We start from the raw sequence: 57,226 nt of genomic DNA, 5'->3' as shown, positions 1-57,226 counted from the left end.
TACCGATCCACATGGTGATGAAGGTGATCGGCATGTACTTGCGCAGGCCGCCCATCTTGCGCATGTCCTGCTCGTGGTGCATCGCGATAATGACCGAGCCGGCGCCCAGGAACAGCAGGGCCTTGAAGAAGGCGTGGGTCATCAGGTGGAACACGGCGGCCGAGTAGGCCGACACGCCCAGGGCGACGGTCATGTAGCCCAGCTGCGACAGCGTGGAGTACGCGACGACGCGCTTGATGTCGTTCTGCACGATGCCGATCAGGCCGGTGAAGAACGCGGTGGTGGCACCGATGAACAGCACGAAGTTCAGCGCCGTCTGCGACAGCTCGAACAGCGGCGACATGCGGGTGACCATGAAGATACCGGCGGTCACCATCGTCGCGGCGTGGATCAGTGCCGAGATCGGGGTCGGGCCTTCCATCGAGTCCGGCAGCCACACGTGCAGCGGGACCTGGGCCGACTTGCCCATGGCGCCGATGAACAGGCAGATGCAGATGACGGTGGCGATCGACCAGATCACCGGCTCGTTCAGCAGCTGCATGCCCAGGATCGTGCCGTCCCAGATCTGCAGCTGGGCGCGCGGGTCAGCCAGCATGCCGGCCTGCGAGAACACCTGCGAGTAGTCCAGGGTGCCGAACACCCACAGCACGCCAGCGATGCCCAGCAGGAAGCCGAAGTCACCGACGCGGTTGACCAGGAACGCCTTCATGTTGGCGAAGATCGCGGTCGGGCGCTTGAACCAGAAGCCGATCAGCAGGTACGACACCAGGCCCACCGCTTCCCAGCCGAAGAACAGCTGCAGGAAGTTGTTGCTCATCACCAGGGTGAGCATCGAGAAGGTGAACAGCGAGATGTAGCTGAAGAACCGCTGGTAGCCCGGGTCGTCCTGCATGTAGCCGATCGTGTAGATGTGGACCAGCAGCGACACGAAGGTCACCACCACCATCATCATCGCGGTCAGCTTGTCGACCATGAAGCCGACGTGCGCCGAATACTGGCCGACTTCGAAGAACGTGTAGATGTTCTGGTTGAACGGCTGCGCGCCGCCCCACATCAGCTGGTAGAACGTGTACATCGACAGGCCGCAGGCTACCGCGACGCCGAGGATGGTGATGGTCTGCGCGCCGAAGCGCTTGACCTGGCGACCGAACAGGCCGGCGATGATGCTGCCGAACAGCGGTGCAAGCACCACTGCGATCAACAGACTCTTGGAGAGAGTGATTTCCATCTGTGGATCAGCCCTTCAACGAATCGACTTCGCCGACATTGATCGTGCGGCGGGTACGGAACAGGGTCACCAGGATCGCCAGGCCGATGGCGGCTTCCGCGGCGGCGACGGTCAGGATGAAGAACACGAACAGCTGGCCGGACGGATCGCCCAGCTGACGCGAGAAGCCGACGAAATTGATGTTCACCGACAGCAGCATCAGCTCGATCGACATCAGCAGGACGATGACGTTCTTCCGGTTGAGGAAGATGCCGGCCAGGCTGATGGCGAACAGCACCGCGCCAAGCGCAAGCATGTGGCCAAGGGTAATCACGGCTGGGTCTCCTCGCCGGTGGCCGGCTTGCTGTTGCTGTGCACGACCGGTGCTTCGGCGCCCATCTTGACCATGCGCAGGCGCTGGCCGGCCTTGACCATGGTCTGCTCACCCGGGTTCTGGCTCTTCACGCCGGTACGGCGACGCAGGGTCAGCATCACGGCGGCGACCACGGCCACGGTCAGGATGACGGCGGCGAACTCGAACGGCAGCAGGTATTCGGTGAACAGCGTGCGCGCCAGCCAGGTGACGTTGGAGCTGTCGGCAGCGACCGCAGCGGCGTTGTCGGCCGGGAACGGAGCGACCGCCCTGCCCTTCACGCCGATCAGGATCAGCATCTGCACCAGCATCGCCACTGCCACGATCAGGCCGACCGGCAGGTAACGCACCCAGCCTTCACGCATCTTGCTGGGGTCGATGTCCAGCATCATCACCACGAACAGGAACAGCACCATCACCGCGCCGACGTAGACCAGCACCAGCGCCACGCCGAGGAACTCGGCGCCCACCAGCAGCCACACGCAGGCAATGGAGAAGAAGGTCAGCACCAGGCACAGCACTGCATGCACCGGGTTGCGCACGCTGATCACCGCACCGGCCGAAACCGTTGCCGCGATGGCGAACACCCAGAAAGCGATATTTACCCAATCCATCTCTCGACCTCAGCGGTAAGCGGCATCGGCGGCACGACGCTCGGCGATCTCGTTTTCGAGACGATCGCCAAGGGCCAGCAGCTGCGGCTTGGTAACGATGTTTTCGCCACGGTTCTCGAAGTGGTACTCGAGGATGTGGGTTTCGACGATCGAGTCCACCGGGCAGCTTTCTTCGCAGAAGCCGCAGAAGATGCACTTGAACAGGTCGATGTCGTAGCGGGTGGTGCGGCGGGTGCCGTCCTCGCGCTTGGCCGAATCGATGGTGATGGCCAGGGCCGGGCACACCGCTTCGCACAGCTTGCAGGCAATGCAGCGCTCTTCGCCGTTAGGGTAGCGGCGCAGCGCGTGCAGGCCACGGAAGCGCGGCGACTGCGGGAACTTCTCCATCGGGTACATCATCGTGTACTTCGGCTTGAAGCTGTACTTCAGCGTCAGCCAGAGGCCCGCCAGCAGTTCGAGCAGCAGCAGGCTCTTGAAGTAATGGGTAATCCTGTTCATCACTTTAGACGCCCTTTTGAATCACGCCGAAGAACACCATGACGGCGGTAACCGCGATCCACAGAATGGCCAGCGGGATGAAGACCTTCCAGCCCAGGCGCATGATCTGGTCGTAGCGGAAGCGCGGGAAGCTGGCACGGAACCAGATGTAGGCACTGGCGAAGAAGAACACCTTGACGAACAGCCACGGTGCGCCGCCCTTCCAGATCCAGTCGACCAGCGGCGAGACATCGCCGAAGTTGACCCAGCCCTGGACCGGGCTCAGCCAGCCGCCGAGGAAGAAGATCGAGATCAGGAAGCTGATCAGGATCATGTTCGCGTATTCGGCCAGGAAGAACAGCGCGAAGGCACCGCCGGAGTATTCGACCATGTGGCCGGCGACGATTTCCGATTCGCCTTCCACCACGTCGAACGGCGCGCGGTTGGTTTCAGCCACGCCCGACACCCAGTAGATGACGAACAGCGGGAACAGCGGCAGCAGGAACCAGTCGAAGAAGCCGGAGCTGCCGGCCTGCGCCATCACGATATTGCTCAGGTTCAGGCTGCCAGCGGCGATCATCACGCCGACCAAGGCGAAGCCCATGGCGATTTCGTAGCTGATCATCTGCGCCGAGGCGCGCATGGCACCCAGGAACGCGTACTTCGAGTTGGACGCCCAACCGGCCAGGATGATGCCGTAGATGCCCAGCGAGGTCATCGCCAGCAGGTACAGCAGGCCGGCGTTGGCATTGGACAGCACGATCTGCGAATCGAAGGGGACCACCGACCAGGCCGCGAAGGCCGGGGCCAGGGTGATCAGCGGGGCCAGCAGGTAGATCGCCTTGTTGGCGCTGCTCGGCTGGACCACTTCCTTGAACAGCAGCTTGAAGACGTCGGCAAAGGCCTGGAAGATGCCCATGCCCACGTACATCGGGCCGTGGCGGACGTGCATCCAGCCGATCAGCTTGCGTTCCCAGACCACGTAGAAGGCCACTGAGATGATTACCGGAACGGTGATCACCAGGATCTTCAGGATGATCCAGATCAGCGCGCCGATGTCACCGAGGCCAAGCAGCCACTGGTGCAGCGGGTCGACCGCGTTCAACAGCAATTCGTTCATGCAGCCACCACCGTTACGCGAGCGGCACCCAGCGGCGCGGTCGCGCCGTGGCCCGATTCAATCCAGACCGAACCCGCAGCGACGCGGGCGTCGACCACCACCGGCAGGGTGGCCTTGCCGGCATCGGTGCCGACCTTGGCCATCTGCCCTTCCTGCAGCTGCAGGCGAGCGGCATCTTCAGCGTTCAGCACGATGCGCGGGGCGTTGTTGAGCGGATGCGACTGCAGCGCCGGGGCGCGACGGACCACCGCATCGGTGCGGTAGATCGCGGCGGTCGAAGCCACTTCCAGGCCTTCGCCGGCAACCACCGGCTGCGCCGAAGCGGCAACGGTGACCGACACCGGGGCCAGGCTGGCACGCAGGCCGGCAAGGTCGGTGAAGTCGAAACCGGTCAGCGCCATGTCGCCGCCCAGGGCGCGCAGCACGCGCCAGCCTTCACGGGCCTCGCCCGGCAGCTTGCCGCCGGCACGGGCCGACTGCTCGCGACCATCGAGGTTGGTCAGGGTGGCGTCGATTTCCGGCAGCGCACCGATCGGCAGGATCACGTCGGCGACGTCGCGGGTCGAGGCACAGGCGAACTGGCTGAAGGCCACCACCTGGGCACCGGCCAGCGCCTTGCGCGCGGCAGGTGCATCGGCGAAATCCAGGCCCGGCTCCAGGCCGTACACCACGTAGGCCTGGCGCGGCTGCGCCAGCATCGCGGCGACGTCCTTGCCGGCCGGCAGCACGCCGGCGCGGGTCAGGCCCACGGCGTTGGCGCCCTGCGGGATGCGGCACAGCTTGGCACCGGTGGCGGCGGCGAAGTCACGCGCGGCGGCGCGGATGGCGGCAGCCTGCGGGTGGTTTTCGGCGATGCCACCGACGATCAGCACGGTGTTGTTGCCGCCCTGCACCGCCGAACGCAGCTCGGCGTTGGCCAGCGCGTCGACGAACTTCGACGGTGCAACGATCTGCTTGCCGGCAATACTGAAGGCGAAGTCGAAGTCGACCGGATTGACGACGTGGATCTTCGCGCCCTTGGTGGTCTGCGCCTTGCGCAGGCGGGCGTGCAGCAGCGGCAGTTCGTGGCGGATGTTGCTGCCCAGAACGACGATGCGATCGGCACCTTCGATTTCGGCCAGCGGCAGGCCGAACACTTCGGCGGTTGCAGCGTCGGAGAAATCACGGTTGTTGATGCGGTGGTCGATATTGCTCGAGCCCAGGCCCTTGGCCAGGCGGGCCAGCAGCGCGCCTTCCTCGTTCGAGGTGGACGGATGCACCAGCACGCCCAGGTTGTCGCCCTGGTTGGCCTTGAGGATCTCGGCGGCCGCGGCCAGGCCTTCGGCCCAGCTCACTTCCTTCCACTCGCCATTGACCTTGCGCAGCGGCTTGACCGCACGGTCTTCGCTGTACAGGCCCTGGTGCGAGTAGCGGTCACGGTCGGACAGCCAGCACTCGTTCACCGCTTCGTTGTCGCGCGGCACGGTGCGCAGCACTTCGCCGCGACGCACGTGCAGGAACAGGTTCGAACCCATCGCGTCGTGGTAGCCCAGCGATTCGCGCGCGGTCAGTTCCCAAGGGCGGGCGCGGAACTGGAACACCTTGTTGGTCAGTGCGCCGACCGGGCAGACGTCGACGACATTGCCGGACAGTTCGGTGGTCAGCGGCTTGCCGTCGAAGGTACCGATCTGCAGGTTCTCACCGCGATACATGCCACCCAGTTCGTAGGTACCGGCGACGTCGGCGGTGAAGCGGACGCAGCGGGTGCACTGGATGCAGCGGGTCATCTCGGTGGCGACCAGCGGGCCCATGTCCTCGTCCGGGACCACGCGCTTGCGCTCGTTGAAGCGGCTGACCGAACGGCCATAGCCCAGCGAGACGTCCTGCAGTTCGCACTCGCCGCCTTGGTCGCAGATCGGGCAGTCCAGCGGGTGGTTGATGAGCAGGAACTCCATCACCGAGCGCTGGAACTTCAGTGCCTTCTCGCTGCGGGTGGCGACCTTCATGCCATCCATCACCGGAGTGGCGCAGGCCGGCGCCGGCTTCGGCGACTTTTCCACGTCCACCAGGCACATGCGGCAGTTGGCGGCGATCGGCAGCTTCTCGTGGTAGCAGAAGCGCGGAATCGAAATGCCGGCCTTGTCGGCCGCCTGGATGATCATCGAACCCTTGGGCACGACCAGGGACTTGCCATCGATTTCGATGGTCACGTGATCCGGTGGCACGTTCGGGTTTACGGGTTGCGCGCTCATGCGGCGGCTGCCTCCACCTTCTTGCCGTCAACCATCGAATGACCGTTGACGATGTAGTACTCGAATTCGTCCCAGAACTGGCGCAGGAAGCCCTGGATGGGCCATGCAGCCGCTTCACCGAACGCACAGATGGTGTGGCCTTCGATCTGGCCGGCCACCGCCTTCAGCTGGTGCAGGTCTTCCATCGTGGCCTTGCCGGCGACGATGCGCTCCAGCACGCGGTGCATCCAGCCGGTGCCCTCGCGGCACGGGGTGCACTGGCCACAGGATTCCTTGTGGAAGAACTGGCTGATACGGCAGGCGAACTTGACGCAGCAGACGCTGTCGTCCAGCACCACGATCGCACCCGAACCCAGGCCGGAGCCCAGCGCGCGGATGGTGTCGTAGTCCATCGGCAGGTCCTTCAGCTCGGCCGCGGTCAGCACCGGCATCGACACGCCGCCCGGGATCGCGCCCTTCAGCGTGCGGCCCGGACGCAGGCCACCGGCCATTTCCAGCAGGTCGTGGAATTTGGTGCCGAGCGGCACTTCGAAGTTGCCGCCATTCTGCACGCAGCCGGACACCGAGAAGCACTTAGGACCGCCGTTGGCGGTAAGGCTCAGGCCCTTGAACCACTCCGGACCGTTGCGGATGATCGCCGGCACCGAACCATAGGTTTCGGTGTTGTTGATCGTCGACGGCTTGCCATACAGGCCGAAATTGGCCGGGAACGGCGGCTTGTAGCGCGGCTGGCCCTTCTTGCCCTCCAGCGATTCCATCAGCGCGGTTTCTTCGCCGCAGATGTACGCGCCGGCGCCCAGCGCGCCGTAGATGTCGATGTCCACGCCACTGCCGAGGATGTTCTTGCCCAGCCAGCCGTTCGCATAGGCGTCGGCCAGGGCCTGCTCGAAGTGCTCGAACGGCTCGTGGTGGAACTCACCGCGCAGGTAGTTGTAACCCACGGTCGAACCGGTGGCGTAGCAGGCGATCGCCATGCCTTCCACCACCGAATGCGGGTTGTAGCGCAGGATGTCGCGGTCCTTGCAGGTGCCCGGCTCGGATTCGTCCGAGTTGCAGAGGATGTACTTCTGCATGTTGCCCTTGGGCATGAAGGACCACTTCAGGCCGGTCGGGAAGCCTGCGCCACCGCGGCCGCGCAGGCCCGAGGCCTTGACCATCTCGATGACCTGCTCCGGCGGGATCTTCTCTTCGAGGATCTTGCGCAGGGCGGCGTAGCCACCGGTCTTCAGGTAGCTTTCGTACGACCACGGGGTGTCGTAATGCAGGGTGGTGTAGACCACCTGGTGCGGCAGCGGCGCGGGACCGACCGGACCCTTGGATTCGTGGTGATGTGCCATGCCCTTACTCCAGCCCGTCCAGCAGCTCGTCGACCTTTTCCAGGGTCAGACGCTCATGGTAGTGACCGTTGATGACCATCATCGGCGCGCCACCGCAGCCGGCCAGGCACTCTTCCTCGCGCTTGAGGTAGACGCGGCCGTCCGGGGTCGATTCACCGTGCTTGATGCCCAGCTTCTTCTCGCAATGGCGGACGATGTCCTCGGCGCCATTGAGCCAGCAGCTGATGTTGGTGCAGATGGCCACGTTGTTGCGGCCCACCTTCTCGGTCTCGAACATCGAGTAGAAGCTGGCGACCTCGTAGGCCCACACCGGCGGCAGGTCGAGGTACTTGGCCACGCCGGCGATCAGCTCGTCGGTCAGCCAGCCCTGGTTCTGCTCTTGGGCCGCATGCAGGCCCTGCAGCACGGCAGAGCGCTTGCGGTCCGGCGGGAACTTGGACAGCCAGTGATCGATGTGAGCGCGGGTCTTGTCGCTCAGCACCACCATCGGGTCGACGTCGCGCGCCGCCTCGAAATTACCTGTCGCCTTCATCGGCCGACCTCAGCGAAATGCATAACGTGAAATTCCAGAAACTGCGGCGCCGGCTTGCGCCGGCTGCCTGCAGCGGGCGTTGGCGTGGCGGACGGCATTACCGGTCAACCTCGCCGAACACCAGGTCGTAGGTACCGATCATCGCCACCACGTCGGCCAGCATGTGGCCGCGCACGACCGAATCGATCGAGGACAGGTGGGCGAAGCCCGGCGCACGCAGGTGCACGCGGAACGGCTTGTTGGCGCCATCGGAGACCAGGTAGCAGCCGAACTCGCCCTTCGGGGCTTCCACCGCCGAGTAGGTCTCGCCGGCCGGCACGCAGTAGCCTTCGCTGAACAGCTTGAAGTGGTGGATCAGCGCTTCCATGTCGTCCTTCATGTCCTCGCGCCTGGGCGGAGCGACCTTGAAGTTCTTGACCATGACCGGGCCGGGGTTGGCCTTCAGCCATGCCACGCATTGCTTGATGATGCGGTTGGACTCGCGCATTTCGGCAACGCGGACCAGGTAGCGGTCGTAGCAGTCGCCTTCCTTGCCCAGCGGGATGTCGAAATCGACGGCATCGTACTTGGCGTACGGGCGCTTCTTGCGCAGGTCCCAGGCGACGCCCGAGCCACGCAGCATCACGCCGGTCATGCCCCACTGGTGCGCCAGTTCCGGCGTCACCACGCCGATGCCGACGGTACGCTGCTTCCAGATACGGTTGTCGGTCAGCAGGGTTTCGTATTCGTCGATGCGCTTGGGGAACTCGACGGTGAAGTTCTCCAGGAAGTCCAGCAGCGAGCCCTCGCGCGAAGCATTGAGCTGCTTCAGCGCCTTGCCCTTGTGCCAGCGCGACTCCTTGTACTTTGGCATGTGGTCCGGCAGGTCGCGGTAGACACCGCCCGGACGGTAGTACGCCGCGTGCATGCGTGCGCCGGAGACTGCTTCATAGCAGTCCATCAGCTCTTCGCGCTCGCGGAAGGCGTACAGCATCACCGCCATCGCACCCAGGTCGAGCGCGTTGGAGCCCAGCCACATCAGGTGGTTGAGGATGCGGGTGATCTCGTCGTACATGGTGCGGATGTACTGCGCACGCTCCGGCGCCTCGATGCCCATCAGGGTCTCGATCGCGCGCACGTAGGCGTGCTCGTTGCACATCATCGACACGTAATCCAGGCGATCCATGTAACCGATCGACTGGTTGAACGGCTTGGACTCGGCCAGCTTTTCGGTACCACGGTGCAGCAGACCCACGTGCGGGTCGGCGCGCATGATGGTTTCGCCGTCCATTTCCAGGATCAGGCGCAACACACCGTGAGCGGCCGGATGCTGCGGGCCGAAGTTCATGGTGTAGTTGCGGATTTCCTGCCGGCTTTCAGCGGCGTTGCTGGCGAATGCTTCGCCGGCCTGGTGTACGTGGCTCACTTCACTGCCTCCTGCGCGCGCTCACCTTCTGCGGTCTGCAGACGGGCGTCGTCGCGGATCACGCGCGGCACGCCGACACGCGGCTCCACCGAGGTGACCGGTTCGTAGATCACGCGCTTCTTTTCTTCGTCGTAGCGGACTTCGACATTGCCGATCAGCGGGAAGTCCTTGCGGAACGGATGGCCGACGAAACCGTAGTCGGTCAGGATCCGGCGCAGGTCCGGGTGGCCTTCGAAGATCACGCCGTACAGGTCGAACGCTTCGCGCTCGAACCAGTTCAGGCCCGGCCAGATGCCGGTCAGCGAGGACACCACCGGCAGTGCTTCGTCAGGGGCGAAGCAGCGCAGGTGCATCATCAGGTTGTGCTGGTATGAGCGCAGCTGGGCGACCACGGCGAAACGCTGGGTCGGCATGTGCTGCGGGCGGGCACCGTCGGCACCGTTCTCCTCGGTGGGGAACTCACCCCACGCGAAACGGCCCTGGGCCTTGCCTTCGACGCCACGGCTGAAGCCCTGCGAGGACACGTCGGCGGTGTCCCATTCGTCGGAGCCATAACCCAGGTAATCGACGCCGCAGAGATCCACGGCCTGCTCGAAACCAAACTCGTCACGCAGCGCCAGGGCGGTGGCGTGCCACTCGGCGGCAGGCACTTCCAGCGTCACTTCGCCGCGGGGTTCGACCACGATGACCTTGGCACCAGCGAAACGTGCGGAGAGTCGGTCGATGAAGGATGCTTGCTCTGCCATGGGGGCTTGGCGCGCTCTTGTCAGGTGAAGGGGTCAGCGGGCGATGGTCTGTGTACGCCAGATCTTCTTCTGCAGCTGCAGGATCCCGTACACCAGCGCCTCGGCGGTCGGCGGGCAACCCGGGACGTAGACGTCCACCGGCACCACGCGATCACAGCCGCGCACGACAGAATAGGAGTAGTGGTAATAGCCGCCACCATTGGCGCAGCTACCCATCGAGATGACCCACTTCGGGTCCGGCATCTGGTCGTAGACCTTGCGCAGCGCCGGGGCCATCTTGTTGACCAGGGTACCGGCCACGATCATCACGTCGGACTGGCGCGGCGACGGGCGGAACACCACGCCGTAGCGGTCAAGGTCCAGGCGCGCGGCGCCGGCGTGCATCATCTCGACCGCGCAGCAGGCCAGACCGAAGGTCATCGGCCACATCGAGCCGGTGCGCGCCCAGTTCAGCAGTGCATCGACGCTGGTGGTGACGAAGCCCTTTTCCAGCAGCGGGTTGTCGCCTTCCGGCCGCAGGATGTCATCAACCCGGCCTTCCGGCGTGGGGTTGTTCATGAGGCCATCGAGAGTCTGAATCACTCCCATTCCAGCGCTCCCTTCTTCCAGACGTAAATGAAACCGAGGAACAGCATGCCGACGAACAGACCCATGGTGACGAGCGAACGCGCGCCCAGCTCCATGAAGACCTGGGTCCACGGCACGATGAAGATGATTTCCAGGTCGAAGACGATGAACTGGATCGCGATCAGGTAGTAGCGCACGTCGAACTTCATGCGCGCGTCTTCGAAGGCCTCGAAGCCGCACTCGTACGGCGACAGCTTTTCCAGATCGGGGCGGCGGGGACCGAGGAATCGACCAACCAGCATCAGCGTAATGCCGATACCGGTGGCAACGATCAGAAACAGCAGAGACGGCAAATATTCGGCCAGCACAGCGATTCTCTCTTGCCTCTGCCGCTGCGCCTGCAGGCGCTTTGGCATGGGGGAGTGGACGGGAATCTACCTGGCGCCTTGCGCGCCAGGTGAACCCGCTTTACTTACAAATGGTGCCCAAGAGGGGACTCGAACCCCTACGACCTAAGTCGCTACCACCTCAAGGTAGTGCGTCTACCAATTCCGCCACCTGGGCAAACGATCACATCAGACTATCTTCCCGATGCGCCGCGTATTGTAACCGGCTTCAGTGTTTCTGGGAGCCTTCCGAAGGCTTTTCTTCACCAGAAACCGAAGATTCCGCCTGAGCCGGCACATTCGCGGCCGGAACCGGGGCGGCCGGGACCGCATCAGCCTTCGGAACGGCCGGCAATTCGCCTGCCGGAGCCGCCGGAGCGACCGCCGCCGGAGCGGACATCAAGCCCAGATCCTGGTCGGCCGCCGGACGACTGCCATGACCGGCATACCAGGCCATGAAGAGGCTGATGCCGAAGAACACGACGGCCAGCCACTTGGTCGACTTGGACAGGAAGTTCGAGGCGCCACGCGCACCGAACACCGTACCCGAGGCGCCGGCACCAAAGCCCGAACCCGCCGCCGCACCCGAGCCACGCTGCATCAGGATCAGCGCGATCATGGCCACAGCGACCAGCACGTAGACGACATTGAGGATCAACATCAGCATTGGAAACCGCCCTCGGACAATACTTCTAGGATTAGTTCGCGGCCGCCGCCCTTGCGATGGCCAGGAAGTCCGCGGCCACCAGGGAGGCGCCGCCGACCAGCCCACCATCGACATCCGGCTGCGCGAACAGTTCCCCGGCATTGTCGGGCTTCACGCTACCGCCGTAAACAATGGGCAGTGAATCAGCGATTCTAGCATCGATACGCGCGACTTGGCCACGGATGAACGCGTGCACCTGCTGTGCCTGCTCCTTGGTGGCGGTACGGCCGGTACCGATGGCCCAGACCGGCTCATAGGCGACCACGGCCCGGGCGAAACCGGCCGCGCCGACCAGCTCCAGCACCGGTGCCAGCTGGCTGGCGATGACCGCTTCGGTCTGCCCGGCCTCGCGCTGTTCCAGGGTCTCGCCCACGCACAGCACCGGCACCAGGCCGGCGTGCTGGGCGGCGGCGAACTTGCGCGCGACCAGCTCGCTGCTCTCGTGGTGGTACTGGCGGCGCTCGGAATGGCCGACCAGGCCATAGCGGGCCCCGACCTCGACCAGCATGGCCGCGCAGACCTCGCCGGTGTAGGCGCCCTTCTCGTTGCTGCTCACGTCCTGCGCGCCAAAGGCCAGGCCGGTCTCGCCGAAGTCCTCGACCAGCTCCCCCAGGTACGGCAGCGGCGGCAGGATCACCACGTCCACCCCCTCCAGCGGCAGCCCGGCAGCCACCTGCCCCAGCAGTTCATTGGCGAATTGACGGCTGCCATGCAGCTTCCAGTTTCCGGCGACGATCTTGCGGCGCATGAGCGGGTGGCTCCTGTATGAAGTCAGCCGGTCATGATACCTGCTGCGGCAAAAATCCGTTTCCTTGTAAGCGGTTACATGGATTTTCAGCCAACGGCGCAGCCCCCCCGTGGCGGGGGGCGGGTTCGGTCGCGTATCACGGGTTGGATTGGTGAGCTTGGCCGGGCGGGTGGGGATGCCGGGGGTCGCCGTAAACCCGTCCCTGAGGGCTTGGCCGCGGCATCCATGCCGCGGACACCCCCGCCATCCCCACCCGCCCGGCCTCTGACACAGTCCGGCGGTTCCGCCCGCCACGGAAAGAAAAAAGAAGAGCAAGAGCAAAGGCAAAAGCTGCATTCCGGGTTGCTGCTGGCTGGACCAACCCCTACCCCACTTCGAACAGAGATATCTCATCCACGCATGGCGTGGATCTACCGCGTCGACCAAGGTCGACACCCACCGGGAATCGCGATTTACCCACCGTCACCGGGAAACTGTCGAAGGCGGGGAGGTGTGGGTTGGCAGGACCGTTGGCGCCATGGATGGCGCCATCGAGCCCCCAGGGGTGAGGGCGCTTTGCTTGCGAAGCACTGCTTCGCAAGCGCCCGAACGCACAGCCGCCAGCGGCTGGGCCGGTCTGGGGGTTCACGGCGTGTCCTGCCAACCCACACCGCCCCGCCCAACACGCAGAAACCCAGAGCCGCTTTGGCTTTGGACTTGCCGGCCAGCGGCCGGCACTACCGCGGGTGCAGGGTGCAACCCTGCAAAGACAAAGGCCGCCTTTCGGCGGCCTCACTTTTCTTTACTTCAGCTTGATCTCGCGCAGGCGCTCCTCGAGGAAGCCGTGGGCGGTGATCGGCTCCGGGTACCGGCTCGGATTCTCCGGGGTGATGCACGAGGGCAGCACGTCGATCAGGAAATCCGGGTTCGGGTGCAGGAAGAACGGCACCGAGTAACGCGGCTGGCGGGCCAGCTCGCCCGGGGGGTTGACCACGCGATGGATCGTCGACGGGTACACATGGTTGGTCAGGCGCTGCAGCATGTCGCCGATGTTGACCACGATGGTGTCCGCGTCCGAGGTGAACGGCACCCACTCGCCCTCATGCGACTGCACCTCCAGGCCCGCGGCGCTGGCGCCGACCAGCAGGGTGATGAAGTTGATGTCGCCATGCGCGCCGGCACGCACGTTCGGGATGTCGTCGGTGGTGATCGGCGGGTAGTGGATCGGGCGCAGGATCGAGTTGCCGAAGTTGGTCTTGTCGGCGAAGAAGTCTTCCGGCAGGCCGATGTGCAGGGCCAGCGCGGACAGCACGCGCGAACCCAGGTTGTCCAGCGCCTGGTACAGGCCGTAGCCGCGCTCACGGAAGCCCTCGACCTCGGTCGGCCACAGGTTCGGTGCCATCACGTCGCGGTACTTGGAATCGTCGGCGATTTCACGACCGATGTGCCAGAACTCCTTCAGGTCGAAGTGCTTGGAGCCCTTGGCGGTTTCCACGCCGAACGGGGTATAGCCGCGGGCGCCGCCGCTGCCGGCCACGTGGTACTTGCGCTTGACCTCTTCCGGCAGGGCGAAGAAGGCCTTGAAGGCATCGTAGGCCGCGTCGATGTCGGCCTGCGGAATGCCGTGGTTGCGGATGCCCGCGAATCCCCATTGGCGGTAGGCCGCGCCCAGCTCGGCCACGAAGGCCTCGCGGTCGCTGTCGAAACGGGTGATGTCGAGGGTGGGGATCTGGCTCACAGCAATTCCTGGCTTGTCAGTGGGTCTGGGGGGCCTGCGCATTCATGGCCCGCCTGAACATTGTGACAGATCACCCGGCGGACGCTACTCGATCCTCGGAAACAAATCGATACAATGCGCGACCTGCGCATAATTTAACGAATCCATCACGTTGGCAGCGCAAGCCCCGACCGCGCCTCCCCGACCCGACGCACCATGCCCGACGCCCCAGCCGCCATCGCCCTTCCCTCTGCGGGCCCTGCCCTTCGCTGGCGCCGGCTTGCGTGGTGGTCCCTGTTCGTCCTGGGCAATGCGCTGCTGGCGACGATGATCACCCTCGGCAACGTGCCGCTGTACGACAACCCGGGCGGCCACCAGGGCCTGGCCTATCTCGCGATTGCCCTGCCCGGGCACCTGCTCGCCTTCGGCGCGCTGGCCGGCGCGCTGCCACTGCTGCTGGGCCTGTGGCCGCGCAGCGCGCGCACGCTGAGCATCAGTGCGGTACTGCTGCAGGGCTTGTGGTTGTGCCTGCTGCTGGTCGACGCCAAGGTGTTCACTCTGTACCGCTTCCACCTCAATGCCATGGTCCTGAACATGGTGTTCGGCGGCGCCCTGCAGGACCAGGTTGCGTTGTCGTGGAAGACCTGGGTGCAGGTCGGCCTGCTGGTGGCGGCCATTTTCACCGCCGAGGGCATCCTGACCTGGGCGTGCTGGAAGCTGCTGCCGGCCGCGCCCCGCCGGCGCAGGGTGCTGCAGGCCTGGGCGGTGGTCGCCCTGCTGATGGCGAGCGGCCAGGTGGCCACCGCCTACTACGACGCACGCGGCGACCGTGACGTGATTGCCCAGTGGAACTACCTGCCCTGGGCCCAGCCGATCACCGCCAAGAGCTTCATGCGCAGGCTGGGCGTGGTCAGTGAACAGCAGGTCGGCCTGCCCGATCCTCGCCATGCGCAGCTGCTGTATCCGCTGCAGCCACTGCGCTGCCAGAGCCCACAGCGGCCCAATGTACTGATGGTCGTGCTGGAATCGCTGCGCCACGATGCGCTTACTCCGCAGATCATGCCGAACACCTCGGCACTGGCGGCCTCCGCTCGTGTCTACGACCGCCATTTCAGCACGGGCAACGCCACCCGCTATGGCCTGTTCGGCCTGCTCTACGGCCTGCCGGGCGGCTACTGGCAAAGCATGCTTGACGAACAGCGCGGCTCACAGCTGTTCAAGGTGCTGGGCCAGCAGGGGTACGACCTGCATCTGTACGGCAGCGCGCCGATGTACAGCCCGGAATTCGACCGCACTGCATTTGCGGACGTCCGCGACCAGCTGCACCAGGGCCCGCCCGGTCTGGGTTCGGAAGGCCGTGACAGCAGCATCGTGGCCTCGCTTCAGAAGGACATCCGTGCAAGCCAGGCAGCGCACACGCCGTGGTTCGGCTTCGTCTTCCTCGATTCCACCCATGCGCCCTACCACATGCCCGCAGGCTACCCGCCGCTGGCGACCCCGATGGTGCAGGAAATCGACTTCCTCAGGTTCGGTCCGGACCACGACCCGGCCCCGGAACTGAACCGTTACCGGACCGCCGTGCATTACGCCGACAGCCTCGTCGGCACCCTGCTGGACGATCTGCGCGCGCAGGGCCTGGATCAGAACACCATCGTCCTGGTCACCGGCGACCACGCCGAGGAGTTCAACGACCTGAAGCTGAACTACTGGGGCCACAACGGCAACTTCTCCGACTACCAGCTGCAGGTACCGTTCGTGCTGCACTGGCCCGGCCAGCCCAGCGGCCATGAGACACGCACCAGTTCACATGAGGACTGGGTGCCGACGTTGATGCGCCACGCCCTGGGCTGCGAGAACGCACTGAGCGACTTCAGCACCGGCCAGGATCTGCTGGCCGAACCCGCAGGCGAGCGCGCACTGGTGGTGGAAAGCTGGTCACAACGCGCCGTCCGCCATGGCGATGCCATCTACGTGTTCGACAAGTTCGGCAACGCCACCGCGCTCGACCGGCACTACCGCCCGCTGCCGCGCCAGGCACCGGATGCCGGCGCCGTCCGTACCGCATGGGAAGCGCTGACCCGCTTCCGCAACCGCTGACCACAGAGGATGGATTCCATGAAACGCTCGCTGCGGATCCTGCATACCGAAGCTGCCCGGGGAATGGGCGGCCAGGAGATCTACATCTTCCGCCACATGCAGGTGATGCGTGCGCGTGGGCACCAGGTGTCGCTGCTGTGCCAGCCCGATGCCCGCCTGGCCCAGCTCGCGCGCGACGATGGCTTCACCGTGCATACCCTGCGCATGGGCGGCCTGGCACGGCTGCTGCGCGGCATCTGGTCGGTGTCACGCCTGGTACGCCGCGAACGCTACGACGTGGTCAACACCACCAGCCGCCGCGACGCACTGATCGCCGCGGCCGGCGCACGCCTGGGCGGCACGCCACTGGTGGTGCGCTCGCGCCACCTGATGAGTCCGGTCAATTCGTTGCTGACCTATACCGGTCTTCCGCACCGGATCATCACCGTCAGCGATTTCGTCAAGCGGCTGCTGGTCGACCGCGGCATTGCCGCCGAGCACATCGGCATCGTGCCCCCCATGGCGACGCCACCGCGCTGGGGCATGACCGAGCAGGGCGATCCCTGGGAGAACCTGCAGGCCACCCGCGCACAGGTCCGCGCCGAACTCGGTTTCGCCGAGCGCGACATCGTGGTCGGCTGCGTGGCCGTGCTGCGCGAGCCCAAGGGCCATGCCGAGCTGCTGCGCGCCATGGCGCCACTATGCAAGACCAATCCCGACCTGCACCTGGCCGTGGTCGGCGACGGCGAGCCGGTCATGGGCCGCCTGCAGGCCCTGCGCAGCGAACTCGGGCTGGAGCGCCAGGTGCACCTGCTCGGCTTCCGCAGCGACGCACACCGGCTGATGGCCGGTTTCGACATCTTCGCCCTGGCCACCCACAAGGAAGCCTCGGGGACCGTGTTCCTCGAGGCGGCGCAGGCGGCACTGCCGATCGTCTCGCATCGCGTTGGCGGCGTGCCTGAAATGCTGGTGGAAGGCAGCAATGCCATCCTCACCCGGCTGGGTGATGACGCCGCCCTCACTGGTGCGTTGCGGCTGCTGGTGGATGATCAGGAACGTCGCCGGCAGATGGGCCGCGCCGGTTGGGACTGGATCCGCAGCGCCAAGCAGTTCAGCGCGGCAGGCCACGGAGAGGCCACTGAAAACTACTACCTCCAATGGTTGAAGGAGCTGGGTCATGGCTAACGCCAGAACCGTACCGGTGCTGATGCACCACCATGTCAGCAACTCGCCGGGAATGATCACCGTATCCCCGGAGAACTTCGAGAGCCAGATCGCCTGGCTCGCACGGACCGGCTGGACCTCGCTGACGCTGGACCAGTACGCCGGCTTTCTCGCCGGGAAGCCGGTGCCGCGCAAATCGATCGTGATCACGTTCGACGACGGCTACCTGGACAACTGGGTCTACGCCCATCCGATCCTGCAGAAATACGGCATGCATGCGGTGGTGTTCGTGGTCACCGGCTGGATGCACGAAGGTCCGATCCGCCCGCATGCAGGCATCGAAGGCGCCGAGCTGCCGGCCACGCCGGAACATCGCGCCTGCGAGGACCTGATCTACAAGCAGGGCCGCAGCGACGAAGTGATGATGCGCTGGAGCGAAGCGCGTGCGGCAATCGAAGCCGGCACGTTCGAGGTCCACTGCCATACCCACAGCCACACCCGTTGGCTCAAGCGCGATGACCTGGACCGTGCGCAGCGCCGCGAAGGCATCAGCGGCGACCTGGCCATGGCGAAGCAGACGCTGCTGGAGAAGCTCGGCGAAGTCTCCGATACGCTGTGCTGGCCCTATGGTGACTTCGACGATGACTACATCGAAGTGGCACGCGAACAGGGCTTCCGCTACCTGCACACCACCCATCCCTTCGGCCGCAACGTGATTGGCGGCGATCCGGAGCGGATCTATCGCTTCGCGATCCGCAACCGGCCGGCCAGCTGGCTGCGCAAGCGCATCGCATGGAGCTACAACCCGTTGATCGCGCCGATCTTCAACGGCTTCAAGGCGCGGCAGAAGAAGATGGTGCCTGGCCCGTAGGAGGCCACGTTCATCTTGATCGCGGCAACACCCGGTTTTCGAATGGACTCCAAGGAACAGTGAAGGCAATGAACGTACTGGTGACCGGCGGTGCTGGCTACATCGGCTCGCATGCATGCGTGGAGCTGCAGCAGCAGGGGCACGGCGTGGTCATCGTGGACTCGCTGTGCAACAGCGACGCCAGCGTGGTCGAGCGCATCGGACGGATCACCGGCACGGCACCGGTGTTCGTGCAGGCTGACATCCGGGACCGGCCGCGCATGGCCGCCTTGATGCAGGAGCACGCGATCGATGCCGTATTGCACTTCGCAGCGCTCAAGTCCGTGGGCGAGTCCCAGAAGATTCCACTGCAGTACTTCGACAGCAACATCAGCGGTTCGATTGCCCTGCTCGGTGCCATGCAGGATGCAGGCGTGCAGTTGCTGGTCTTCAGCTCTTCGGCAACGGTGTACGGCAACCAGGACCACTGCCCGGTGGCCGAGACCGCTTCAACCTGTGCGATGACGCCCTATGGGCGCACCAAGCTGGTGGTCGAGCAGCTGCTTGCCGACCTGGCAGCAACGGGCCAGGACCTGCATATCGCGACGCTGCGCTACTTCAACCCGGTCGGCGCCCACGCCAGCGCGCTGATCGGCGAGCTTCCGCATGGCACGCCGAGCAACCTGATGCCCTACATCGCGCAGGTCGCCGCCGGGCTGCTGCCGGAGGTCCAGGTCTTCGGGGACGACTATCCGACCCATGATGGTACCGGCGTGCGCGACTACATCCATGTGCAGGACGTCGCCAGCGCCCACGTGCTGGCCCTGCAGTTCCTTCGCGACCAGCGGCGCAGCATCACCCTCAACCTTGGCACCGGCCAGGGCCACAGCGTGCTGGAACTGATCCAGGCCTTCGAACTCACCACCGGCGTGCGGGTTCCGTTCCGCATCGTACCGCGGCGCGATGGCGACATCGCGGTCAGCTTCGCCGATGCCTCGCTGGCGCTGCGCGAGCTGGGCTGGAAGGCGCGTCACGATCTCACCGACATGTGCCGGGACACCTGGAAGTGGCAGCGGGCGATGTCACGCGCCGCACAAGGTGCAATGCCAGAGCACCTGCCCGCGCGCTGATGCGGGCAGGGCCCAGCGGTCGGAAACGCCCGTACACGACGCGTCACAAGGTGCGCAGCCGCAGCTGAACGCGATCGCGGGTCGCGCACGGTTGAGTCCCCCTCCCAGAAAAAAACATGGCCGCATACGCGGCCATGTCGGGTGCAACACGCGGGATTGCCACGCTGCTCAGGCAGCGGCTTCGCGCACCGCAGCGGACAAGCGATCGAGTGTCTCCTGCATCAGCGTGGCGTCATCGGCTTCGACGGTAACCCGCACCACCGGCTCGGTACCCGACGGGCGCAGGAACGCGCGACCGCGGCCGGCCACCGACTGCTGCGCGGCCGCCAGCGCGGCCTGCACACTGGCGGCCTGCACCGTGGCCTTGGCCGAGACATTGCCCAACCGCACGTTGACCGTTTTCTGCGGCACCCGCTCCAAACCCTTCAGCGCCTGGCGCAGGGTCTGGCCGCCGTTGCGCAGTGCCACCAGTACCTGCAGGGCACTGACAATACCGTCGCCGGTGGTCGCCCGGTCCAGGCACAGCAGGTGGCCTGAGGCCTCACCGCCAAGCACGCCCCCGCCTTCGACCAGCGCCTGGTGCACGTATCGATCACCAACGTTGCTGCGCACGAACGGGATCTGCAGATCGGCGAAAGCTTTCTCCACGCCGTAGTTGCTCATCAGCGTGCCGACCACCGGGCCGTGCAGGCGGCCTTCGTCCTTCCAGGCGCGGGCCAGGATGTACAGCAGGTCATCGCCGTCGACCGGGTTGCCCTGGTCGTCGGCCATCAGCACTCGGTCGCCATCACCATCGAAGGCGATGCCGAGATCGGCGCGGGTCTCGCGGACTTTGGCCGCCAGGTTGTCGATATGGGTGGAACCCACACCGGCGTTGATGTTGACGCCGTTGGGCTCGGCACCGATGCCGATCACCTCGGCGCCAAGTTCGCGGAACAGCAGCGGTGCGATCTGGTAGGTGGCACCGTGCGCGCAATCCAGCACCAGGCGCACGCCACGCAGGTCGAACGCGCGCGGCACGCTGGCCTTGCAGAACTCGATGTAGCGGCCGACCGCTTCGCGCGCGCGCGAAGCCTTGCCCAGCTTCTCCGATTCGGCGGTGGTGAACGGAACGTCCAGCGCCGCTTCCAGGGCCAGTTCGGTGGCGTCGTCGAGCTTCTCGCCCTGGGCGGAGAAGAACTTGATGCCGTTGTCGTAATGCGGGTTGTGCGAAGCGCTGATGACGATGCCGGCGTCCACGCCCAGCGTGCGGGTCAGGAACGCCACCGCCGGGGTCGGCATCGGCCCCAGCAGCTGTACGTCGGCGCCGGCAGCGACCAGGCCGGCCTCCAGCGCCGCTTCGAACATGTAGCCGGAAATGCGGGTGTCCTTGCCGATCACCACGATCGGCCGGCGCCCGTCCTGGCCGCGCTGGGCGACCAGGACACGGCCCAGGGCGTTGCCCAGGCGCAGCACGAAATCGGCCGAGATCACGCCTTGGCCGACCCGCCCACGGATGCCGTCAGTACCGAAGTACTTGCGGCCTCCCATCAAGCCATCTCCGGGGCCGGCTGACGGCCCAGCATTGCCAGCAGATCGGACAGGCGGTCGCGCATCTCGCGGCGGTCACAGATCTGGTCAATGGCACCATGTTCCAGCAGGAACTCCGAACGCTGGAAGCCTTCCGGCAGCTTCTCGCGCACGGTCTGCTCGATCACGCGCGGACCCGCAAAGCCGATCAGCGCCTGCGGCTCGGCGATGTTGATGTCGCCCAGCATCGCGAACGAGGCCGACACGCCACCGGTGGTCGGGTGGGTCAGCACCGAGATGTACGGCAGGCCCGCTTCACGCAGCTTGCCCAGTGCGGCCGAGGTCTTGGCCATCTGCATCAGCGAGAACAGGCCTTCCTGCATGCGCGCGCCGCCACTCTGCGAGAAGCACACGTAGGGGGCACCGATCTCGACTGCGGTTTCGGCGGCCAGCGCGAAACGCTCACCCACCACCGAGCCCATCGAGCCGCCCATGAAGGCGAAGTCGAACGACGAGGCCACCAGTGCACGGCCCTTGAGCAGACCGCGCATGGCGATCAGCGCGTCGTACTCACCCGTGTTCTTCTGCGCGATCTTGATGCGCTCGCTGTACTTCTTCTGGTCCTTGAACTTGAGCAGGTCGGTCGGCCCCAGGCGCGCACCGATCTCGGTAGTGCTGTCGGCGTCGAACAGGGCGGCCAGGCGCGCGCGCGCGCGAATCGCCATGTGGTGGCCGCACTTCGGGCAGACCTCCAGGTTCTCTTCCAGTTCCGGACGGTACAACGCGCTGCCGCAGTTGCTGCACTTTTCCCACAGGCCCTCGGGGACACTGCGCTTCTTGCTGGGGGTGTTGTCGGTGCGGATGCCGGACGGCATCAACTTGCTGAGCCAACTCATGCGGGAGGACACTTCCGTTCAGGGCGGCCCGAGGGCCGCAAAGGCGGACAGTCTAGCTCCGCTTTCCCTGCCCGTGCACCCCCTTGCCGGGCACGGAGCCGCCGGAAAAAACCATGCTGGGACGTACGTTTAGGTGCTGGGTCATGCCGGCCGCTGGCCGGCAGCCCCCTACGTGCAGACCCATGGGTAGTGCCGGCCGCTGGCCGTCAGCCCCTTACGTGCAGACCCATGGGTAGTGCCGGCCGCTGGCCGGCAGCACTGCATGTGGCCGTCAGGCAGATGCCGGCCAGCGGCCGGCACGACCGTTACGCGTCCAGCGCCTGCCGCAGCGGGGCCAGGAAGGCTCCAGCACGCTGCGCGGCCTCTTCAGCCGAGCCCGCTTCGGCCAGCACCGCCACCAATGCACTGCCGACCACCACGCCATCGGCCTGGCGCGCCATCGCCGCCGCACTGGCGGCGTCCTTGATGCCGAAGCCAGCAACCACCGGCACTGAAGCGCGCGCGCGCAGGGCCTGCAGGCGGGCACTGGCGGCATCGCTGTCCAGACGTTCGGACGCGCCGGTGACACCGGCAAAGCTGACGTAGTAGAGGTAGCCACGGGCCAGCGCCAGCAGCTTGTCGGCCCGCGCTTCGCTGGTGGTCGGCGACGCCAGCAGGACCAGTGCCAGGCCGGCTGCATCAAAGGCCTGCTGCGCTTCACCCGCTTCTTCCGGCGGCAGGTCGACCAGCAGTACGCCGTCCACGCCTGCGTCGACGGCGGCCTTGGCGAAGGCCGCGTAGCCATGGATCTCCACCGGGTTGAGGTAGCCCATCAGCACCACCGGGGTCTGCGCGTCGCGCTCGCGGAACTGCGCCACGGCCTGCAGGACGTAGCGGCTGCCAGCCCCCCGTGCCAGCGCGCGCTCGGAGCTGCGCTGGATGGTCGGGCCATCGGCCATGGGATCGGAGAACGGCACGCCCAGCTCGATCACATCGGCACCGGCCTCAACCAGCGCGTGTATGACCGGCACGGTGGCCTCCAGCGAGGGATCACCGGCAGTGATGAAGGGAATCAGCGCCTTGCGCTGCTGCTCGCGCAGGCGCTGGAAACAGGCATCGAGTCGGGATACAGGCATCTCAGGCACATCCTTCAATCAGTTCAATCGCATCGCTGGTTCCCCAGTACATCCGGGTGACCTTCCCTTCAAACAGTTCCAGGCGGATGCCCAGGTCCGAACCCGGGTCCTGCCAGGTGAGGTACTCGCCCTGGTCACCGTCGTAGGCATGCGGGCTGGATACCGGCGGCTTCGGGAACTGCGCCATGGCCTGGGCACGGGTCATGCCGATGCGCAGGCCGAATGGACCGGGCTGTTCAACCGGCAGCTCCGGGTCGTCGCCCGGCTTCAGATCAAATCGGACCACGCGGTCGTCGTCGGTCATCATCGACACGCCCGGCGGCAACCCCCTGCCGTCGTAGTACTCGCAGTCGCCTTCGAAGAACTCTTTCGCGCCCTGTGCCTTCCAGGGCCCCAGTGACTTCAGGTCCCCCATGTGCTGGCCAACCAGCACTTCGCCGGCATGGTCCAGTGCAACCGAGGCGACGGCGGGAGCGTTGTCGCCGTTGCTCTCTTCCGCAGACGGCGGATCGACGATCGGCGTACGCGCCATCGGGTCGAGGTCATCGTTGGCGGCCGGCTGCTGTGCGGGCTGCGCGGTGGCTTTGGCAGCCGGCGCAAGCACTGGCGGTTCCGGCGGCTGGCACGCGGCCAGGCCCAGCACCAGCAGAAGCACCCCGCTGTTCCGCAGCCGCGCGCTCACAGCACCAGCCCTTCGCGCGCAGCGATGGTGTGCACGTCCTTGTCGCCACGGCCGGATAGATTGCACAGCACGATCTGGTCACGCGGTCGCTCACGCGCCAGCTTGATCGCCTGCGCCAGCGCATGGCTGGATTCCAGTGCCGGCAGGATGCCCTCGGTATGCGCCAGCAGGTGGAAGGCCTGCAGCGCTTCCTCGTCGGTGATGCCCAGATAGCGTGCGCGACCGGTATCGGCCAGGAACGCGTGCTCCGGGCCGACGCCCGGATAGTCCAGGCCGGCTGATACCGAGTGGGTCTCGATGATCTGGCCGTCGTCGTCACACAGCACATAGGTGCGGTTGCCGTGCAGCACACCGGGGCGACCGGCAGCGATCGAAGCGGCGTGGCGGCCGGTGTTGATGCCGTCACCGGCGGCTTCGGCGCCGACGATCTCGACCTGGCGGTCGTTGAGGAAGGCATGGAACAGGCCGATCGCATTGCTGCCGCCGCCCACGCAGGCGGTGATCGCATCCGGCAGGCGGCCGTATTCGGCCAGCATCTGCTCACGCGCTTCGCGGCCGACGATGGCATTGAAGTCACGGACCATGCGCGGATACGGATCCGGGCCGGCCACGGTGCCGATGATGTAGAAGGTGTCCTGCACGTTGGTCACCCAGTCGCGCATCGCTTCGTTGAGTGCGTCCTTCAGGGTGGCCGAGCCGGAAGTGACCGGCACCACCGTCGCGCCCAGCAGCTTCATGCGGTAAACATTGATCTTCTGCCGCTCGATGTCGGTGGCGCCCATGTACACCACGCATTCCAGGCCCAGCCGCGCGGCAACCGTGGCACTGGCCACGCCATGCTGGCCGGCACCGGTCTCGGCAATGATGCGCTTCTTGCCCATCCGCGCGGCCAGCAAGGCCTGGCCGATGGTGTTGTTGATCTTGTGCGCGCCGGTGTGGTTCAGGTCCTCGCGCTTGAGCAGGATCTGCGCGCCACCGACGTGATCGCTCAGGCGCTGGGCGTGATAGATCGGGCTCGGCCGGCCCACGTAGTGCGCCAGGTCGCGGTCATAGGCCAGCTGGAATGCGGGATCCTGGCGCGCCTGGTCATAGGCCTGGGCCAGTTCCTGCAGCGGGCCGACCAGGGTTTCGGCAACGAAACTGCCGCCATAGCGGCCGAAGTGGCCCTGGGCATCCGGGAAGGCGTGATAGTCGGCAATGGGGGAGGCAGACATGGATACGACCGGTGGTTCAGACAGGTGGATACTCTAGCGCACGGGTCATGACCGGAAAATGGATATTATCTGGCGCATATCGTCAGGAAATCTCACATGAGCCGTTCCCTGCTGCCTCCCCTCAATGCGCTGCGCGCGTTCGAAGCGACGGCCCGCCTTGGCGGCGTTGGGCGCGCCGCGCAGGACCTGCACGTCACCCACGGCGCGGTCAGCCGGCAGTTGAAGCTGCTGGAGGATCACCTTGGCCTGGCGTTGTTCCAGCGGGCCGGCCGTGGCCTGCGCCTGACCGCTGCGGGCACGCGGCTGCAGGCAGCATGCAGCGAGGCCTTCAGCGGCATCGAAGACTGCGTGCGCGAACTGCGGCGGCCGGCAGCAGCCCCGGCGCTGGTACTGGGCTGCAGTGGCAGCGTGCTGGCGCGATGGATGATTCCACGACTGCCAGCATTGCAGGCTGCCCTGCCCGGCGTGCGCCTGCAGTGGTCGGCACTGGATGGCAGTTTCACCGAAGCGCAGGCGGCGCTGGACGCCGTGCTGCTGCTGGCGCAGGGCCCGTGGCCACGAGGTTGGCAGGTACGCGAGCTGGCGCCGGAACGGGTCGGCGTGGTGGTGGCGCCATCGCATCCGGCCGCGCAGCGCCTGCGGCATGCACCGCCGTCGGCGCTGTTGCAGGAGACGCTGCTGCACACCAGCTCACGGCCGCAGGCATGGCCGGCATGGGCACAGGCGCACGATCTGGACGTGTCGAAGCTGCAGCTGGGCACCGCCTTCGAGCACCTGTACTACCTGCTGGAAGCCGCGGTAGCCGGGCTGGGCCCGGCGATCGCACCGGAGCCGCTGGTGGCCGAAGACCTGGCCGCAGGCCGGCTGGTCGCACCGTGGGGATTTACCGCCACCGGCGGCTTCTGGGTGCTGGCGCGGCCGGATGGCCAGGCCGACGCACGCGTCGACGCCCTGGCGGGCTGGGTCGCTGGCCAGCTCAGGTAACGTGACGCCGCAGCCTCCCGGTCCTACTCCAGCACGGTGCAGTCGGCGCGGCGCACTTCCTCGACGAAGGTGCGCATCCTGTAGCCGTCCTTGATGCCCGGCTCCAGTTCGATGCCGCTGGACACGTCCACGCCCCAGGGAAGCGTGGCCAGCACAGCGTCGTAGACGTTTTCCGGGTTCAGGCCACCGGCCAGCAGGAACGGCCGGTGCAGGCCGGTCGGGATACGGCCCCAGTCGAAGGCCACGCCGGTACCGCCACCGCCACCCGGCGCATGGCTGTCGAACAGGAACCCCGCCGCGCTGGGGTAACGTAGCTGCAACGTCCGCGCATTGACCTCTTCCCGGCCCCCCATGGCAATCGCCTTCAGGTAGGGCATGTTGAAGCTGCGGCAGAAGCTCTCGTCTTCCTCGCCGTGGAACTGCAGCAGGGTTGGCCGCACCGTGCGCAGCACCTCGCGCACCTCTTCCTTGCTGTTGTTGCGGAACAGGGCCACCACATCGACCATCGGCGCGATCGCCTGGCGCATCGCGCGTGCTTCGGCAGGCGCAACCCGGCGGCTGCTCTCGCGGGCAAAGATGAAACCCACTGCGTCCACGCCCAGCTCACCGGCCAGGCGGACATCGCCGGCACGGGTCATGCCACAGAACTTGATGCGCGTGCGGTAGTAGGAGCGGCTCATAGCGTGACCTCGGCGGGCAGATGCCAGTTGTCGGGGTACAGGGGCCCAAGGAACACCAGGCCCTGCGGCGGTGCGGTGGGACCGGCTACGGTGCGATCGCGCCCGGCCAGCAGTTCGGCGATCCATTCCACCGGTTTTTCACCGCTGCCCACCAGGATCAACGAACCGACGATATTGCGGACCATGTGATGAAGGAATGCATTGCCCTGCACGGCCACTTCAATCACTTCGCCCTGGCGGCTGACCTGCAGTGATTGCAGCTCACGCCGCGCATGCAGCGCCTGGCACTGCACGGAGCGGAACGCGCTGAAGTCATTTTCGCCGATCAGGGCCTGGCCGGCGGCGTGCATCAGCGTCTCGTCCAGCGCCCGGCGCTCCCAGCTGAGGGTCTGCCGGTCCAGCGCCGGCCGCACCTCGCGGTTGAGCAGGCGATAGCGGTAGCGACGCGCGCGTGCCGAGAAGCGGGCGTGGAAATCGTCGGCCACCGGCACGCACCAGCGCACCGCGATCGAGCGCGGCAGGCGGGTGGTGGTGCCCAGCATCCAGGCGCGCGGATCGCGCACCACGTCGGTATCGAAATGGACGACCTGGCACTGGCCATGCACGCCGGCATCGGTGCGGCCGGCGCAGACCACCTGCAGCGGCGTATCAGCCACCGACGACAGGGCCTGCTCAAGGCTGGCCTGCACGCTGGGACCGCCCTCGCCCAGGTTCTGCCAGCCCATGAAATCGCTGCCGTCGTATTCGACGCCAAGCGCGTAACGCATGTGCTACCTCGATATTGCGTATGGGGCGGCGCTCAGGCCGGATCGCGTTCGGACCAGACCGCCAGTTCGTTGCCACCGGGCTCGACGAACTGGAAGCGGCTGCCACCGGGGAAGGAAAACACCGGGCGCACGATCTCGCCGCCGGCGTCGCGCACGGCGGCCTCGACCGGTGCCAGTGCGTCGGCATACAGCACCAGCAGCGGTGCGCCGCTGTCGCTGGCCCGCTGCGGCTGGCCGCGGAAGAAGCCGCCCTGCAGGCGGCCATCGTCGAACGCCGTATAGTCGCTGCCGTAATCGACGAACGACCAGCCGAACACCTTCTCGAAGAAGGCGCGGCTTGCGGCCGGGTCGCTGGAAGCGAATTCAACGTAGTCGATGCGACGCTCGCGGCTCATGGCAGGATCCTTGTCGGCAGGTTCGGTCACGGCAGGCGGGCCAGCAGTTCGCGGGCCTGGGCCTGGCTGTGCAGGTCACCGCCTTCGGCGACTTCCAGCAACAGGGTGCGCGCAGTCTGCGCGTCGCCCAGATCGAGGTAGGCAATGGCCAGTTCCAGGCGCTCCTGGCCGGCACGCGGCGACCAGCCCGCGTCGCCGGCGGGCGCGGCCGCGCTCGGCGCGATATCGTCGGAATAAGAAGCGTCGACGCTGCCATGGTCGATGCTGTCGATGGCCTCGGGATGTACGGTATCCGCCGGAGCCTCGTTCTCATGCGCGTCAGCCGGCAGATCGAACACTCCGCGGAACTGCGGCTGCTGTTCGGCATGCAGTGCGTAGTCCGGCACCGCCACTTCGGCCGGCGCCTGCGGTACAACGCGTTCGTCCTGCAGCGGCTCGGCGACGACAACCTCGTCGCCGGTGGTTGCGGAATCGTCCCAGCGCGGCAGATCGGTCACCGCTTCGGGCAATGCCACCGCGTCCTCATCGCGCAGTGTCTCGGCCTGCCATTCGGCCCGCACCGCGTGCTCGGCGACGGGTTCGGCGACCACCACGTCGTGTACTTCGGTTTCGGTCGCCCAGGCAGGCATCGCCGGTTCCTGGCGACCATTGTCGGCAACAGCCGGCGACCACGAGGACTGCTCGGCCAGCGTATCCAGCGCCGCACCTGCCGGCACCGCAGCGGCCAGGCCGGCGGCATCGTCTTCCTCACGCAGCGGCGGCAGCGGCGACGGCTTGCGACGACGCAGCAGCCAGGCCGCGCCCGCCGCCAACAGCAGCACCGGCAGCACCAGCCAGTACCACGGCGTTGCCGCATCACGGGAACCCGGCGCCTGTGCCAGGCGCTGCTGCGCGGCAGCCAGGTCGTTGTCCTTCATCGCGATCAACGACTGCTGCTGCTCCTTCAGCTTCTCCAGATCAGCCACGCGCTGCTTCAGTTCACCGATCTCGGCATCGCGGGTGGCGATGTCCTCACGCGCCTGTCGCAGTTGTTCGTTGCCCAGCATGTCACCCTCGCTGCCGGCAGCGGTGCCGGTGGTTGTGCCCGCGTGCGCGGCGTCGGACGCCAGCGCCGGAGCGATCTCAAGTCGTGCCCCGTTGGCGGCAGCCGGGGAAGAAGCGTTCGCGGTTGCCGCCTTGGCGGCCGGCGCGACCGCACCCGCCGGTTGCGGCACGGTGCGCGCCTGCCGCCATTGCGCGGCGTGCTCGCGCACCAGCGCGGCGGCCTCGGCGGCATCGACAGCGGCAAGCGCATCGCTGCCCGGCATGCGCAGCACCGCGCCCTGCTTGAGCAGATTGACGTTGCCACGGATGAAGGCTTCGGGATTGGCGCGCAGCAGGGCGATCATCGCGCGGTCGCGGCTGACCTGGTTGCCACGCGCCACCGCGCTGGCGATCTGCGACAGGGTCTGACCGCGCTGCACGGTGACGCTGCCATCGACCGCCGGTGCAGCGACCGGCGCGGAGGCCGCACGCGGGCGTGCCGGTGCAGGCGCCACCGCAGGTGGCGGCGTAGTGGGCGCCTCTGCCGCTGGCACCGTTGCCGAAGCCGGTGCAGGTTCGCGCACGATGGTATTGGAGAGCGTGCCTGCCGGCGCGACGATCTCCGGCTCGGCCACGGCCAGCGCGCTGGACGGCGCGTCGACCAGCGCGGAGTACTCGCGCACCAGGCGGCCCTGGCCCCAGTCAGCTTCGATCAGGAAGCTCAGCGATGGCGTCTCCACCGGGGCCTGCGAGGTGACGCGCACCACCGCCCTGCCCTGCGCATTGCGGGTCAGCTCGAACTGCAGCTCGCTGACCAGCCCGGTCGGCCGTTGCAGGCCGACGCGTTCGAAGGTGACCGGCGAGGCCAGCGCCACGCGCAGGTTTTCCAGTTCGGACGGGTCCGCCGACACCACCGGGATTTCGGCCAGCAATGGCTGCCCCGGCTTGGACAGGACACGGATGTCTCCCAGGCCCAATGCGAGTGCCGAACTGCTGGCCAGGGCCAGCAGCGCGGTGGAAAGATAGAGGAGCGGGCGCTTTGCGCCCCTGGCCCGTTTATTCATGGGCGACACTATAAAGCGTGCGGACCGGGGTCCGCACCCACCGGAAAGACCCTTGAGGTAGTGCCGGCCGCTGGCCGGCGTGCACTCCGGCACAAGGATCACGGCAATGCCGGCCAGCGGCCGGCACTACCGGTGAGGCAACCGCTGTAATCAGCGCTGCTCGGCGGCGACCAGCTCGGCCAGCTGCACGGCATTCAACGCCGCGCCCTTGCGCACGTTGTCCGACACGATCCACAGGTTCAGGCCGCGCGGGTGCGAGAGGTCCTCGCGGATGCGGCCGACGTACACCGCGTCGGTGCCCGAGGCGTGGGTGACCGGGGTTGGGTAACCACCGGCTTCGTGACGATCCACCACTTCGATGCCCGGCGACTGCTCCAGCAGCGCGCGCGCTTCGGCGACGGTGACCTTGTCGCGGGTCTCGATCGCCACCGACTCGGAGTGGCCGTAGAACACCGGCACGCGCACCGCAGTCGGGTTCACCAGGATGCTGTCGTCGCCGAGGATCTTGCGGGTTTCCCAGATCAGCTTCATTTCTTCCTTGGTGAAGCCATTGTCCTGGAAGTCGTCGATGTGCGGGATCAGGTTGAAGGCGATCTGCACCGGGAAGCGCTGCGGATCGATTTCCTGGAAGCTCAGCAGTTGGCCGGTCTGCTTGCCCAGTTCCTCGGTAGCCGAACGGCCGCCGCCGGACACCGATTGGTAGGTGGAGACGTTGATGCGCTCGATGCCGTACTTGCGGTGCAGCGGCGCCAGTGCCACCAGCATCTGCATGGTCGAGCAGTTCGGGTTGGCGATGATGCCACGCGGACGGTTGGCGACCTGCTCCGGGTTGACCTCGGACACCACCAGCGGCACGTCATCGTCGTAACGGAAGGCCGAAGAGTTGTCGATCACCACCGCACCGGCAGCGGCGAACTTCGGTGCGTATTCCTTGGACACGCTGCCACCGGCCGAGAACAGCGCGATCTCGACACCGCTCGGATCAAAGGTGGCCAGGTCCTGCACCTTGACCTTCTGGCCGTTGAATTCGATCTCGCCGCCGGCCGAACGCTCGGAAGCCAGGACGCTCAGGGTACCGACCGGGAAACCACGCTCGGCCAGGATCGACAACATGGTCTCGCCGACCGCACCGGTGGCACCGACGACGGCGACGTGGAAACTGCGCTGTGCATTGCTCATGGGGGAACTCTCACGAAAACGGGAATGGGGAAGAAACACGCACGACAGCTGGGTTCGGGGAACCTCCTCAAGCGGGGCGCGCGGAGGTTCCCTATCGTTTCCCGGTTTTTTTGCCCAGCGTCACGCGCGCGGCCATCGCCGCATCAGCGTTGATCGCGCTCGGCATGCGCGACGGGCCGCCGTCCAGGCCGAGCCCGGCAACCAGATTATCCACGGCCAGCTGTACCATCGCCGTGCGCGTGGCCAGCGAGGCGCTGCCGATGTGCGGCGTGAGCACGACATTGCGCAGCGCCAGCAGTTCGGGGCGCACCGCCGGCTCACCCTCGTAGACATCCAGGCCGGCAGCGGCCAGACGGCCTCGGGCAAGCGCGTCGGCCAACGCCAGTTCGTCGACAATGCCGCCGCGGGCGATGTTCACCAGGGTGGCTGACGGCTTCATCTTCGCCAGCGCCGCCGCATCGATGATGTGATGCGAGGCCGGGGTGTAGGGCAGCACCGTGACCAGGTGGTCGGACTCCGCCAGCAGCGTGTCCAGGTCCACGTAGGTCGCGCCAAGCGCCGCCTCGGTATCGGCCGGCAACCGCGAACGGTTGTGGTACAGCACCTTCATGCCGAACCCGTGTGCACCGCGGCGTGCGATGCTCTGGCCGATGCGGCCCATGCCGAGGATGCCCAGCGTGCTGCCATGGACATCCGCGCCCAGCATGGTCTGGAACGACCACTGCTGCCACTGGCCTTCGCGCAGCCAGCGCTCGGACTCGGTGATCCGGCGTGCAGTGGCCATCAGCAACGCGAAGCCGAGATCGGCGGTGGTCTCGGTCAGGACGTCCGGCGTGTTACTGGCGAGGATGCCGGCCGCACTGAGCGCGTCGACATCCAGATTGTTGTAGCCGACGCCGACATTGGCGATCACCTGCAGCTGCGCGGCGCCGGCCACCTGGGCCGCACCGATGCGCTCGTTGAGGGTGATGATCGCGCCGTCGGCGCGGGCCAGCTGTTCGGCGATCTGCGCGGGCGTCCAAGCGGTAACGGTGTCGGTGCTGCGCAGCTGTACGCGATCGCGCAACGGCGCGATGGCCGCCTCGATCAGCGGCTGGCTCACCCACACCGTCGGCCGCGTGTCAGCCATCGATCTGCCCGGGAATGCGCGGGGTGATCGTGCCGACATCGCCACACTGCGCGCGATGGCGCAGCGCCTGGTCCATCAGCACCATCGCCACCATCGCCTCGGCGATCGGCGTGGCGCGGATGCCGACGCAAGGATCGTGGCGTCCGGTGGTGACCACCTCGACCACGTTCCCGGCCGTATCCAGCGACGGGCCCGGCAGGCGCAGGCTGGAAGTCGGCTTCAGGGCAATCGACGCAACTACCGGCTGGCCGGTGGAGATGCCACCGAGGATGCCGCCGGCATGGTTGCTGGCGAAGCCCTGCGGCGTCAGCAGGTCGCGGTGCTCGGTACCCTTCTGCGCGGCACTGGCAAAACCATCGCCGATCTCAACGCCCTTCACTGCGTTGATGCTCATCAGGGCAGCGGCCAGTTCACCATCGAGCTTGCCGTAGATCGGCTCGCCCCAGCCCGGCGGCACGTTGTCGGCGACCACGTCCACGCGCGCACCGACCGAGTCACCGGACTTGCGCAGCGCATCCATGTAGGCCTCCAGCTCGGGCACCTGCTCGGCGTGCGGCCAGAAGAACGGATTGTCTTCCACCGCCGACCAGTCGAAACCGGCCGGGGTGACGTCGCCCAGTTGTGACAGGTAGCCACGCACGGTCACGCCGAAGCGCTCGGCCAGCCACTTCTTGGCGACCACGCCGGCGGCAACGCGCATGGTGGTCTCGCGTGCCGAGGAACGGCCGCCACCACGCGGGTCACGGATGCCGTACTTGTGCCAGTAGCTGTAGTCGGCATGACCCGGCCGGAACTGCTGGCCGATGTTGGCGTAGTCCTTGCTGCGCTGGTCGGTGTTGCGGATCAGCAGCGCGATCGGGGTGCCGGTGGTCAGGCCCTCGTATACGCCGGACAGGATCTCGACCTCATCGGCCTCGCGACGCGCCGAGGTGTGGCGGCTCTTGCCGGTGGCGCGACGCTGCAGGTCGTGGGCGAATTCGGCCGCGTCCAGCGCCAGCCCCGGAGGGCAGCCATCGATCACGCAGCCGATGGCCGGCCCGTGCGACTCGCCGAACGTGGTGACGGTGAACAGCTTGCCGAACGAATTGGAGCTCACGGGCGCTGCGCCGCCAGTTCGGTGATGCGCGCGCTGTGGGCGATCAGCTCGCGGCACTCGACCGCGAAGATGCCCATCTGGCCGACCTTGAACTCGATCCAGGCGAAGTCGACTTCCGGCAGCAGCTTGATCAGGTGCTGCTCGGATTCGCCCACTTCGCAGATCAGCAGGCCGTCCTCGCTCAGGTGCAGCGGGGCGTCGCGCAGGATCTTCAGCACCAGGTCCAGGCCGTCGTCGCCGGCACGCAGGCCCATTTCCGGCTCGTAGGAGTACTCCTGCGGCAGGGCATCGGTCTCGTCGTTGGTGACGTACGGCGGATTGGTGACGATCAGGTCGTAGTGGCGACCGGTCAGGCCGTTGAACAGGTCCGACTTGAGCAGGGTGACGTTGTGCGCCTGCAGGCGCTCCTTGTTTTCTTCGGCCAGCGACAGTGCATCGTCGCTCAGGTCGACGCCGTCCACTTCCCAGTTCGGGTAGTAGTGACCCATGGCAATGGCGATGCAGCCCGAGCCGGTGCACAGGTCCAGCGCACGGCTGACATCGCGGCCGGCCAGCCACGGCTCGAAGCCGCATTCGATCAGTTCGGCGATCGGCGAGCGCGGCACCAGGGCGCGCTTGTCGCTCTTGAAGCTCAGGCCGGCGAACCAGGCCTCACCGGTCAGGTAGGCAGCCGGGATGCGTTCGTCGATGCGACGCTGGAACAGCTCCAGCACGCGCAGCTTCTCGGCCTGCAGCAGGCGCGCCTGGCCATAGGCCGGGCCGAGGTCATGCGGCAGGTGCAGGCTGTGCAGCACCAGCTGGGTGGCCTCGTCCAGCGCATTGTCGTAGCTGTGCCCGAAGGTCAGTCCGGCTTCGTTGAAACGGCTGGTGCCGTAGCGGATCAGATCGATGATCGTGTGGAGTTCGGCGGCCGTTTCAGCGGTCATGGCGGTACTGCGGGCAAAGTGGCCCCCGATTATAGGGGCTGGCGCCCGTGGCGGCATCCGTTGCGGCGGAAACGATTCGGGCCACAGCCGGTATGATGGGGCCCACTTCGCGCGGGAGCCCCCATGTTCAATCGCAACGCCGGCATCATCCTGCTGATCGCCCTGGCGGCGGGTCTCGGCCTGCTGGCCGCCCAGCAGCTGTTCGCGCCGAAGCCGCCGGCCAATGCCCCGGCCACCGAAGCGATCACGCTGTACCCGCAGCCGCGCGAACTGCCCGACTTCAACCTGGCCCAGTCCGACGGCACCCGCCTGATCCCGGGCGAACTGAAGGGCCACTGGACCCTGGTATTCCTGGGCTTCACCTTCTGCCCGGACGTCTGCCCGACCACCCTGGCCGAGCTGGCCGGCGCACAGAACCAGTGGGAAGCCCTGCCCGACAGCCTGCGCCCACGCGTGTTGTTCATCTCGGTCGACCCCGACCGCGACAGCGCCACCCGCCTCGGCGAGTACGTGCACGGTTTTCACAAGGACACCCTGGCCGCCACCGCTGACGTTCCCTCGCTGGAGCGCTTCGCCACCTCGTTGGGCTTCGTGTTCCAGAAGGTGCCGGGCAAGCATTTCGACGAGAACCCCGAGGATTACACCGTCGAGCATTCGGCCAGCCTGGCCGTGCTCGACCCGCAGGGCCGCCTTGCCGGCCTGGTACGCCCCCCGTTCAACGCGCCGGCCATTGCCCGCGACCTGCAGAAGCTGACCGAGAAAACCGCCCCATGAGCCTCACCACCGCCCTGACGTACGCCCTGCCACACCGCCTGCTGTCCTCGATGGCGCGTTCGCTGGCGTACTCGGACGATCCGCGCGTATCGCGCTGGCTGATCGACACGGTCACCCGCAAGTTCAACGTCAACCTGGACGAAGCGGCCAACCCGGACCCGCGCAGCTATGCGACCTTCAACCAGTTCTTCACCCGTGCGCTGAAGCCGGGTGCGCGCGTGGCTGACGCCGATCCGCGCAGCCTGGTGATGCCGGCCGACGGCCGCATCAGCCAGCTGGGGAAGATCGAGGCCGGCCGCATCTTCCAGGCCAAGGGCCAGTCGTTCACCGCTGCCGAACTGCTGGGCAGTGACGAGGACGCCAAGCCATACAACGATGGGCTCTACGCCACGGTGTACCTGTCGCCGCGCGATTACCACCGCGTGCACATGCCGTGGACCGGCACCCTGCGTGAGACCGTGCACGTGCCGGGGCGCCTGTTCAGCGTTGGTCCGGCGGCAGTGAACGGCGTACCGCGCCTGTTCGCCCGCAACGAGCGCCTGGTCTGCCACTTCGACACCAGCTTCGGCCCGATGGTCAGCGTGATGGTCGGTGCGCTGCTGGTGTCCGGGGTGGAAACCGTGTGGAGCGGCGAGGAGATTCCGCACTATGGCGACCGCATCACCCGCAAGGACTACCGCGGCCAGGGCATCAGGCTGGAGCGCTTTACCGAGATGGCGCGCTTCAACTACGGCTCCACCGTGATCGTGCTGCTGCCGCCGGGCGTGGCTGACTTCGCCCCGCAGTTGGGCGCTGAAAGCCCGGTGCAGCTGGGCCAGGCGCTGGCGAAGCTGCGCTGAGGCTTCGGTAGTGCCGGCCGCTGGCCGGCATCTCCGCTGATCCAACGCGTCGAGCATTGCCGGCCAGCGGCCGGCACTACCGGTACGCGCGTTACTGCAGGGACGGGGCCGGACCGACGTCCATGCCGTCGTAGTCTTCCACGCCCTTCTCCGCGGCCAGCGCTGCGAATTCCTGGTTGCGGCGGTCAAGCGAGGCTTCGTCGTGGATCTCCACGCGCTCCACATGCAGCACGTGGAACGGCGCGTCGCCCTCTTCCGGATCCTGTTCGAACAATTCCACGAAGGTGTAACCCTGCGCCTGCAGGTGCTGCGCCAGTGCCTGCAACGGCTCGGCAGTGGAGTGCACGAAGAAGTACCCCCACAGCAACGGGCCGGTGATGTCCCAGTCGGTGTTTTCGCGGAGGTTGGCGAACAGGTTGCGGGTGTCTTCGAGGTCCATGCGGATTCCAGGGTCGGGGGATTACTTGTCGCAGCCCTGCAGCTTCAGCGTCTGGCCGTGGCGCAGGCTGTAGGCCGGGGCCTTCAGGCCATTGGCGCGGGCCAGGGTGGGCACGTCGCACTGGAACTTGGCCGCGATGGCGCCCAGGGTTTCACCCCGGCCCACCTTGTGGCTGCGCACCGGCTTCGGGCGCGCCGCCGGGCGCGGCGTGGCCACCGAAGCGACCGGCGTGGTCGGCACGCTGGTGGACGCGGCCGCATCGGCCACCGGCACCACGCCGCCCACGGCCACGCTTCCGGTGTAGCTGGTCGCGGCCGGGCGCTTGATTGCTGCGTTCAGATCGGCGGTGATCAGCGTCCGGGCCAGGTCGGCACGCGGGCCACTGACGCAGTTGCGCTGGTACAGGCCGGCGATGCGGGTGGTGGCATTGATCAGCGTGCCGGCCGGGATCCAGCCATCGGCCTCATAGCGCGGGTTGAGGTTGCGCAGCGCGCGCATGTAGCCATCGCGGGTGCCGTGGCTGCCCAGGCAGATGGTCAGTTCGTAGATGGTGGTCGACTTGGCCAGGCGCAGCGTGGCCGGCTGCGCGCTGATCTTCGGGAACTCCACGCCGTATTGCTGCGGGTGCAGGAAGATCCAGGCCGCGGCGATCACCATCGGCACGTAGTCCTTGGTCTCGCCGGGGAACTGGTTGTAGACGCTGTCGGTCCAGAAGCTCTGCCCGGCGCTCTGCTTGAACACGCGCGCGGCGCGGCCTTCGCCACCATTGTAGGCGGCCACCGACATTTCCACGTTGTTGTTCAGTTCGCGCAGGCGTTCGTTGAGGTAGCTGGCGCTGGCCTCGGCCGCACTGCGTGCATCGAAGCGGGTGTCAAAGCCGGTGCCATCCGGGCCGAGGCCGAAGCGGCGGCCGGTGGCCGGCATGAACTGCATCAACCCGGCGGCGCCAGCGCGCGATGAAGCATGCACGCGGCCATTGGACTCCTTGGCCATGATGCCGAACAGCAGCGCTTCAGGCAGGCCACGCTTCTCCCACTCCGGCCACATCACCGCACGCAGGTTCTGGTAGTTCTCGTAGCTGGTCAGCAACGCCGGGCGCATGTCGGTCAGCCAGCGGCGGATGCCGGCCTGCACCGCCGGGTTGTATTCGACCATGCTGTCGAAGGCGTGCCGCTTGTCGTTCAGCAGCGCGGCAGCGCGCGCGGCCTCCGGTACGTCGGCGGTAAGCGGGCCGATGTGGTCGGGGTCGGCTTCCAGGCGATCACCGCCCTCGTCGGCCACGTCATCGCTGGCGGCCGCATCGGCGTCGTGCTTGAGCAGGCGCTTGTAGCTGGCCAGCAGGGTGCCCATCTGGCAGCCCTTCTGCTTCACGCAGTCGTTGAGGACATCTTCCATGTCCTCCAGCGCGGCGTCGGCTTCGTTGCTGCCCTTGGGGTCGGCATTGGCGACCAGCAGCAGCGCATCGCTGTAACGCTTCTCGGCGACGGTCATGCGCTGCTGCAGCGCATCCACCTTCACCTTGTCCCGGGCCGAAACCCGCTGCGCATGGGCGTCGGGCGCCAGGGAAACCAGGCCGGCCAGGGCCAGCAGCGGCCAACCGCGGGAAATCAGGACAGGAACGGGCATTGATGGCACTGTGTGCGAAACAGGCAGGCAGAGTAGCGGCGCCGCCAAGGTCCGGGCAAGCCGACCTTCGGACCGTCACCGCCGGCGGTTAACATTGGCTATTCACCACAAGGGCTGGACCATGGATCCGATTCTGCTCGGCAAAGGCATCACCGACGATGTGGCCGTCACCCTGCTGCCGAAACTCGGCAACCGCCACGGCCTGGTGGCCGGCGCCACCGGTACCGGCAAGACCGTGACCCTGATGACCCTGGCCGAGGGCTTCTCGCGTCTGGGCGTGCCGGTGTTCCTGGCCGATGTGAAGGGCGATGTGTCCGGCCTGGCGGTGCCCGGCACCGGCGCCGAGAACCTCCTCAAGCGCGCCGCCGAGATCGGCGTGGCCGACTACGCACCGGCCGCCAGCCCGACCATTTTCTGGGACCTGTACGGCAAGCTGGGTCACCCGGTGCGCACCACGGTCAGCGAGATGGGCCCGACCCTGCTGGCGCGCATCCTCGAGTTGAACGACACCCAGTCCGGCGTGCTCGACATCGTGTTCAAGCTGGCCGACGACCGTGGCCTGCTGCTGCTGGACATGGACGACCTGCGCGCGCTGCTCGGCCTGGTGGCCGAGGAGCGCAAGGACATCTCCACCGAGTACGGCCTGGTCAGCGCGCAGTCCATCGCTGCGATCCAGCGGTCGGTGCTGCGCCTGGCGCAGGATGGCGGCGAGAACTTCTTCGGTGAGCCGGCCCTGGAACTGGCCGACATCATGCGGGTCAATCACGACGGCCGCGGCATGATCGGCATCCTTGCCGCCGACCAGCTGGTGCTCAAGCCGAAGCTGTATTCCACCTTCCTGTTGTGGCTGCTGTCGGAGCTGTTCGAGCAGCTGCCGGAGGTGGGCGACCTGGACAAGCCGAAGCTGGTCTTCATCTTCGACGAAGCGCACCTGCTGTTCGACGATGCACCGCCGTCGCTGGTGCAGCGCATCGAGCAGGTGGTGCGCCTGATCCGCTCCAAGGGCGTGGGCGTGTACTTCTGCTCGCAGTTCCCTGATGACGTGCCGGGCAACATCCTCGGCCAGCTCGGCAACCGCGTGCAGCATGCGCTGCGTGCATTCACCCCGCGCGACCAGAAGGCAGTGAAGACTGCTGCCGAGACCTTCGTGCCGAACCCGAAGCTGGACGTGGCCAAGGTGCTCAGCCAGCTCGGTACCGGCGAAGCGCTGGTGTCCACGCTGCAGGACAAGGGTGTGCCGATGCCGGTGCAGCAGACGATGATCGCGCCGCCGCGCTGCCGGATGGGGCCGATCACCGAGGCCGAGCGTGCCCAGGTGCGTGCCGGCAGCCCGGTCGGCAGCCGCTACGACACCGCGATCAACCGTGAATCGGCCGCCGAACTGCTGGCCCAGCGTGCGCAGAAGACTGTCGAACAGGCGCAGGCACCGGCCGCGCGTAGTCGCGAGCAGGACGAAGCGCAGGAAGGCGGTTTCGGCCAGGCGATCAAGGATGCGATCTTCGGCACCAAGCGCCGCCAGGGCATGATCGAGACCATGGCCAAGCAGACCACGCGCACCGTCGGCACCAAGCTGGGCAACCAGATCGTGCGTGGCATCCTGGGTGGCATCTTCGGCGGCAAGCGCTGATCTGCAACCACTGGGGTCGATCCCTTTCCTGCAAAAGGATCCGACCCCATCGTTCCCCTGAAAAGAAGTCGCACCACATGTCGCGTTGGCGTCCCCCTGCAGAAAAGAGTACCGCCCTGATCACCGCCTCCGGCCACGCCCGGCTGAAGGCCGAACTGGATGACCTATGGCGTGTGCGCCGCCCCGAGGTGGTGAAGGCACTGGCCGCGGCCGCTGCGGAAGGCGACCGTTCGGAAAACGCCGAGTACACCTATCGCAAGAAGCAGCTGGGCGAGATCGACCGTCGTGTGCGCTACCTGACCAAGCGGTTGGAATCGCTACGCGTGGTCGATACCACGCCGACCGATGCGCTGGCGGTGTTCTTTGGCGCATGGGTGGAACTGGAGAACGTGGACAGCGGTGAGACCAGCCGCTATCGCATTGTCGGGCCGGATGAGACCGATGCTGGGCTGGGTTGGATCAGCATCGATTCCCCCCTGGCGCGTGCGCTGCTGAAGAAGCGGCTGGATGATGAATTTTCGGTGGAACTGCCCGGCGGCCAGTTCACCTTCGCGGTGATCAGCGTGGAATACGAACCGCTGTAGCGTCGACTGTCAGTCGACTACCGCGCCAAGCGCGGCACAAACCTCCGCAGCCGGACGGTAAACGCACCGCGCTCCTCATCGCGGTTGATGACTCGCCGAAGCCTTCTGTCGGGCGTTCACGACCTCGGAACGAAGAGCAGTCGACTGACAGTCGACTCTACATAGATCCGTGCAACGGCGGCGGGTACTGGCGGCCGGCCCGCAGCGGGCGGAAGTACGCGGCATCTGCATAGAAGGCGGCATCCTGTCCCTGGTGCCAGCCCGGGATTCCCGCCAGCGGCAGCGGACGCAACTGCAGGGGATCGGTCACTGCCCTGCCCTCGGCGATGGCCGCGGTCACTGCGTCAACGCAGGCATCATCGACTTCGCCGTGCACCACCACGCACTTGCCGACCAGCAATCGCCCCGGCAGCAGTGCCTGCTCCATCAGCGCATGCCCGAACACCACAGCGATGGCGATGCCACCGCTCTGCCAGCATGACGGCTCGAACAATGCAGGCCAGTCATGCCGGTCCCACGCGCGCAGCACCGCCTCATCGCGCGCGCGCACGATGACGCCGGTTTCATCGAACTGGGTCAGCGCCGCCTGTGCGCGATTGCGCTGGCCGGGCGGCATGGCATCGATATGCCGGCATTGCTGCGCGTTCAATGCACGCTTCAGCTGCGGATGGGAGGCCCATACCAGCGCGTTGAACAGGTCGTGCCAGTTGCCGGCACGGGTGGCGATATGCCCCTGCGCGATGCGCGCTTCGTAATGCAGGCCGTCGGCCAGCAGCGCGGCGTCCTGTTCGACCAAGCGCTTGCCGGGCAGCGCGAGCCGCGCATCAAGTGCAGCGATGGACGGCCATGCCGCACCGTCCAGCAGATCACGGAAGTCCTGCAAGCCGGCAAACAGCGGGTGCGCGAACACCCGTGGATCGACCGCCGCACGCGGCGGCGGCATGAAGCGGCGGGCGCCGCTGCCGTCACCGGCGGCGGTCGTCGCTGCGGTCACAACATCTTCAGGTCGAATGCCGGGCGGGTAGCGGTCGCCAGCGCGTCACCATACAGGTCGTGCTCGTCGCTCTCGGTGATTTCCACGTCGACGAATTCGCCCACGCGCAGCGGCACCTGATCGGCGTTCTGGATGTGCACCAGACCGTCGATCTCAGGCGCATCGGCCCTGGAACGGGCCACCGCGATGTCACCTTCGATGGCATCGACCAGGCACTGCTGCACGGTGCCGATCTTGGCTTCCAGGCGCGCGGCGGAAATCTGCGCCTGCTTCTCCATGAAACGTGCCAGGCGTTCCTGCTTCACTTCTTCCGGCACGGCATCGGGCAGGTCGTTGGCGGTGGCCCCCTCGACCGGCGAATAGGCGAACGCGCCGACACGGTCCAGCTGCGCTTCGTCCAGGAACGACAGCAGTTCTTCGAACTCGGCCTCGGTTTCGCCCGGGAAGCCGACAATGAAGGTCGAACGCACGGTGATGTCCGGGGCAATCCGGCGCCAGTTCTGCACGCGCTCCAGGGTCTTCTCGACCGCGCCGGGGCGCTTCATCAGGCGCAGGATGCGTGGGCTGGCGTGCTGGAACGGAATGTCCAGGTACGGCAGGATGCGGTTCTCGGCCATCAGCGGCACTACCTCGTCCACGTGCGGGTACGGGTAGACGTAATGCATGCGCACCCATGCATCGAGTTCGGACAGGCCTTCGCACAATGCCTTCAGTCGGGTCTGGTAGGCCTTGTGGCGCCACATCTTCTCGGCGTACTTCACGTCCACGCCGTAGGCCGAGGTGTCCTGCGACACCACCAGCAGCTCGCGCACACCGCCACGCACCAAGCGCTCGGCCTCACGCAGCACCTCATCGACCGGGCGCGAGACCAGCTTGCCGCGCATGGACGGAATGATGCAGAAGCTGCACTTGTGGTTGCAGCCTTCGGAAATCTTCAAGTAGGCGTAGTGGCGGGGGGTCAACTTGATGCCGTAGTCGGGCACCAGGTCCACGAACGGATCGTGCTTGGGCGGCAGCGCTTCGTGCACCGCCTCCATCACGCTCTGGTAGTCCTGCGGACCGGACACCGCCAGCACGTTCGGGTACGCCTCGCGGATCTGCTCCGGGCGCTTGCCCAGGCAGCCGGTGACGATGACCTTGCCGTTCTGGTTCATCGCCTCGCCAATCGCGTCCAGCGACTCGGTCACCGCCGAATCGATGAAGCCGCAGGTGTTGACCACCACCACGTCGGCCGAATCGTAGGACGGGACGATGTCGTAGCCTTCCGAGCGGAGCTGGGTAAGGATGCGCTCGGAATCGACAAGGGCCTTCGGGCAGCCAAGGCTGACGAAGCCGACTTTGGGGTTCAGCTGGGACATGGAATCGCGGGACTCTGGGGGCCTGGGCCCCTGCCGGCATGGCAGGGGTTCCTGGGGGCCGGGGCCTGAAAGGGCGCCAGTATACCGGGGTTGGCGACCTCGCTCTGAACGGCCAGCCGCCCGATCGCGCACAGCCGCTGACGCCGCGCTAACCGGCGCAGCACCGACAATGCAGTCCTGTCCCTGCAACGAGAGTAGATGACGATGGCCGAGTGGATCACCCTGGATACGCACCACGGCGCGGTACGGGCCTGGCAGGCACTCCCCGAGGGCACCGCGCGCGGCGGGCTGGTGGTGGTGCAGGAAATCTTCGGCGCCAACCCGCATATCCGCAGCGTGGCCGAGCGCTTCGCCGCCGAAGGCTATGCGGTGCTGGCACCTTCGTTCTTCGACCTGGTCGATGGACCCGAGGCCGATCCGGATGCCCTGCCCTACGACGCCGACGGCGTGAAGCAGGGGCTGGAACGGGTAGCCGCGCTGGGCATGGAACGGGCGCTGGAAGTGGTCCGCGCGGCGGCCACCCGGCTGGCCCCCTACGGCAAGGTCGGCACCGTCGGCTACTGCTGGGGCGGTACGGTGGCGATGCTGTCCGCAGTGCGCCTGGGCCTGCCTTCTGTCAGCTACTACGGTGCGCGCAACGTCCAGTTCCTCGATGAGACGCCGAAGGCGCCGGTGATCTTCCACTTCGGCGCCCAGGACAGGAGCATCCCGCCGGAGGCCGTTCAGGCCCACCGCGAAAAGCTGCCGCAGATGGCCACCTTCGTCTATCCGGCCGACCACGCCTTCAATCGGGAGGTCGGACATGCGTATGATCCAGACAGCGCCGCCCTGGCGCTGCAACGCACCCTGGACTTCTTCTCGGAGCATCTTGGATGAGCGAATTCGAACTCGATTCACGCCTGGCCACCGATAGCGTGCTGGTGGCCGAAGGACCGTTGTCGCAAGTGCGGCTGATGAACGACGAACGATTCCCGTGGCTGGTACTGGTACCGCGCCTGGCCGGGGTCACCGAGTGGATCGAGCTGGACGGCGAGCAGCAGGACAAGCTGCGCACCGAGCTCAATCGCGCCTGCAAGGCCCTGAAGGGCGCCGACGGGGTGGAGAAGATCAACATCGGCGCGTTGGGCAACATCGTGCGCCAGCTGCACTTCCACGTGATCGGCCGCCATGACGGTGATCCGGCCTGGCCGGGCCCGGTCTGGGGCAGCGGTCCTGCGCACCGCTACGAAGCGGCCGCACTGGACCAGCATGTCGCCTACTGGAAGGAACGGCTAGGATATCCGGCCCACACCTGAGCCTTCGCCGACCCGATGCGATTCAACCTCGTTGCCGCCATCCTGCTGATCCTGATCGGCCTGTTCATGCTCGCCAGCAACCTCGGCTGGACGCACCTGAACCTGTCCAAGCTGCTGCTGACCTGGTGGCCGGTGGCGCTGGTGGGTGTCGGGATCGCGATGCTGTTCGGGCGCGGAAAATAACGAAGGCGGCGCATTGCGCCGCCCTCGTTCATGCAGAGCCGAGCCATGCTCGGCTGCCCCGCCTTGAAGCCGAGCATGGCTCGGCTCCACAAACCGCCTGCAATCTTCAGGTCCGCGGCAGGGTCACACCGGTCTGGCCCTGGTACTTGCCGCCACGATCGCGGTACGACGTCTCGCAGATGTCATCGGCCGCGGCCTGGAAGAACAGCATCTGTGCAACGCCTTCGTTGGCGTAGATGCGCGCCGGCAGCGGCGTGGTGTTGCTGAACTCCAGGGTGACGTGGCCTTCCCATTCCGGCTCAAGCGGCGTCACGTTGACGATGATGCCGCAGCGCGCATAGGTGCTCTTGCCCAGGCACACCACCAGGGTGTCGCGGGGGATGCGGAAGTACTCGACGGTACGCGCCAAGGCGAAGCTGTTCGGCGGAATGATGCACTCGTCGGCGGTAATGTCGACGAAGCTGCCCGAGTCGAAATGCTTGGGATCGACGATGGTCGAGTTGATGTTGGTGAACACCTTGAACTCGCGCGAGCAGCGCACGTCGTAGCCATAGCTGGACGTGCCGTAGCTGACGATGCGCTCGCCGTTGGCCTGCTTGACCTGCCCGGCCTCGAACGGCTCGATCATGCCGTGCTGCTCGGACATGCGGCGGATCCAACGGTCACTCTTGATGCTCATGCTTTGTCCTGGGGGTACGAGGGGGCGCGAGGATTCTAGCAGGGGGCCGGGCGTCGCCGGCGCCCCTCCCCCCGCCGAGGTGCTACAGCAGCGACGACAGGATCGGGATCGACGCCCGCGGGCGCTTGCCCACTTCCTCGATCAGGCGCTGCGCGGCATGGCGGTAGGCCTGGGCCGGGACCGAATCCGGCTGGGCCACGGTGATCGGGGTACCGGCATCGCCCTGCTCGCGGATGCCGATCTGCAGCGGCAGCGAACCGAGCAACGGCACGCCGTACTGCGCGGCCATGCGCTCGCCACCGCCCTCGCCGAACAGATGCTCGACATGCCCGCAGTTGCTGCAGGTATGCACCGCCATGTTCTCGACGATGCCCAGTACCGGCACCTCGACCTTCTCGAACATCTTCAGCGCCTTCTTCGCATCCAACGTGGCGATGTCCTGCGGCGTGGTGACGATCACTGCACCGGCCAGCGGAATCTTCTGGGTCAGGGTCAGCTGGATGTCGCCGGTGCCCGGCGGCAGGTCGATCAGCAGAAAATCCAGGTCATCCCACAGCGTGTCGTTGAACAGCTGGGTCATTGCCGAGGTGGCCATCGGACCGCGCCAGATCATCGGCGTGTCCTCTTCGATCAGGTAGCCGATCGACATGGTGTCCACACCGAACGCGCGAAGCGGTTCGATGCTCTTGTTGTCGGGGCTTTCCGGCCGCCCGGACAAGCCCAGCATGGCGGGCACGCTGGGGCCGTAGATGTCCGCGTCCAGCACGCCAACACGTGCGCCCAGCTGCTGCAGCGCGACGGCCAGATTGACCGCGGTGGTCGACTTGCCCACGCCGCCCTTGCCGGAGCCGACCGCGATGACATTGCGGATGCGGGCATGTGGCGTCAGTCCCTTCTGGACCTGGCTGGCATGGGGGCGGCGGGGGGAACTGTTCACAACGGGCACCAGCTGTATCAGGGGGAATAACCCAACATCATACAAGCTGGACGTAGCCTGACTGAAATTCAGGATTGCTACAGATTCGTGCACAGATTGTTAAGTTCATGTTACGTTCCTGAAGCACTGTTTTGGGCTGCGGAGCTGGTTTCCAGCGCGCACGATGGCGCATGCGCAGTGCCGATTTTTGTTTTTTGCTCTTTATTGGAACTACATGAAATACGTAAGCAACACCGCACGTCGCAACACGCTCGCCGTCGCCCTGATTTCCGCTCTGATGGCCGCCGCCCCGGCAATGGCCCAGGACAAGGCGACCAACCTGGACAAGATCACCGTCACCGGTTCGCTGATCCCGCAGACCCAGGTTGAAACCCAGACCCCGGTGATGTCCATCACCGCCGAAGACATCCAGACCCGCGGCTTCAGCAGCGTTGCTGAAGTTCTGCAGCAGTCCTCGCTGACCACCGGCGGCCTGCAGGGTGGCCAGACCTCGGGTTCGTTCACCCAGGGCGCTGAAGCAGCCGGCATGTTCGGCCTGAACCCGGGTTACACCAAGTACCTGATCAACGGCCGCCCGATGCTCTCGTATCCGGCGCTGTACAACGGTAGCGACACCTTCAACAACATCAGCGGCATTCCGATCGACATCGTCGAGCGCATCGAAGTGCTGCCCGGTGGCCAGTCCTCGCTGTACGGCTCGGACGCGATCGCCGGTGTGGTCAACATCATCCTGAAGGAGCGCATGGACGGCGGTACGATGACCGTCCGTGGCGGCACCTACACCGAAGGCGGCGGCAGCAATATCCGCTTCAGCGCAGCCAAGGGCTTCAACGCGTTCGACGACCGCTTCCACGCGCTGGTCAACGTGCAGATCGAGAACGGCAGCCCGATCTGGGGCTACCAGCGTGACATCACCAAGCAGAACAACCCGGTCGGCTACACCGCGCAGGTGCCGTCGAACGACTTCGCCGTCATCACCAATGCAGACAACAAGCTGCTGATGATGGACCCGAGCCGCTGCGCCAACGTGGCAGGCCTGTACGACGGCACCACCGTCGTCGGCAAGCGCGCGTCGGGCGAGTCCTGCGGCTCGGTGTACAGCGCCGGCTACAAGACCCTGAAGAACGGCAAGAACAGCGGCCAGTTCTACTCGTCGATGACCTTCGACGTGAACGACAACTTCCAGCTGTTCGCCGACGTGCTGTACAGCAAGGAAAAGACCGAGTTCACCTCCGGCTCCAGCGCCCTGTGGTGGGGCACGAAGTCGGTCATGGGTGGCTTCTACGACCAGGGCGCAGGCAAGGTCGTGAACCTGCAGCGCGCCTTCGCGCCGGAGGAGATCGGCGCGGGCGACTACAACAACATCCTGAACTCCGATGAGAGCCGCGCCTACCAGGTCACCCTGGGCGGCAAGGGCATGGTCGGCGACTGGGATTACAGCGCCAGCTTCACCCGTGGCGAGTACCGCCTGGACCAGAACCGCTTCGTGCGCTGGAAGGACAAGATCGAGGACTTCTTCGGCCGGACCGTGCTGGGCCCGCGCCTGGGCACCTACACCGACCCGAAGGACCCGACCGCCACGTTCGGCATCTACAACCCGAACTACGCTGCCTTCTACTCGCCGATCACCCCGGACCAGTTCGCCAGCTTCACCGGCTACGGCACCCACCGCAGCAAGACCTGGCAGAACCTTGGTCGCGTGCAGGTGACCAATGGCTCGCTGTTCAGCCTGCCGGGCGGTGACGCCGGCCTGGCCGTAGTGCTGGAAGGTGGCAGCGAAGGTTGGGACTACTCGCCGGACCAGGCCTTCGTCGACGGCAACGTGTGGGGCACCACCGCCGTCGCGGGCGCCGGCCACCGCAGCAACTACGCGGTCACCAGCGAACTGCGCATGCCGCTGCTGGAGAAGCTGACCGTCAGCGCCTCGGGCCGTTATGACGCGTTCAAGATCGCCGACAAGACCGTCGACAAGGCCACTTACAGCATCGGTCTGGAATTCCGTCCGATCGAGAGCCTGCTGCTGCGCGGCAAGTACGGCACCGCCTTCCGTGCACCGACCCTGTCCGATGCCTTCCAGGGCATGAGCGGCTCGTACTCGTCCGGCCAGAACGACTACTACCGCTGCAGCCAGCTGGGCTACGGCCTGCGTGACGAGGCCTGCTCGTTCTACAAGAACACCTCGGTGTACAGCGAAAAGTCCGGCAATCCGGACCTGAAGCCGATCACCGCCGACGTGTGGAGCGCAGGCGTGGTGTGGGCCCCGGTGAGCAACTTCTCGCTGTCGGCCGATTACTACAACTGGAAGATCAAGAACGAGGTCAAGACCCTCAGCACCGACCAGCTGCTGCTGGCCGAGTACCAGTGCCACAACGGGCTGCCGAACAACACCTCGGCCAGCTGCCAGAACGTCACCGACTGGGTTTCGCGCGATGCCGGCGGCAACCTGACCCGGGTGTACACGCCGAAGCTCAACGTCGCCAGCCAGAACCTGGAAGCGGTGACGGTGGCGGCCAAGTACCAGCAGGATATCGGCCGCTTCGGCTCGCTGATGTTCTCCGGCAACTACACGAACATGCTGAAGCGTGAAGTGCAGCCGATGCCGGGCGCTGACAAGCTCGACCTGCTGAGCGATCCGTACAACATGTGGTACTACGACAACTTCGCCAAGGTTCGCGGCGATCTGTCGGTGGCCTGGAACATCGCCAAGTTCACCACCACCGTGTACGCCAACTACGTCGGCAGCACCCCGAACTACCTGGCCTATACCGGCCGCAGCTACGGCTATGTCCACTCCTCCGGCGCCAAGGCCGGCAAGTGGGGTTCGTACACCACGTACAACCTGAGCATGAACTACCAGGCACAGGACGATCTGGTCCTGTCGCTGATGGTCAACAACGTGTTCAACAAGCTGCCGGAAGGCCAGCGCTACAACTACCCGGGCAACGAATCGACCCCGTTCAATGACGGCTTCTACAGCGTCTACGGCCGCCAGATCTCGGCCCAGGTCAAGTACAACTTCTGATCCCGTCGTTTTCCGGACTTCGTGTCTGGACCAGGCCCCGCTTCGGCGGGGCCTTTTTTTTTGGTCGCTCTCCCACCGCGGAGCTGGAGACACCCGATTCGTGGTGGAACCTCCTGGCAGGCGCTTTCCCAGCGCCCTGCGCCAGGAGCAACCGGCATCTGCAGGTGGCGCCTCAAGCAGGGGCCAACGGCCCACCACGCGCTTGCGCCGCCGCGATCGGTGCCCGAGGAATCGGCTGAATGAACCGTTATGCCAGCCCTTCCGCCCCCGCTGGAAAGCAACTGTTGCGGACTACTGAAAGGCCTGTTTGCGCAAAGGGACCCGACTCCCCACATTCAGCTACGCGTCATCCAGCCTTTACCTGCAAATCACAACTGATACTAAGTGACTGTAATTATTTCACTTTCATGTACTTTTGGAGTGACTTCAGAGACATTGCGTGACATTGGCATGCATTTCTCGTTAAGACCGTGTTAGGTTCCATGAACAACGCCCGTTATCTGAACTCAGATGTAACGAACGGACGGAACGGCACGCTTCACTTCAATAGGGGATCCATCACGATGACGTACAACCGCTCACCTGGCCGCCACCCGCTGACCAGCGCCCTGCTCGTCGGCCTGCTGGCCGCGACTTCGGCGCCCGCCTTCGCGCAGGAAGCCTCCTCCAACCCGGTCGATCTGGACCGCGTCAGCGTGACCGGCTCGCGCATTGCGCGTACGGGCTTCGTGACCTCTTCGCCGGTTACCGCCATCACCGCAGAAGAAATCCGCCAGACCGGCGCGCTGACCATCAGCGACCTGATGAACAAGATGCCGCAGCTGGCACCGTCGTTCACGCTGGGCAACTCCACCCGCTACATCGGTACCGCTGGCCTGGGCCTGATGGACCTGCGTGGCATGGGCTACGACCGCACCCTGGTGCTGGTCAATGGCCGCCGCCATGTCGGCGCCAACCCGGGCAGCACCTCTGTTGACGTCAACACCATTCCGGTGGAGTGGATCGAACGCGTTGAAGTGATCACCGGTGGTGCCTCGGCCATCTACGGCGCGGACGCCGTGGCCGGCGTGGTCAACTTCATCATGAAGAAGAACTACGAAGGTTTTGAAGCCCGCGCCCAGAAGGGCATCGCGGGTGAAGGCGGCTTCAACCGCGGCTTCGTGTCGGCCACGGCGGGCACCAACTTCGCCGACGGCCGCGGCAATGTGGCCGTCGCCGTCGAGTACAGCGAGCAGGGTCGTTTCGGCCGTGGCGACCGTTCGATCGGTCAGCGCTATGACGTGACCGTGCCCAATCCGAACTTCGACAGCACCAAGCCGCCGAGCGAGAGCAACCCGCAGACCGTCCTGGCGCGTCCGGGTGGCAACTACTCCACCTCCTACGGCGGCACCTTCGACCTGGGCGGCAAGTTTGATTTCACCAAACCGGGCACCTACAAATACCGCTACCACTTCAATCCGGACGGCAGTTTCAGCCGCAACCGCTTCGATGGCCCGGTGGTCAGCCCGAGCACCTGCGTCAACTGTGATTTCGCCGATCTGAACGCCGTTGCCGACCTGCAGCCGAAGTTCGACCGCGTCAGCGTCAACACCGTCGCCCACTTCGACCTGACCGACAAGCACCGCCTGTTCTTCGAAGGCAAGTACACCAAGACCGAATCCACCTTCTTCGGCCAGCCCGCTTTCGACAGCACCCTGCGCATCCGTCGTGACAACGCCTTCATCAGCCCGGAACTGGGCGCGCTGATGGACGCCAACGGTGTCAACCAGTTGCAGATGGCCCGCTTCAACGTCGATGCCGGCCGCCGTGGTGAAGAGGTCAAGCGTGAGACCAAGCGCTTCGTCCTGGGCATCGAAGGCATGTTCGGCGACAACTGGAGCTATGAGGCTTCGGGCAACTATGGCGAGACCGAGATCAACCGCGTCAACGTCAACAACCGCATCAACGAACGCTGGCAGGCCGGCCTGGATGCCGTCCGCGATCCGAGCGGCAAGATCGTCTGTCGTGTCGACCTCGACCCGAATGCCACCAACATCAATGCAGGTGGCCGCAAGTACAACCGCGACCTGATCGGCTCGGGCTGCATTCCGTTCAGTGTTCTGGGCAACGGTGCGGTGTCGCAGGAAGCGGCCGACTGGTTCAACACCCGTTCGCACTACTTCGGCAAGCTTCAGCAGACCGTGTTCAGCGCATCGGTCAACAACAACGCGCTGTTCTCGCTGCCGGCCGGTGACGTCGGTATCGCGGCCGGCGTGGAATACCGCAAGGAAAAGAGCCTGGAGCGCACCGATCCGCTGGCGGCCTCCGGCGCGACCTTCCTCAATGCCATCAACGGTGGCGGCGGCTCGTACAACGTCAAGGAAGTGTTCGCCGAAACCAACATTCCGCTGCTGGCTGACATTCCGGGCATCCGCCGCCTGTCGCTGGACCTGGCCGGCCGCTATTCGGACTACAACACCATCGGTTCGACCAAGACCTGGAACGTCGGCCTGGATTGGGAAGTGATCCCGTCCTTGCGCGTCCGCGGTACCCTGGCCAAGGCCATCCGCGCTCCCAACATCGGTGAACTGTACGACGAGCAGTCGCAGAACTTCGCCACCATCAACGATCCCTGCAACACCAACGCCACCAACTCCAACCGTCCGGCCACCGCTGGCGATCCGGCACTGCGCGCTGCCAATTGCGCTGCGCTGGGTATTCCGGCCAACTGGGTTGACTCCTACAGCGCCAACCGTCCTGGCCTGAGCGGCGGTAACCCGGACCTGAAGCCGGAACGCGCCGAGTCCACCTCGATCGGCTTCGTCTGGCAGCCGGAGTTCTTCGAAGGCTTCGGCATGTCGGTCGACTACTGGCGCATCACCCTGAAGGATGCGATCGGCTCGGTCACCGCGCAGACGCTGGCCACGCGCTGCGTCGACTCGCCGGGGGGCATCAACAACGCCTTCTGCGACAAGATCAAGCGCGCCCCGATCGGCGGCGCAACCGGGGCCAACGGCGCCGAGTTCCCGGCGTACAGCATCTACGACTGGACCGCACTGGCCGAGAACCTGGCCAAGAGCCGTCGTACCGGTATCGACCTGGAAATGAACTATGACTTCGGCATGTTCGGTGGTCACACCAACCTGCGCCTGGTCGGTACCCGCCTGCTGGAATCGCGTGAATGGGAGTTCCAGGACTTCCCGAGCGACTACAAGGAACGCTCGAACTACGTGACCAATCCGCGCTGGCGCGGTCAGTTCACTGCCAAGTACACGCTGGGCAACTTCCGCGCCAGCTGGGACATGGTGTACATCCATCGCAACCTGCGCGTGTTCCCGGAGAGCTACAACAGCAACCCGGGTTCGCAGAGCCCGATCTGGAACCCGTCGTACACCTACCACAACATGCAGATCGGCTACAAAATGGCTGATTCCGGTGTCGAGGTGTACCTGGGCGTGGACAACGTGTTCGACAAGGATCCGCCGGTCAACTACTTCGGTGCGGACCTCGGCTCGGCCTACTACGACAACGTTGGTCGCTTCATGTATATGGGCGTCAACTACAAGTTCTGATCCGTCCGGACTTGATGCAATCCGCAGACCCGGCTTTTGCCGGGTCTGCTTTTTTGTGCCCGTAATGCCCCCCTTGCGCCCGGCCATGACCTTCGACACCCTTGCAGGGCAGGCCGGCGGCGTATCGTTCGGCCCACGGCCGTCCCTGCGGCCCTTCCCTGACTCACTCGGCCTGGAGGCCATCAAAGTGACCCGTACTCCCAAGATCGTGCTGCTGACCCTGGCCGTTTCGGCCGCGCTGGTTGGCTGCGGCAAGAACGAAACCCCGGCCAAGGACGCCACCGCCTCCACGCCGGCTGCCGCCGAAGCCACCAATTACACCCTGGACGAGAGCAAGCTGCCGGCCTACAACGCCTTCCAGCCCAGCGACCTCGATACCAGCAAGGACGCCTGCGGCGCCTTCGGCGACTACGTCAACAGCAAGTGGCTGGCCGCCAATGAGATCCCGGGCGACCGCACCAGCTGGGGCGCCTTCACCATCCTCGACGAGCGCTCGGTGGCCGTGCAGCACCAGCTGGCCGAGCAGGTGGCACAGGTGAAGACCCCGAACCACATCGAGAAGATCGTCGGCGACCTGTGGGCCACCGGCATGGACGAGGCCAAGATCAACGCCCAGGGCATCGAGCCGCTGAAGGCCGACCTGACCGCGATCGATGGGCTGCAGGACAAGGCGGCCATTGCCAACTACCTGCGCACCAGCGCCGCCAAGGGTGACAACGTCCTGTTCGGCTTCGGCGCTGAAGCCGACTTCAAGAACTCGGCCGTCAACATGGCCTACGCCAGCCAGGGCGGCCTGGGCCTGCCGGACAGCACCTACTACACCGATGCCAAGAACGCCGACAAGCTGAAGGCCTACCAGGCACACGTCGCCAAGGTGCTGGAGCTGTCTGGTGTTGCCGCTGCCGACGCTGCCAAGCAGGCCGAGGACGTGGTCAAGTTCGAGACCCGCCTGGCCAAGGCCTCCAAGTCGCGCGTCGAACTGTCGCGCAACGTCGAGCTGTACTACAACCCGGTCACCCTCGCCGACGCCGACAAGCTGACCCCGAACTTCAGCTGGACCGAGTTCTTCAAGTCGCAGGGCGTGGCCGCACCGGAGAAGTTCTCGCTGGCCATGCCGGCCTTCCATGAGGAAGTGAGCAAGGCGCTGGGCGACACCGATCCGTCTGTGTGGCGTGCCTACCTGCGCTTCCACACCGTGGACAGCGCCTCGCCGTACCTGGCCGACGCCTTCGTGCAGGAGAACTACGAGTTCTACGGCAAGACCCTCAACGGGCAGAAGGAACAGAAGCCGCGCTGGAAGCGCGTTCTAGGCACCATCGAGAACGACGCCGGTGAAGCCTTCGGCCAGCTGTACGTGAAGGTGGCCTTCTCGCCGGAAGCCAAGGCGAAGATGGAAGAACTGGTGAAGAACCTGGCCGCCTCGCTGAAGGAACGCATCCAGGGCCTGAGCTGGATGAGCGATGAAACCAAGGCCAAGGCCATCGCCAAGTGGGAAACCTTCACCCCGAAGATCGGCTACCCGGACAAGTGGCGTGACTGGTCGGGCCTGCAGACCCAGCGCGACAGCTTCCTGGGCAACGTGCGCGCGGCCAACGAGTTCAACTACAAGTTCAACCTGTCCAAGATCGGCAAGCCGGTGGACAAGACCGAGTGGGGCATGACCCCGCAGACGGTCAACGCCTACTACAACCCGCTGCAGAACGAGATCGTGTTCCCGGCCGCCATCCTGCAGCCGCCGTTCTTCGATCCGAAGGCCGACGACGCGCTGAACTACGGCGGCATCGGCGCGGTGATCGGCCACGAAATGACCCACGGTTACGACGACCAGGGCGCACGTTTCGGGCCGACCGGCAACATGGAAGACTGGTGGACCGCCGCTGACAAGAAGAACTTCGAAGGCCTGACCGGCAAGCTGGTCAAGCAGTTCGACCAGTACAAGGTCGACGGCCAGGCGGTGAACGGCCACCTGACCCTGGGCGAGAACATCGCCGACCTGGGCGGCCTGGCCACTGCTTACGATGCCCTGCAGAAGGCCAGCGCCGGCAAGGAAGACCCGAAGGTGGACGGCTTCACCCGCGACCAGCGCTTCTTCTTCAACTGGGCCACCGTGTGGCGCACCAAGTACACCCCGGAGAACGCCAAGGTCCGCCTGGCGACCGACCCGCACGCCCCTGCGCAGTTCCGCGCCATGGGTGCGCCGTCGAACCTGCCGACTTTCGCGGCCGCGTTCCAGTGCAAGGCCGGTTCGCCGATGGCCCGCAGCGGCGACCAGCAGGTGGTGATCTGGTAAGCCACGGCTGACGCCGCGGCAGACCTGCAGAGGCCCGGGAATTCCCGGGCCTTTGTTTTTCCGGGGTGTTTTTCATCCACGCATGGTGTGGATCCAATGATCTCGGCGCTCCCCGCTAGCGGCCGACCCTGGTCGGCGAAAGCAGCGTGATGCGTGCATGCCGCGTCGATGCGCGGCTTGCTATAGTGCGCGCGCCCTCAATCCATCACGGATTCGTTCCACATGCCCAATTTCCGTCCGCTTGCCATCGCCCTGGGCATCAGCCTGGCGACCCTGGTCCCGACCCATGATGCGTTCGCCGCCGCCAAGAAGAAGGCCGCGCGCGCCCCGGCCGTCAGCGCCCAGTGCAGCGACTTCTATGACGCCACCAACGCAGGCTGGCTGAAGGCCAACCCGGTGCCACAGACCGGTGCCACCACCGCGCTGGGCCAGCTGGTCGACCGCAGCCGTCAGCAGCAGCGTGAACTGCTCGACGCAGCAATGAAGGCGCCGCAGGGCAACGTGCAGAAACTGCTGGGCGACTTCTGGGCCAGCGGCCTGGACGAAGCCGCCGTGGAAGCCGACGGATCCAATCCGATCGCCCCGCTGCTGACCCGCATCAACGCCATCAAGAAGGCCAAGGATGTGCCGGCCTCGATCGCCGCGTTGCACCAGGTCGGCATCCCGGTGGCCTTCAACTTCGGCCCGGACGTGGACCTGAAGGCGCTGGACCGCCACATCGGTTACTTCATGCAGGGCGGCATGGGCCTGCCGGACCCGGCGTTCTATACCCGCACCGACGCCGACACCGTTGCGCTGATGGGCCGCTACCGCAATTACGTCAAGCAGATCCTGGCACTGACCGGCACTCCGGCCGCCAAGCTGGATGCCGAGTCGCAATCGGTGATCGCACTGGAAACCGAACTGGCGCGCAACGCGCAGTCGCTGGCCGGCATCAACAACCCGTTCAACAACTACGCGCCGATCTCCACCAAGGAGCTCAACAGCCGCTACCGCAACCTGCAGCTGGATGCCTTCCTGAAGGCCCAGGGCGTGGACGACGACCTGGTCTCGCTGGCCGACCCGGGCCTGTTCAAGCAGCTCGATGGCATGGTCACCAAGCTCAAGCCGGACCAGTGGAAGGCCTACCTGCGCTGGCGCGTGGGCGACTCGATGGCGCCCTACCTGTCCAAGGCCTACCGCGACGCCGAATTCGAATTCCGCGGCCGCGTGCTGCGTGGCGAAACCCTGCCGCCGCAGCGCTGGGAAGACGTGCTGGAGGCGATCAACGTGGCCGCCGGCCCGATGCTCGGTCGCGAATACGCCGCCCGTTACCTGTCGGCCGAAGACCGTCGCCAGGCCGCATGGATCGTCGACAAGGTGCGCGAAGTGCAGATCGAAGCGGTCAAGAACAGCAGCTGGATGAGTGCCGAAGCCAAGACCGAAGCGCAGGCCAAGCTGGCCGCGCTGAAGATCGAGATCGGTACCCCGCTGCGTGATCTCGACTACAGCGTGCAGCCGATGGGCCGTGGTTCGTTTGGCGGCAACATGCTGATTGCGTCGACCTGGCGCCACCGTGAGGAAATGAAGCGCATCGGCAAGGGCAACGCCGACCGCCGCTGGGACGTGCTGCCGCAGCAGCCGTCGCTGGCCTATGACCTGGCGCAGAACCGCCTGATCGTCACCGCTGCGATCCTGCAGGGGCCGGTGTTCAACGCCAAGGCCGACGCTGCCGACAAGTTCGGCAGCTTCGGTGGCCTGGTCGGCCACGAGCTGACCCGCGCGATCGATGCCAAGGGCGCACTGGTCGATGCCAAGGGCGAACTGCGCAGCTGGTGGACGCCGGCCGACAAGACCGCCTGGACCCTGCTCGGCAACCGCGTCGCCGCGCAGTACGGCGCCTACGATTTCCCGGGCGTGAAGGGTGCCAAGGTCAACGGCACGCTCACCCAGGAAGAGAACCTGGCCGACATCGCCGGCCTGGAACTGGCGTGGGCCGCGTACACCGCGCAGGAGCCGAAGGCCAAGCCGGCACAGCAACAGAGCTTCTTCCGCGCATGGTCGGCGTTGTGGGCGCAGCAGCTGTCGCCGAACGAGGCCGTGCGTCGCCTGACCGCCGACATCCGTGCACCGGGCCTGTGGCGCAGCAACGGCACGCTGGCCAACCTGCCGGCGTTCGGTGCCACCTTCAGCTGCAAGGCCGGCCAGCCGATGCAGCGCAGCGAAGCCGAGCAGATCAAGGTCTGGCGCTGAGCTAACTGCTGCAACTGGTAATGCAGAGGGCGCCTTCGGGCGCCCTTTTTTCGCTTGGCGACCCAAAAAAGGGACCCCGGCATGGCCGGGGTCCAGGTCGTTTTCTGGAGAGATCGATCAGGTGCTGCGATCAGAAGTCGTAGGACGCACTGACACGAACCGAACGAGGTGCGCTGAAGTAGGTACCCATGCCGTAGGTGTTGGACACCGTGTAGGGGCCATCTTCATAGACCGCGTCAGACTGCACCGCGCGACGCTGGTTCAGCACATTGAAAACATCCAGGCTGAAAGCCAGCTTGTGATCGGCAAACGAAGGGCGATACATCACGCCCAGGTCCAGGCGGGTCGTCCAGGGCTGCCGGCCGGCGTCACCCGGACGCGACGGCTTGCCACCGCAATAGTGATAGGCCGCGTCGTAGCCCAGCGGATCACTCTCATCGGTGCCGTAGTAGCCCAGGCAGCTCTTCGGCGCCCCCGACATGATCCGCAGGGTGGCCGACGCCGACCACTCATCGTTGAACATATAGGCGCCATAGCCCTTCAGCTGGTGACGGCGGTCGTTCGCCAGATAGCCACCGGCGTATTCCATCAGTGCCGCGGCATCCCAGTCCTGGGTCTTGGAGACGTCATCCTGGCCGATATCCGACTTCACCTGGCCTTCGGTATTGCCGAAGCTGCGCGACCAGGTGTAATCCAGACGTCCGTACCACTTGTCGCTCAGCGGGTGCTCGATGAACAGATCGACGGCGATGTAGTCACGCTTGGCCTTCTT

Annotated in this window: 51 protein-coding genes and 1 tRNA gene (2 of these 52 only partly in view); 16 read left to right on the top strand and 36 right to left on the bottom strand. The window is 65.9% G+C overall.

Features of this window, described 5'->3' with window-relative positions; translation table 11 throughout:
• The 16 genes from nuoL to H4O10_RS05760 form a co-directional block, all read right to left on the bottom strand.
• Positions 1-1,228, bottom strand: the 5' portion of a protein-coding gene (gene nuoL, locus H4O10_RS05835; RefSeq protein ID WP_049453190.1) for an NADH-quinone oxidoreductase subunit L. Its footprint begins 926 nt before the window's first position; the window shows 1,228 of its 2,154 coding nt (coding positions 1-1,228); its start codon is at positions 1,226-1,228; its stop codon lies beyond the left edge, outside the window.
• A gap of 7 nt (positions 1,229-1,235) precedes the next feature.
• Positions 1,236-1,541 carry an NADH-quinone oxidoreductase subunit NuoK gene (gene nuoK, locus H4O10_RS05830; protein WP_005410454.1) on the bottom strand — a complete coding sequence of 102 codons (306 nt, stop codon included), beginning with the start codon at positions 1,539-1,541 and terminating at the stop codon, positions 1,236-1,238.
• Positions 1,538-2,194 (bottom strand): NADH-quinone oxidoreductase subunit J, encoded by a 657-nt coding sequence (locus tag H4O10_RS05825; RefSeq protein WP_033835602.1) that lies wholly within the window; start codon positions 2,192-2,194, stop codon positions 1,538-1,540. Before H4O10_RS05825 ends, nuoK begins: the two co-directional genes overlap by 4 nt.
• Before the next feature lie 9 nt (positions 2,195-2,203).
• Positions 2,204-2,692, bottom strand: a complete 489-nt coding sequence (gene nuoI / locus H4O10_RS05820; protein WP_005410456.1) for an NADH-quinone oxidoreductase subunit NuoI — start codon at positions 2,690-2,692, stop codon at positions 2,204-2,206.
• A 4-nt stretch (positions 2,693-2,696) separates the two neighbouring features.
• Positions 2,697-3,791, bottom strand: a complete 1,095-nt coding sequence (gene nuoH / locus H4O10_RS05815; RefSeq protein WP_005410457.1) for an NADH-quinone oxidoreductase subunit NuoH — start codon at positions 3,789-3,791, stop codon at positions 2,697-2,699.
• Complete coding sequence (nuoG, locus tag H4O10_RS05810; RefSeq protein WP_049453191.1) at positions 3,788-6,022, bottom strand: NADH-quinone oxidoreductase subunit NuoG; 2,235 nt, start codon at positions 6,020-6,022, stop codon at positions 3,788-3,790. The genes nuoH and nuoG overlap by 4 nt, the downstream gene beginning before the upstream one ends.
• Positions 6,019-7,359, bottom strand: a complete 1,341-nt coding sequence (gene nuoF, locus H4O10_RS05805; protein WP_010486436.1) for an NADH-quinone oxidoreductase subunit NuoF — start codon at positions 7,357-7,359, stop codon at positions 6,019-6,021. The genes nuoG and nuoF overlap by 4 nt, the downstream gene beginning before the upstream one ends.
• A gap of 4 nt (positions 7,360-7,363) precedes the next feature.
• On the bottom strand, positions 7,364-7,891 hold the full coding sequence (gene nuoE / locus H4O10_RS05800) for an NADH-quinone oxidoreductase subunit NuoE (protein ID WP_005410460.1): 528 nt from the start codon (positions 7,889-7,891) through the stop codon (positions 7,364-7,366).
• Between the two features lie 97 nt (positions 7,892-7,988).
• Positions 7,989-9,296, bottom strand: coding sequence for an NADH-quinone oxidoreductase subunit D (locus H4O10_RS05795; RefSeq protein ID WP_033835604.1), 1,308 nt, complete (start codon positions 9,294-9,296; stop codon positions 7,989-7,991).
• On the bottom strand, positions 9,293-10,042 hold the full coding sequence (locus H4O10_RS05790) for an NADH-quinone oxidoreductase subunit C (protein WP_005410462.1): 750 nt from the start codon (positions 10,040-10,042) through the stop codon (positions 9,293-9,295). The genes H4O10_RS05795 and H4O10_RS05790 overlap by 4 nt, the downstream gene beginning before the upstream one ends.
• Positions 10,043-10,075: 33 nt before the next feature.
• Positions 10,076-10,630, bottom strand: coding sequence for an NADH-quinone oxidoreductase subunit B (locus tag H4O10_RS05785; protein WP_005410463.1), 555 nt, complete (start codon positions 10,628-10,630; stop codon positions 10,076-10,078).
• Entirely contained in the window at positions 10,621-10,977 is a 357-nt protein-coding gene (locus H4O10_RS05780; protein ID WP_005414075.1) for an NADH-quinone oxidoreductase subunit A, read from the bottom strand. The genes H4O10_RS05785 and H4O10_RS05780 overlap by 10 nt, the downstream gene beginning before the upstream one ends.
• A 111-nt stretch (positions 10,978-11,088) precedes the next feature.
• A tRNA-Leu gene (locus tag H4O10_RS05775) sits at positions 11,089-11,173 on the bottom strand.
• 51 nt (positions 11,174-11,224) lie between these two features.
• Positions 11,225-11,662, bottom strand: coding sequence for a preprotein translocase subunit SecG (secG, locus tag H4O10_RS05770; protein WP_005410465.1), 438 nt, complete (start codon positions 11,660-11,662; stop codon positions 11,225-11,227).
• Positions 11,663-11,693: 31 nt separating this feature from the next.
• The gene (gene tpiA / locus H4O10_RS05765) at positions 11,694-12,449 is read right to left on the bottom strand and encodes a triose-phosphate isomerase (RefSeq protein ID WP_033835605.1); all 756 of its coding nucleotides are present in this window, start codon (positions 12,447-12,449) and stop codon (positions 11,694-11,696) included.
• 781 nt (positions 12,450-13,230) lie between these two features.
• Entirely contained in the window at positions 13,231-14,208 is a 978-nt protein-coding gene (locus H4O10_RS05760; protein WP_088470650.1) for a 2-oxoglutarate and iron-dependent oxygenase domain-containing protein, read from the bottom strand.
• Between the two features lie 153 nt (positions 14,209-14,361).
• Here H4O10_RS05760 and H4O10_RS05755 point away from each other — a divergent pair, with 153 nt between their 5' ends.
• The 4 genes from H4O10_RS05755 (at position 14,362) to galE (ending at position 19,365) form a co-directional block, all read left to right on the top strand.
• Positions 14,362-16,242 carry a sulfatase-like hydrolase/transferase gene (locus H4O10_RS05755; protein WP_111118770.1) on the top strand — a complete coding sequence of 627 codons (1,881 nt, stop codon included), beginning with the start codon at positions 14,362-14,364 and terminating at the stop codon, positions 16,240-16,242.
• 18 nt (positions 16,243-16,260) lie between these two features.
• On the top strand, positions 16,261-17,406 hold the full coding sequence (locus H4O10_RS05750; protein ID WP_005410469.1) for a glycosyltransferase family 4 protein: 1,146 nt from the start codon (positions 16,261-16,263) through the stop codon (positions 17,404-17,406).
• Positions 17,399-18,256, top strand: a complete 858-nt coding sequence (locus H4O10_RS05745; RefSeq protein ID WP_005410470.1) for a polysaccharide deacetylase family protein — start codon at positions 17,399-17,401, stop codon at positions 18,254-18,256. The genes H4O10_RS05750 and H4O10_RS05745 overlap by 8 nt, the downstream gene beginning before the upstream one ends.
• A gap of 68 nt (positions 18,257-18,324) precedes the next feature.
• On the top strand, positions 18,325-19,365 hold the full coding sequence (gene galE / locus H4O10_RS05740) for a UDP-glucose 4-epimerase GalE (RefSeq protein WP_033834842.1): 1,041 nt from the start codon (positions 18,325-18,327) through the stop codon (positions 19,363-19,365).
• Between the two features lie 168 nt (positions 19,366-19,533).
• Here the strand turns inward: galE and glmM are convergent, their stop codons facing one another.
• The 5 genes from glmM to trpB form a co-directional block, all read right to left on the bottom strand.
• Complete coding sequence (gene glmM, locus H4O10_RS05735; RefSeq protein ID WP_049432023.1) at positions 19,534-20,895, bottom strand: phosphoglucosamine mutase; 1,362 nt, start codon at positions 20,893-20,895, stop codon at positions 19,534-19,536.
• On the bottom strand, positions 20,895-21,770 hold the full coding sequence (gene accD, locus H4O10_RS05730) for an acetyl-CoA carboxylase, carboxyltransferase subunit beta (protein WP_033834844.1): 876 nt from the start codon (positions 21,768-21,770) through the stop codon (positions 20,895-20,897). Before accD ends, glmM begins: the two co-directional genes overlap by 1 nt.
• Positions 21,771-22,075: 305 nt before the next feature.
• On the bottom strand, positions 22,076-22,885 hold the full coding sequence (gene trpA, locus H4O10_RS05725) for a tryptophan synthase subunit alpha (protein ID WP_049454559.1): 810 nt from the start codon (positions 22,883-22,885) through the stop codon (positions 22,076-22,078).
• 1 nt (position 22,886) lies between these two features.
• The gene (locus tag H4O10_RS05720; protein WP_033834846.1) at positions 22,887-23,567 is read right to left on the bottom strand and encodes a hypothetical protein; all 681 of its coding nucleotides are present in this window, start codon (positions 23,565-23,567) and stop codon (positions 22,887-22,889) included.
• On the bottom strand, positions 23,564-24,781 hold the full coding sequence (trpB, locus tag H4O10_RS05715; protein ID WP_005410476.1) for a tryptophan synthase subunit beta: 1,218 nt from the start codon (positions 24,779-24,781) through the stop codon (positions 23,564-23,566). The genes H4O10_RS05720 and trpB overlap by 4 nt, the downstream gene beginning before the upstream one ends.
• 96 nt (positions 24,782-24,877) lie before the next feature.
• On the opposite strand from trpB, the gene H4O10_RS05710 reads away from it, so the two are divergent.
• Positions 24,878-25,765, top strand: coding sequence for a LysR family transcriptional regulator (locus H4O10_RS05710; RefSeq protein ID WP_033834847.1), 888 nt, complete (start codon positions 24,878-24,880; stop codon positions 25,763-25,765).
• Between the two features lie 23 nt (positions 25,766-25,788).
• On the opposite strand, the gene H4O10_RS05705 is transcribed toward H4O10_RS05710, so the two are convergent.
• The 8 genes from H4O10_RS05705 to prmB all read right to left on the bottom strand — a co-directional run bounded on the left by H4O10_RS05705 (position 25,789) and on the right by prmB (position 34,024).
• Positions 25,789-26,445, bottom strand: a complete 657-nt coding sequence (locus H4O10_RS05705; RefSeq protein ID WP_005410480.1) for a phosphoribosylanthranilate isomerase — start codon at positions 26,443-26,445, stop codon at positions 25,789-25,791.
• Positions 26,442-27,212: a tRNA pseudouridine(38-40) synthase TruA gene (truA, locus tag H4O10_RS05700; RefSeq protein WP_049454554.1), complete on the bottom strand. Its 771-nt coding sequence runs from the start codon at positions 27,210-27,212 to the stop codon at positions 26,442-26,444. The genes H4O10_RS05705 and truA overlap by 4 nt, the downstream gene beginning before the upstream one ends.
• Positions 27,213-27,244: 32 nt before the next feature.
• Positions 27,245-27,607 (bottom strand): VOC family protein, encoded by a 363-nt coding sequence (locus H4O10_RS05695; RefSeq protein WP_005410482.1) that lies wholly within the window; start codon positions 27,605-27,607, stop codon positions 27,245-27,247.
• 26 nt (positions 27,608-27,633) lie between these two features.
• Positions 27,634-29,694, bottom strand: coding sequence for a FimV/HubP family polar landmark protein (locus H4O10_RS05690; RefSeq protein ID WP_049454552.1), 2,061 nt, complete (start codon positions 29,692-29,694; stop codon positions 27,634-27,636).
• A gap of 150 nt (positions 29,695-29,844) precedes the next feature.
• Entirely contained in the window at positions 29,845-30,873 is a 1,029-nt protein-coding gene (locus H4O10_RS05685) for an aspartate-semialdehyde dehydrogenase (protein ID WP_005410484.1), read from the bottom strand.
• Between the two features lie 91 nt (positions 30,874-30,964).
• Positions 30,965-32,002 (bottom strand): D-glycerate dehydrogenase, encoded by a 1,038-nt coding sequence (locus tag H4O10_RS05680; protein WP_033834533.1) that lies wholly within the window; start codon positions 32,000-32,002, stop codon positions 30,965-30,967.
• Complete coding sequence (gene aroC, locus H4O10_RS05675; protein WP_033834534.1) at positions 31,995-33,098, bottom strand: chorismate synthase; 1,104 nt, start codon at positions 33,096-33,098, stop codon at positions 31,995-31,997. The genes H4O10_RS05680 and aroC overlap by 8 nt, the downstream gene beginning before the upstream one ends.
• Positions 33,095-34,024: a 50S ribosomal protein L3 N(5)-glutamine methyltransferase gene (gene prmB, locus H4O10_RS05670; RefSeq protein ID WP_005410487.1), complete on the bottom strand. Its 930-nt coding sequence runs from the start codon at positions 34,022-34,024 to the stop codon at positions 33,095-33,097. Before prmB ends, aroC begins: the two co-directional genes overlap by 4 nt.
• A 123-nt stretch (positions 34,025-34,147) precedes the next feature.
• Here prmB and H4O10_RS05665 point away from each other — a divergent pair, with 123 nt between their 5' ends.
• Entirely contained in the window at positions 34,148-34,798 is a 651-nt protein-coding gene (locus tag H4O10_RS05665; protein WP_005410488.1) for an SCO family protein, read from the top strand.
• Complete coding sequence (asd, locus tag H4O10_RS05660) at positions 34,795-35,637, top strand: archaetidylserine decarboxylase (protein ID WP_033834535.1); 843 nt, start codon at positions 34,795-34,797, stop codon at positions 35,635-35,637. The genes H4O10_RS05665 and asd overlap by 4 nt, the downstream gene beginning before the upstream one ends.
• A gap of 91 nt (positions 35,638-35,728) precedes the next feature.
• On the opposite strand, the gene H4O10_RS05655 is transcribed toward asd, so the two are convergent.
• Together H4O10_RS05655 and H4O10_RS05650 are read right to left on the bottom strand one after the other, a co-directional pair.
• Positions 35,729-36,076, bottom strand: coding sequence for a ribonuclease E inhibitor RraB (locus tag H4O10_RS05655; protein ID WP_005410490.1), 348 nt, complete (start codon positions 36,074-36,076; stop codon positions 35,729-35,731).
• Between the two features lie 21 nt (positions 36,077-36,097).
• On the bottom strand, positions 36,098-37,702 hold the full coding sequence (locus H4O10_RS05650) for a transglycosylase SLT domain-containing protein (RefSeq protein WP_033834536.1): 1,605 nt from the start codon (positions 37,700-37,702) through the stop codon (positions 36,098-36,100).
• A gap of 10 nt (positions 37,703-37,712) precedes the next feature.
• On the opposite strand from H4O10_RS05650, the gene H4O10_RS05645 reads away from it, so the two are divergent.
• Entirely contained in the window at positions 37,713-39,329 is a 1,617-nt protein-coding gene (locus H4O10_RS05645; protein WP_254916698.1) for a helicase HerA-like domain-containing protein, read from the top strand.
• A gap of 77 nt (positions 39,330-39,406) precedes the next feature.
• A complete protein-coding gene (gene greB, locus H4O10_RS05640; RefSeq protein ID WP_049454547.1) occupies positions 39,407-39,913 on the top strand; it encodes a transcription elongation factor GreB in 507 nt (168 codons plus the stop codon).
• Positions 39,914-40,070: 157 nt separating this feature from the next.
• Here the strand turns inward: greB and H4O10_RS05635 are convergent, their stop codons facing one another.
• Together H4O10_RS05635 and rimO are read right to left on the bottom strand one after the other, a co-directional pair.
• A complete protein-coding gene (locus tag H4O10_RS05635) occupies positions 40,071-40,907 on the bottom strand; it encodes a DUF3025 domain-containing protein (RefSeq protein ID WP_049454544.1) in 837 nt (278 codons plus the stop codon).
• Positions 40,904-42,265 carry a 30S ribosomal protein S12 methylthiotransferase RimO gene (gene rimO / locus H4O10_RS05630; RefSeq protein WP_088470647.1) on the bottom strand — a complete coding sequence of 454 codons (1,362 nt, stop codon included), beginning with the start codon at positions 42,263-42,265 and terminating at the stop codon, positions 40,904-40,906. Before rimO ends, H4O10_RS05635 begins: the two co-directional genes overlap by 4 nt.
• A gap of 204 nt (positions 42,266-42,469) precedes the next feature.
• On the opposite strand from rimO, the gene H4O10_RS05625 reads away from it, so the two are divergent.
• From H4O10_RS05625 to H4O10_RS05615, 3 genes are read left to right on the top strand one after another with little or no spacing between them, the layout of a single operon-like run.
• Positions 42,470-43,141, top strand: coding sequence for a dienelactone hydrolase family protein (locus H4O10_RS05625; RefSeq protein ID WP_033834542.1), 672 nt, complete (start codon positions 42,470-42,472; stop codon positions 43,139-43,141).
• A complete protein-coding gene (locus H4O10_RS05620; RefSeq protein ID WP_005410497.1) occupies positions 43,138-43,560 on the top strand; it encodes an HIT family protein in 423 nt (140 codons plus the stop codon). Before H4O10_RS05625 ends, H4O10_RS05620 begins: the two co-directional genes overlap by 4 nt.
• A gap of 15 nt (positions 43,561-43,575) precedes the next feature.
• The gene (locus tag H4O10_RS05615) at positions 43,576-43,743 is read left to right on the top strand and encodes a DUF5668 domain-containing protein (protein ID WP_005410498.1); all 168 of its coding nucleotides are present in this window, start codon (positions 43,576-43,578) and stop codon (positions 43,741-43,743) included.
• Between the two features lie 106 nt (positions 43,744-43,849).
• Here H4O10_RS05615 and dcd read toward each other — a convergent pair whose 3' ends face one another.
• Together dcd and apbC are read right to left on the bottom strand one after the other, a co-directional pair.
• The gene (gene dcd, locus H4O10_RS05610) at positions 43,850-44,422 is read right to left on the bottom strand and encodes a dCTP deaminase (RefSeq protein ID WP_005410499.1); all 573 of its coding nucleotides are present in this window, start codon (positions 44,420-44,422) and stop codon (positions 43,850-43,852) included.
• Between the two features lie 82 nt (positions 44,423-44,504).
• The gene (gene apbC / locus H4O10_RS05605) at positions 44,505-45,359 is read right to left on the bottom strand and encodes an iron-sulfur cluster carrier protein ApbC (RefSeq protein ID WP_033834539.1); all 855 of its coding nucleotides are present in this window, start codon (positions 45,357-45,359) and stop codon (positions 44,505-44,507) included.
• A gap of 214 nt (positions 45,360-45,573) precedes the next feature.
• Between apbC and H4O10_RS05600 the strand changes: the two genes are divergently transcribed.
• From H4O10_RS05600 to H4O10_RS05585, 4 genes are all read left to right on the top strand, one after another.
• Positions 45,574-48,381 carry a TonB-dependent receptor gene (locus H4O10_RS05600; protein WP_049454176.1) on the top strand — a complete coding sequence of 936 codons (2,808 nt, stop codon included), beginning with the start codon at positions 45,574-45,576 and terminating at the stop codon, positions 48,379-48,381.
• 563 nt (positions 48,382-48,944) lie between these two features.
• Positions 48,945-51,932: a TonB-dependent receptor gene (locus H4O10_RS05595; protein ID WP_049433600.1), complete on the top strand. Its 2,988-nt coding sequence runs from the start codon at positions 48,945-48,947 to the stop codon at positions 51,930-51,932.
• Positions 51,933-52,119: 187 nt separating this feature from the next.
• Positions 52,120-54,222: a M13-type metalloendopeptidase gene (locus H4O10_RS05590; RefSeq protein WP_088470653.1), complete on the top strand. Its 2,103-nt coding sequence runs from the start codon at positions 52,120-52,122 to the stop codon at positions 54,220-54,222.
• A 222-nt stretch (positions 54,223-54,444) separates the two neighbouring features.
• Entirely contained in the window at positions 54,445-56,454 is a 2,010-nt protein-coding gene (locus tag H4O10_RS05585) for a M13 family metallopeptidase (RefSeq protein ID WP_033835305.1), read from the top strand.
• 130 nt (positions 56,455-56,584) lie between these two features.
• Here the strand turns inward: H4O10_RS05585 and H4O10_RS05580 are convergent, their stop codons facing one another.
• A protein-coding gene (locus H4O10_RS05580) for a TonB-dependent receptor (RefSeq protein WP_049433601.1) crosses the window boundary here: on the bottom strand, positions 56,585-57,226 show its end. It continues 2,382 nt past the right edge of the window; the window shows 642 of its 3,024 coding nt (coding positions 2,383-3,024); its start codon lies off the right edge, out of view; its stop codon occupies positions 56,585-56,587.

Origin of the sequence: Stenotrophomonas sp. I18B00994 (assembly GCF_014145825.1) — a bacterium.
Lineage (GTDB): Bacteria > Pseudomonadota > Gammaproteobacteria > Xanthomonadales > Xanthomonadaceae > Stenotrophomonas > Stenotrophomonas maltophilia.
Note: the sequence above shows the minus strand (reverse complement) of the source record. Positions and strands in the feature narration are given on the sequence as shown.

What these genes read in the sequence shown, in the direction of transcription:
- H4O10_RS05825 (WP_033835602.1), bottom strand. Translation starts at nt 2,194, where the DNA reads ATGGATTGGGTAAATATCGCTTTCTGGGTGTTCGCCATCGCGGCAACG.
- nuoI (WP_005410456.1), bottom strand. Translation starts at nt 2,692, where the DNA reads ATGAACAGGATTACCCATTACTTCAAGAGCCTGCTGCTGCTCGAACTG.
- nuoH (WP_005410457.1), bottom strand. Translation starts at nt 3,791, where the DNA reads ATGAACGAATTGCTGTTGAACGCGGTCGACCCGCTGCACCAGTGGCTG.
- nuoG (WP_049453191.1), bottom strand. Translation starts at nt 6,022, where the DNA reads ATGAGCGCGCAACCCGTAAACCCGAACGTGCCACCGGATCACGTGACC.
- nuoF (WP_010486436.1), bottom strand. Translation starts at nt 7,359, where the DNA reads ATGGCACATCACCACGAATCCAAGGGTCCGGTCGGTCCCGCGCCGCTG.
- nuoE (WP_005410460.1), bottom strand. Translation starts at nt 7,891, where the DNA reads ATGAAGGCGACAGGTAATTTCGAGGCGGCGCGCGACGTCGACCCGATG.
- H4O10_RS05790 (WP_005410462.1), bottom strand. Translation starts at nt 10,042, where the DNA reads ATGGCAGAGCAAGCATCCTTCATCGACCGACTCTCCGCACGTTTCGCT.
- H4O10_RS05785 (WP_005410463.1), bottom strand. Translation starts at nt 10,630, where the DNA reads ATGGGAGTGATTCAGACTCTCGATGGCCTCATGAACAACCCCACGCCG.
- secG (WP_005410465.1), bottom strand. Translation starts at nt 11,662, where the DNA reads ATGCTGATGTTGATCCTCAATGTCGTCTACGTGCTGGTCGCTGTGGCC.
- tpiA (WP_033835605.1), bottom strand. Translation starts at nt 12,449, where the DNA reads ATGCGCCGCAAGATCGTCGCCGGAAACTGGAAGCTGCATGGCAGCCGT.
- H4O10_RS05760 (WP_088470650.1), bottom strand. Translation starts at nt 14,208, where the DNA reads ATGCGCAGGCCCCCCAGACCCACTGACAAGCCAGGAATTGCTGTGAGC.
- H4O10_RS05755 (WP_111118770.1), top strand. Translation starts at nt 14,362, where the DNA reads ATGCCCGACGCCCCAGCCGCCATCGCCCTTCCCTCTGCGGGCCCTGCC.
- H4O10_RS05750 (WP_005410469.1), top strand. Translation starts at nt 16,261, where the DNA reads ATGAAACGCTCGCTGCGGATCCTGCATACCGAAGCTGCCCGGGGAATG.
- H4O10_RS05745 (WP_005410470.1), top strand. Translation starts at nt 17,399, where the DNA reads ATGGCTAACGCCAGAACCGTACCGGTGCTGATGCACCACCATGTCAGC.
- galE (WP_033834842.1), top strand. Translation starts at nt 18,325, where the DNA reads ATGAACGTACTGGTGACCGGCGGTGCTGGCTACATCGGCTCGCATGCA.
- glmM (WP_049432023.1), bottom strand. Translation starts at nt 20,895, where the DNA reads ATGGGAGGCCGCAAGTACTTCGGTACTGACGGCATCCGTGGGCGGGTC.
- accD (WP_033834844.1), bottom strand. Translation starts at nt 21,770, where the DNA reads ATGAGTTGGCTCAGCAAGTTGATGCCGTCCGGCATCCGCACCGACAAC.
- trpA (WP_049454559.1), bottom strand. Translation starts at nt 22,885, where the DNA reads ATGCCTGTATCCCGACTCGATGCCTGTTTCCAGCGCCTGCGCGAGCAG.
- trpB (WP_005410476.1), bottom strand. Translation starts at nt 24,781, where the DNA reads ATGTCTGCCTCCCCCATTGCCGACTATCACGCCTTCCCGGATGCCCAG.
- H4O10_RS05710 (WP_033834847.1), top strand. Translation starts at nt 24,878, where the DNA reads ATGAGCCGTTCCCTGCTGCCTCCCCTCAATGCGCTGCGCGCGTTCGAA.
- H4O10_RS05705 (WP_005410480.1), bottom strand. Translation starts at nt 26,445, where the DNA reads ATGAGCCGCTCCTACTACCGCACGCGCATCAAGTTCTGTGGCATGACC.
- truA (WP_049454554.1), bottom strand. Translation starts at nt 27,212, where the DNA reads ATGCGTTACGCGCTTGGCGTCGAATACGACGGCAGCGATTTCATGGGC.
- H4O10_RS05695 (WP_005410482.1), bottom strand. Translation starts at nt 27,607, where the DNA reads ATGAGCCGCGAGCGTCGCATCGACTACGTTGAATTCGCTTCCAGCGAC.
- H4O10_RS05690 (WP_049454552.1), bottom strand. Translation starts at nt 29,694, where the DNA reads ATGAATAAACGGGCCAGGGGCGCAAAGCGCCCGCTCCTCTATCTTTCC.
- H4O10_RS05685 (WP_005410484.1), bottom strand. Translation starts at nt 30,873, where the DNA reads ATGAGCAATGCACAGCGCAGTTTCCACGTCGCCGTCGTCGGTGCCACC.
- H4O10_RS05680 (WP_033834533.1), bottom strand. Translation starts at nt 32,002, where the DNA reads ATGGCTGACACGCGGCCGACGGTGTGGGTGAGCCAGCCGCTGATCGAG.
- prmB (WP_005410487.1), bottom strand. Translation starts at nt 34,024, where the DNA reads ATGACCGCTGAAACGGCCGCCGAACTCCACACGATCATCGATCTGATC.
- H4O10_RS05665 (WP_005410488.1), top strand. Translation starts at nt 34,148, where the DNA reads ATGTTCAATCGCAACGCCGGCATCATCCTGCTGATCGCCCTGGCGGCG.
- asd (WP_033834535.1), top strand. Translation starts at nt 34,795, where the DNA reads ATGAGCCTCACCACCGCCCTGACGTACGCCCTGCCACACCGCCTGCTG.
- H4O10_RS05655 (WP_005410490.1), bottom strand. Translation starts at nt 36,076, where the DNA reads ATGGACCTCGAAGACACCCGCAACCTGTTCGCCAACCTCCGCGAAAAC.
- H4O10_RS05650 (WP_033834536.1), bottom strand. Translation starts at nt 37,702, where the DNA reads ATGCCCGTTCCTGTCCTGATTTCCCGCGGTTGGCCGCTGCTGGCCCTG.
- greB (WP_049454547.1), top strand. Translation starts at nt 39,407, where the DNA reads ATGTCGCGTTGGCGTCCCCCTGCAGAAAAGAGTACCGCCCTGATCACC.
- rimO (WP_088470647.1), bottom strand. Translation starts at nt 42,265, where the DNA reads ATGTCCCAGCTGAACCCCAAAGTCGGCTTCGTCAGCCTTGGCTGCCCG.
- H4O10_RS05625 (WP_033834542.1), top strand. Translation starts at nt 42,470, where the DNA reads ATGGCCGAGTGGATCACCCTGGATACGCACCACGGCGCGGTACGGGCC.
- H4O10_RS05620 (WP_005410497.1), top strand. Translation starts at nt 43,138, where the DNA reads ATGAGCGAATTCGAACTCGATTCACGCCTGGCCACCGATAGCGTGCTG.
- H4O10_RS05615 (WP_005410498.1), top strand. Translation starts at nt 43,576, where the DNA reads ATGCGATTCAACCTCGTTGCCGCCATCCTGCTGATCCTGATCGGCCTG.
- dcd (WP_005410499.1), bottom strand. Translation starts at nt 44,422, where the DNA reads ATGAGCATCAAGAGTGACCGTTGGATCCGCCGCATGTCCGAGCAGCAC.
- H4O10_RS05600 (WP_049454176.1), top strand. Translation starts at nt 45,574, where the DNA reads ATGAAATACGTAAGCAACACCGCACGTCGCAACACGCTCGCCGTCGCC.
- H4O10_RS05595 (WP_049433600.1), top strand. Translation starts at nt 48,945, where the DNA reads ATGACGTACAACCGCTCACCTGGCCGCCACCCGCTGACCAGCGCCCTG.
- H4O10_RS05585 (WP_033835305.1), top strand. Translation starts at nt 54,445, where the DNA reads ATGCCCAATTTCCGTCCGCTTGCCATCGCCCTGGGCATCAGCCTGGCG.